Source organism: Streptomyces sp. NPDC026575, assembly GCF_055567415.1.
In genome coordinates this window covers 337483-393701 of sequence record NZ_JBVHQM010000005.1, presented here as the reverse complement: position 1 = coordinate 393701, position 56219 = coordinate 337483, and the positions used below count along the sequence as shown (strand labels likewise).

The 56219-nt window shown below is 71.5% G+C and carries 50 protein-coding genes and 5 pseudogenes (1 of these 55 running past the window's edge); 24 read left to right on the top strand and 31 right to left on the bottom strand.

Annotated elements, in window-relative coordinates:
- Positions 1 to 133: 133 nt before the first annotated feature.
- The 5 genes and pseudogenes from ACZ4NB_RS09795 to ACZ4NB_RS09775 all read right to left on the bottom strand — a co-directional run.
- The gene (locus ACZ4NB_RS09795) at positions 134 to 946 is read right to left on the bottom strand and encodes a phytanoyl-CoA dioxygenase family protein (RefSeq protein WP_467659801.1); all 813 of its coding nucleotides are present in this window, start codon (positions 944 to 946) and stop codon (positions 134 to 136) included.
- Positions 947 to 1043: 97 nt separating this feature from the next.
- Positions 1044 to 1502 carry a hypothetical protein gene (locus ACZ4NB_RS09790; RefSeq protein WP_467659799.1) on the bottom strand — a complete coding sequence of 153 codons (459 nt, stop codon included), beginning with the start codon at positions 1500 to 1502 and terminating at the stop codon, positions 1044 to 1046.
- 130 nt (positions 1503 to 1632) lie between these two features.
- Positions 1633 to 2088, bottom strand: a complete 456-nt coding sequence (locus ACZ4NB_RS09785) for a hypothetical protein (protein WP_467659797.1) — start codon at positions 2086 to 2088, stop codon at positions 1633 to 1635.
- 241 nt (positions 2089 to 2329) lie between these two features.
- Complete coding sequence (locus tag ACZ4NB_RS09780) at positions 2330 to 2824, bottom strand: DUF1003 domain-containing protein (RefSeq protein WP_467659795.1); 495 nt, start codon at positions 2822 to 2824, stop codon at positions 2330 to 2332.
- Between the two features lie 108 nt (positions 2825 to 2932).
- A pseudogene (locus ACZ4NB_RS09775) lies at positions 2933 to 3014 on the bottom strand (RidA family protein); the annotation flags it as partial.
- Between ACZ4NB_RS09775 and ACZ4NB_RS09770 the strand changes: the two are divergent.
- A pseudogene (locus ACZ4NB_RS09770) lies at positions 3012 to 3158 on the top strand (winged helix-turn-helix transcriptional regulator); the annotation flags it as partial. The pseudogenes ACZ4NB_RS09775 and ACZ4NB_RS09770 overlap by 3 nt on opposite strands.
- A gap of 191 nt (positions 3159 to 3349) precedes the next feature.
- Complete coding sequence (locus ACZ4NB_RS09765; protein ID WP_467659793.1) at positions 3350 to 4405, top strand: PP2C family protein-serine/threonine phosphatase; 1056 nt, start codon at positions 3350 to 3352, stop codon at positions 4403 to 4405.
- A gap of 4 nt (positions 4406 to 4409) precedes the next feature.
- Here the strand turns inward: ACZ4NB_RS09765 and ACZ4NB_RS09760 are convergent, their stop codons facing one another.
- From ACZ4NB_RS09760 to ACZ4NB_RS09740, 5 genes and pseudogenes are all read right to left on the bottom strand, one after another.
- Positions 4410 to 4814: a DUF3592 domain-containing protein gene (locus tag ACZ4NB_RS09760; protein WP_467659791.1), complete on the bottom strand. Its 405-nt coding sequence runs from the start codon at positions 4812 to 4814 to the stop codon at positions 4410 to 4412.
- 181 nt (positions 4815 to 4995) lie between these two features.
- The gene (locus ACZ4NB_RS09755) at positions 4996 to 5442 is read right to left on the bottom strand and encodes a cupin domain-containing protein (protein ID WP_467659789.1); all 447 of its coding nucleotides are present in this window, start codon (positions 5440 to 5442) and stop codon (positions 4996 to 4998) included.
- Between the two features lie 171 nt (positions 5443 to 5613).
- Positions 5614 to 5733: pseudogene (locus ACZ4NB_RS09750) on the bottom strand (LysR family transcriptional regulator); the annotation flags it as partial.
- 15 nt (positions 5734 to 5748) lie between these two features.
- Positions 5749 to 6204, bottom strand: a pseudogene (locus ACZ4NB_RS09745) (SDR family oxidoreductase); the annotation flags it as partial.
- 158 nt (positions 6205 to 6362) lie between these two features.
- The gene (locus ACZ4NB_RS09740) at positions 6363 to 7703 is read right to left on the bottom strand and encodes an aminotransferase-like domain-containing protein (RefSeq protein ID WP_467659787.1); all 1341 of its coding nucleotides are present in this window, start codon (positions 7701 to 7703) and stop codon (positions 6363 to 6365) included.
- Between the two features lie 90 nt (positions 7704 to 7793).
- On the opposite strand from ACZ4NB_RS09740, the gene ACZ4NB_RS09735 reads away from it, so the two are divergent.
- A complete protein-coding gene (locus ACZ4NB_RS09735; protein WP_467659785.1) occupies positions 7794 to 8417 on the top strand; it encodes a DJ-1/PfpI family protein in 624 nt (207 codons plus the stop codon).
- Positions 8418 to 8913: 496 nt separating this feature from the next.
- Positions 8914 to 9636 carry an alpha/beta fold hydrolase gene (locus ACZ4NB_RS09730; RefSeq protein WP_467659783.1) on the top strand — a complete coding sequence of 241 codons (723 nt, stop codon included), beginning with the start codon at positions 8914 to 8916 and terminating at the stop codon, positions 9634 to 9636.
- Positions 9637 to 9951: 315 nt separating this feature from the next.
- Here the strand turns inward: ACZ4NB_RS09730 and ACZ4NB_RS09725 are convergent, their stop codons facing one another.
- The 5 genes from ACZ4NB_RS09725 to ACZ4NB_RS09705 form a co-directional block, all read right to left on the bottom strand.
- Positions 9952 to 11088 (bottom strand): substrate-binding domain-containing protein, encoded by a 1137-nt coding sequence (locus ACZ4NB_RS09725; protein ID WP_467659830.1) that lies wholly within the window; start codon positions 11086 to 11088, stop codon positions 9952 to 9954.
- Positions 11089 to 11093: 5 nt separating this feature from the next.
- The gene (locus ACZ4NB_RS09720; protein ID WP_467659781.1) at positions 11094 to 12134 is read right to left on the bottom strand and encodes an ABC transporter permease; all 1041 of its coding nucleotides are present in this window, start codon (positions 12132 to 12134) and stop codon (positions 11094 to 11096) included.
- 2 nt (positions 12135 to 12136) lie between these two features.
- Complete coding sequence (locus ACZ4NB_RS09715) at positions 12137 to 13672, bottom strand: sugar ABC transporter ATP-binding protein (protein ID WP_467659779.1); 1536 nt, start codon at positions 13670 to 13672, stop codon at positions 12137 to 12139.
- Between the two features lie 45 nt (positions 13673 to 13717).
- Positions 13718 to 16609, bottom strand: a complete 2892-nt coding sequence (locus tag ACZ4NB_RS09710) for a SpoIIE family protein phosphatase (RefSeq protein ID WP_467659777.1) — start codon at positions 16607 to 16609, stop codon at positions 13718 to 13720.
- 128 nt (positions 16610 to 16737) lie between these two features.
- Positions 16738 to 17700 carry a cyclase family protein gene (locus ACZ4NB_RS09705; RefSeq protein ID WP_467659775.1) on the bottom strand — a complete coding sequence of 321 codons (963 nt, stop codon included), beginning with the start codon at positions 17698 to 17700 and terminating at the stop codon, positions 16738 to 16740.
- Between the two features lie 145 nt (positions 17701 to 17845).
- On the opposite strand from ACZ4NB_RS09705, the gene ACZ4NB_RS09700 reads away from it, so the two are divergent.
- The 3 genes from ACZ4NB_RS09700 to ACZ4NB_RS09690 all read left to right on the top strand — a co-directional run bounded on the left by ACZ4NB_RS09700 (position 17846) and on the right by ACZ4NB_RS09690 (position 20226).
- Positions 17846 to 18028, top strand: a complete 183-nt coding sequence (locus ACZ4NB_RS09700; protein WP_467659832.1) for a hypothetical protein — start codon at positions 17846 to 17848, stop codon at positions 18026 to 18028.
- A 302-nt stretch (positions 18029 to 18330) separates the two neighbouring features.
- Positions 18331 to 18909: a hypothetical protein gene (locus tag ACZ4NB_RS09695; RefSeq protein WP_467659773.1), complete on the top strand. Its 579-nt coding sequence runs from the start codon at positions 18331 to 18333 to the stop codon at positions 18907 to 18909.
- A 240-nt stretch (positions 18910 to 19149) separates the two neighbouring features.
- Positions 19150 to 20226 (top strand): mechanosensitive ion channel family protein, encoded by a 1077-nt coding sequence (locus tag ACZ4NB_RS09690; RefSeq protein WP_467659829.1) that lies wholly within the window; start codon positions 19150 to 19152, stop codon positions 20224 to 20226.
- An 86-nt stretch (positions 20227 to 20312) separates the two neighbouring features.
- Here ACZ4NB_RS09690 and ACZ4NB_RS09685 read toward each other — a convergent pair whose 3' ends face one another.
- A complete protein-coding gene (locus tag ACZ4NB_RS09685) occupies positions 20313 to 21221 on the bottom strand; it encodes an NAD(P)-dependent oxidoreductase (protein ID WP_467659771.1) in 909 nt (302 codons plus the stop codon).
- A 102-nt stretch (positions 21222 to 21323) separates the two neighbouring features.
- Here ACZ4NB_RS09685 and ACZ4NB_RS09680 point away from each other — a divergent pair, with 102 nt between their 5' ends.
- Both ACZ4NB_RS09680 and ACZ4NB_RS09675 read left to right on the top strand, forming a co-directional pair.
- Entirely contained in the window at positions 21324 to 21683 is a 360-nt protein-coding gene (locus ACZ4NB_RS09680; RefSeq protein ID WP_467659769.1) for a winged helix-turn-helix transcriptional regulator, read from the top strand.
- Positions 21680 to 23086, top strand: a complete 1407-nt coding sequence (locus ACZ4NB_RS09675; protein ID WP_467659767.1) for a short-chain fatty acyl-CoA regulator family protein — start codon at positions 21680 to 21682, stop codon at positions 23084 to 23086. The genes ACZ4NB_RS09680 and ACZ4NB_RS09675 overlap by 4 nt, the downstream gene beginning before the upstream one ends.
- A 10-nt stretch (positions 23087 to 23096) precedes the next feature.
- On the opposite strand, the gene ACZ4NB_RS09670 is transcribed toward ACZ4NB_RS09675, so the two are convergent.
- On the bottom strand, positions 23097 to 23777 hold the full coding sequence (locus ACZ4NB_RS09670) for a maleylpyruvate isomerase family mycothiol-dependent enzyme (protein WP_467659765.1): 681 nt from the start codon (positions 23775 to 23777) through the stop codon (positions 23097 to 23099).
- Between the two features lie 353 nt (positions 23778 to 24130).
- On the opposite strand from ACZ4NB_RS09670, the gene ACZ4NB_RS09665 reads away from it, so the two are divergent.
- The 5 genes from ACZ4NB_RS09665 (at position 24131) to ACZ4NB_RS09645 (ending at position 31210) form a co-directional block, all read left to right on the top strand.
- Positions 24131 to 25279, top strand: a complete 1149-nt coding sequence (locus tag ACZ4NB_RS09665) for an acyl carrier protein (protein ID WP_467659763.1) — start codon at positions 24131 to 24133, stop codon at positions 25277 to 25279.
- A gap of 21 nt (positions 25280 to 25300) precedes the next feature.
- Positions 25301 to 26491, top strand: coding sequence for an acyl-CoA dehydrogenase family protein (locus ACZ4NB_RS09660; RefSeq protein ID WP_467659761.1), 1191 nt, complete (start codon positions 25301 to 25303; stop codon positions 26489 to 26491).
- 101 nt (positions 26492 to 26592) lie between these two features.
- Positions 26593 to 28272, top strand: coding sequence for a carbamoyltransferase C-terminal domain-containing protein (locus tag ACZ4NB_RS09655; protein ID WP_467659759.1), 1680 nt, complete (start codon positions 26593 to 26595; stop codon positions 28270 to 28272).
- A complete protein-coding gene (locus tag ACZ4NB_RS09650; protein ID WP_467659757.1) occupies positions 28269 to 29651 on the top strand; it encodes a KamA family radical SAM protein in 1383 nt (460 codons plus the stop codon). Before ACZ4NB_RS09655 ends, ACZ4NB_RS09650 begins: the two co-directional genes overlap by 4 nt.
- Entirely contained in the window at positions 29648 to 31210 is a 1563-nt protein-coding gene (locus tag ACZ4NB_RS09645) for an AMP-binding protein (RefSeq protein ID WP_467659755.1), read from the top strand. The genes ACZ4NB_RS09650 and ACZ4NB_RS09645 overlap by 4 nt, the downstream gene beginning before the upstream one ends.
- Positions 31211 to 31274: 64 nt before the next feature.
- On the opposite strand, the gene ACZ4NB_RS09640 is transcribed toward ACZ4NB_RS09645, so the two are convergent.
- Positions 31275 to 31949: a hypothetical protein gene (locus ACZ4NB_RS09640; protein WP_467659753.1), complete on the bottom strand. Its 675-nt coding sequence runs from the start codon at positions 31947 to 31949 to the stop codon at positions 31275 to 31277.
- 381 nt (positions 31950 to 32330) lie between these two features.
- Between ACZ4NB_RS09640 and rox the strand changes: the two genes are divergently transcribed.
- The 6 genes and pseudogenes from rox (at position 32331) to ACZ4NB_RS09610 (ending at position 37438) form a co-directional block, all read left to right on the top strand.
- Complete coding sequence (gene rox / locus ACZ4NB_RS09635) at positions 32331 to 33794, top strand: rifampin monooxygenase (protein ID WP_467659751.1); 1464 nt, start codon at positions 32331 to 32333, stop codon at positions 33792 to 33794.
- 141 nt (positions 33795 to 33935) lie between these two features.
- Complete coding sequence (locus tag ACZ4NB_RS09630) at positions 33936 to 34289, top strand: hypothetical protein (RefSeq protein WP_467659749.1); 354 nt, start codon at positions 33936 to 33938, stop codon at positions 34287 to 34289.
- Positions 34290 to 34444: 155 nt separating this feature from the next.
- Positions 34445 to 34867 (top strand): DUF6153 family protein, encoded by a 423-nt coding sequence (locus ACZ4NB_RS09625; RefSeq protein ID WP_467659747.1) that lies wholly within the window; start codon positions 34445 to 34447, stop codon positions 34865 to 34867.
- Between the two features lie 85 nt (positions 34868 to 34952).
- Positions 34953 to 35591, top strand: coding sequence for a DUF305 domain-containing protein (locus ACZ4NB_RS09620; RefSeq protein WP_467659745.1), 639 nt, complete (start codon positions 34953 to 34955; stop codon positions 35589 to 35591).
- Positions 35592 to 35798: 207 nt separating this feature from the next.
- Positions 35799 to 36668 (top strand): dienelactone hydrolase family protein, encoded by an 870-nt coding sequence (locus ACZ4NB_RS09615; protein WP_467659743.1) that lies wholly within the window; start codon positions 35799 to 35801, stop codon positions 36666 to 36668.
- A gap of 151 nt (positions 36669 to 36819) precedes the next feature.
- Positions 36820 to 37438, top strand: a pseudogene (locus tag ACZ4NB_RS09610) (flavodoxin family protein).
- Positions 37439 to 37505: 67 nt separating this feature from the next.
- On the opposite strand, the gene ACZ4NB_RS09605 reads toward ACZ4NB_RS09610, so the two are convergent.
- Positions 37506 to 38129: a hypothetical protein gene (locus ACZ4NB_RS09605; protein WP_467659741.1), complete on the bottom strand. Its 624-nt coding sequence runs from the start codon at positions 38127 to 38129 to the stop codon at positions 37506 to 37508.
- Positions 38130 to 38670: 541 nt separating this feature from the next.
- On the opposite strand from ACZ4NB_RS09605, the gene ACZ4NB_RS09600 reads away from it, so the two are divergent.
- The gene (locus ACZ4NB_RS09600) at positions 38671 to 39789 is read left to right on the top strand and encodes a PP2C family protein-serine/threonine phosphatase (RefSeq protein WP_467659739.1); all 1119 of its coding nucleotides are present in this window, start codon (positions 38671 to 38673) and stop codon (positions 39787 to 39789) included.
- An 18-nt stretch (positions 39790 to 39807) separates the two neighbouring features.
- Here the strand turns inward: ACZ4NB_RS09600 and ACZ4NB_RS09595 are convergent, their stop codons facing one another.
- Positions 39808 to 40659: an alpha/beta fold hydrolase gene (locus ACZ4NB_RS09595; protein ID WP_467659737.1), complete on the bottom strand. Its 852-nt coding sequence runs from the start codon at positions 40657 to 40659 to the stop codon at positions 39808 to 39810.
- A gap of 72 nt (positions 40660 to 40731) precedes the next feature.
- On the opposite strand from ACZ4NB_RS09595, the gene ACZ4NB_RS09590 reads away from it, so the two are divergent.
- Positions 40732 to 41214, top strand: a complete 483-nt coding sequence (locus ACZ4NB_RS09590) for a MarR family winged helix-turn-helix transcriptional regulator (RefSeq protein ID WP_467659735.1) — start codon at positions 40732 to 40734, stop codon at positions 41212 to 41214.
- 71 nt (positions 41215 to 41285) lie between these two features.
- Here ACZ4NB_RS09590 and ACZ4NB_RS09585 read toward each other — a convergent pair whose 3' ends face one another.
- Positions 41286 to 42293: a GlxA family transcriptional regulator gene (locus ACZ4NB_RS09585; RefSeq protein ID WP_467659733.1), complete on the bottom strand. Its 1008-nt coding sequence runs from the start codon at positions 42291 to 42293 to the stop codon at positions 41286 to 41288.
- 159 nt (positions 42294 to 42452) lie between these two features.
- Between ACZ4NB_RS09585 and ACZ4NB_RS09580 the strand changes: the two genes are divergently transcribed.
- Complete coding sequence (locus tag ACZ4NB_RS09580) at positions 42453 to 43043, top strand: cysteine hydrolase family protein (protein ID WP_467659731.1); 591 nt, start codon at positions 42453 to 42455, stop codon at positions 43041 to 43043.
- A gap of 193 nt (positions 43044 to 43236) precedes the next feature.
- Here ACZ4NB_RS09580 and ACZ4NB_RS09575 read toward each other — a convergent pair whose 3' ends face one another.
- Entirely contained in the window at positions 43237 to 43485 is a 249-nt protein-coding gene (locus ACZ4NB_RS09575) for a hypothetical protein (RefSeq protein ID WP_467659729.1), read from the bottom strand.
- Positions 43486 to 43921: 436 nt separating this feature from the next.
- Between ACZ4NB_RS09575 and ACZ4NB_RS09570 the strand changes: the two genes are divergently transcribed.
- A complete protein-coding gene (locus ACZ4NB_RS09570; protein WP_467659727.1) occupies positions 43922 to 45091 on the top strand; it encodes a macrolide family glycosyltransferase in 1170 nt (389 codons plus the stop codon).
- 190 nt (positions 45092 to 45281) lie between these two features.
- Here the strand turns inward: ACZ4NB_RS09570 and ACZ4NB_RS09565 are convergent, their stop codons facing one another.
- The 9 genes from ACZ4NB_RS09565 to ACZ4NB_RS09525 form a co-directional block, all read right to left on the bottom strand.
- Positions 45282 to 46844, bottom strand: a complete 1563-nt coding sequence (locus ACZ4NB_RS09565; protein ID WP_467659725.1) for a hypothetical protein — start codon at positions 46842 to 46844, stop codon at positions 45282 to 45284.
- 303 nt (positions 46845 to 47147) lie between these two features.
- Positions 47148 to 47558 (bottom strand): DUF7144 family membrane protein, encoded by a 411-nt coding sequence (locus tag ACZ4NB_RS09560; protein ID WP_467659723.1) that lies wholly within the window; start codon positions 47556 to 47558, stop codon positions 47148 to 47150.
- Positions 47559 to 47579: 21 nt separating this feature from the next.
- Positions 47580 to 47990, bottom strand: a complete 411-nt coding sequence (locus tag ACZ4NB_RS09555; protein WP_467659721.1) for an SHOCT domain-containing protein — start codon at positions 47988 to 47990, stop codon at positions 47580 to 47582.
- A gap of 93 nt (positions 47991 to 48083) precedes the next feature.
- Entirely contained in the window at positions 48084 to 49673 is a 1590-nt protein-coding gene (locus ACZ4NB_RS09550; RefSeq protein ID WP_467659719.1) for an MFS transporter, read from the bottom strand.
- A 197-nt stretch (positions 49674 to 49870) separates the two neighbouring features.
- Positions 49871 to 50440 carry a hypothetical protein gene (locus ACZ4NB_RS09545; RefSeq protein WP_467659717.1) on the bottom strand — a complete coding sequence of 190 codons (570 nt, stop codon included), beginning with the start codon at positions 50438 to 50440 and terminating at the stop codon, positions 49871 to 49873.
- Positions 50433 to 51782, bottom strand: coding sequence for a hypothetical protein (locus tag ACZ4NB_RS09540; RefSeq protein ID WP_467659715.1), 1350 nt, complete (start codon positions 51780 to 51782; stop codon positions 50433 to 50435). Before ACZ4NB_RS09540 ends, ACZ4NB_RS09545 begins: the two co-directional genes overlap by 8 nt.
- 83 nt (positions 51783 to 51865) lie before the next feature.
- Positions 51866 to 53272 (bottom strand): DUF2252 domain-containing protein, encoded by a 1407-nt coding sequence (locus tag ACZ4NB_RS09535; protein ID WP_467659713.1) that lies wholly within the window; start codon positions 53270 to 53272, stop codon positions 51866 to 51868.
- On the bottom strand, positions 53269 to 53469 hold the full coding sequence (locus tag ACZ4NB_RS09530; RefSeq protein WP_393491068.1) for a hypothetical protein: 201 nt from the start codon (positions 53467 to 53469) through the stop codon (positions 53269 to 53271). Before ACZ4NB_RS09530 ends, ACZ4NB_RS09535 begins: the two co-directional genes overlap by 4 nt.
- A gap of 108 nt (positions 53470 to 53577) precedes the next feature.
- A protein-coding gene (locus tag ACZ4NB_RS09525) for a winged helix-turn-helix domain-containing protein (RefSeq protein ID WP_467659711.1) crosses the window boundary here: on the bottom strand, positions 53578 to 56219 show its 3' portion. Its footprint extends 118 nt past the window's final position; 2642 of the gene's 2760 nt are visible here — the last part of the coding sequence; its start codon lies off the right edge, out of view — the gene reads right to left on this strand; its stop codon occupies positions 53578 to 53580.

Genomic DNA, 56219 nt, shown 5'->3' with positions numbered 1-56219 from the left:
AGCGCGCACGGCAATGCCGAGTCGCGGGGTGTCGGAGTTCTACGTCGATGCCCTGATCGGAGTCGCCCGCGCCTACCGCGACGGCGGTGCCGAGACCGTCACGTCGACCGTGGCCGACCTCACGGGCGTATGTCTACCCGGCCTGTCGGTCGGTGTCGTCCCCGTCCGGACCGGGGGCGTGCTGCCCCAGGCCCCGAAGGATCGCGATCTCCACGGGTGAGTACGCGCCGTCGGCCCGCTCCAGTTCGTACGGCGCGGCCGGCATCAGCGGCGGCTGGGCCATGAAACGCGGCCGCACCCCGTGGTGCGGTTGCGCGGAGTGCACCAGGAACGGATGGCACAGGAAGACGTCCCCCGGGGACCCGGTGGCGAGGGCGAGTGGCCGATGGTCGGACGCCGCCACCAGATCGGGCGCGAGGGTCAGCCTGCTCGCCCCGTCCTCCCCGTACTTCTCCAGCACCTTCGGCACGTCGAGGTGTGAGCCGACCCGGATCCGGGTCGGGGCGTCCTCCGCACCGACCTCGCTGAACAGGAACAGCATCAGCAGCGCCCGGCCCCGGGAGCGCAGATTGGTGAAGTACCAGCTCTCGCCCTCCGGCAGATAGCTCCCCTCGATGTGCCAGCCCGCGTCGTCCGGCTCCTCCTCGTGCGGGAAGCGCAGCGGGAACGTGCCCAGCGAGTAGCGCGGCTCCCAGCGTCCCTCGCCGACCAGCAGGTCGTACGCGCGTTGCAGGGACGGAGAGTTGGGTGCGGCGGCGAACGGCCCCTGCGCCATACCGGCCACCCAGTGCACCGGCTGCGTCCAGGTCGCCGGATCGTCCGGGTCGCAGCCCGTCTCTCGCCACAGCAGCCGCGCGCAGTCCGCGGCCACGCGCGGTGCGACGGCGCCCTCCAGCTTCACGTAGCCGTCGCGGAGGAATCGGGATACCAAGGTCGTGTCGTCCATGCCCCCATCGTGCGGCGACACCGATCCCGATCACCCGACATTCTCCGCACCGCCTTTGTCGGGTGCGCACCGCGCAAGGGGCCCGGTCACCCGACGATCAGTCCTGGCGCTCGACAGCGTCCGGCTGGAGCCGCAGTTCCTGGACCTGATAGCAATCCGAGTAGATGGTGGCCACGATCGCCCCGCACGCGCAGACGAGATTCGGCCCCCATTCACCGTCCATTCCGCAGCAGTACCCGCGGCGCATCGCGGTGTCCGGATGCCCCTCCAGGCCGAGGCCGTCTTCGGAATTGAGCACGATGGTGCCTCTCGGACCGGACTCCACCAGCAGGCCGGAGGCGGTATCCAGTACGTAGGGAGGACCGGACGGCTCGGGATCAAGGGCAAATTCCCCCGGAGTCATCCGCACGATGGGATCGCTGGTATGGCCGTTCGCGTCCGTCGGCGATGCCTCGGGCCGGAACCACCCTTCCTCCGCGTTCGGATCCGGCAAGGATCGCTCGGTGAGTGGCCGGGTCACCACGCGGTGGCAGCCGCGACACCGGAAGACGGTCATGGAGCACCTCGTTTCTCCGATCATTATCGGCGGTCCAGGTGCTCGATCGCCCAGCGGGCCGGTCGGTCACGGCCGGACGACCGAGGCCGAAGCAGACGATCCGCCGTCACGCCGATGGCGGTGGGGCCGGTTACGGGCGGACGAGACCGGCGAGGTCGCCCACGGCCGCCCGTATATGAGCCTGTGCGCGCCGGACGCTCCTGCCCGCACACCACCAGGAGAGCCGTTCGCCCGTCTCGCGCGGATGCATGCCGAGGTCGTGCTCGTCGCACACCGGCCAGGTCTGCCAGAGACACTCGGCGACGGTCTCCTGTGCGGCATCGGTGACGGCCGCCAGCGCGAGGTCGGGAGATTCCGCCGAGTCCGGATCCAGGACGTTGCCGTGCCACTCGCCGTTGGCCAGGGCCACGTAGACATGCTCGGCCACGCCCTCGTCGTACGAGGGAAGGCCGACCAGTCGCAGAGGTTCTTGGGCGGGCAAGGTCGCCGCGAGGTCCCGGTTGACAAGGGCCAGAGCCTCGTCCCACAGCGGGTAGTCGCCCGCCAAGACCGGGCGGGGCTCGGGGAGTTCGAAGTGACCACGCATGGAGACCATCCTGTACGACGGAGCGGACAGCGCTTACCCCGCAGCATGCCGCACGTCGCGCGCCGTCCGCCGCGTGGGACCCCGCTCGACGACGATCCGGTTCGACCAGCCCTCGGTTACCGGGGGCTGGAGCGCTCCAGGTGCCGCAGACCGCCTGAGTGGTCGGTGGCATGTTGAGGGTGGTGCGGGGCGGGAACGGGCCCGGTGGTGGCCGTGAGCCGGCTTGGTCGGCGTCGGCCGCTCAGGCCCCACGCCCTACGTCGTCCTTCATCCGAGCCCGGCTCTTCGCCATGAGCTCCTGCGCTTGCTGTTCGATGTCGTGCGGATCCAGCCCCAGGGCGCGCCCGAGATTCGTCGACCAGACCGCCGAACGAACGCTGGCCTCGAAGTTCAGGTCGGAGCGGATCGCGTCCCGCGCTGCTTGACGGTTCTGGCTCACCATGACGAACGTCGACAGGAAGATCGCCTCCAGGCTGACGATCATGGTGAGGAGTCCGAAGGGAAACGGATCGAAGATCGCGGCTTGCCCGAACAGGCCCTCGTTCGCCGCGATCCACCCGGCGAACCACAGCATGTGCACATACACGAAGGCCATGGAGCCGGCGAATGCCGTGATCGCATCCGCGAGGTGATCCTGGACGCCGCGCCCGCGGGCGAAGAGCTCCTGCTCATGCGGCAGATGGGTGATCGGATGCGGCCAGGAACCGTCCGCCGGCCCACCGGAACGGGAAGTCATGGCGCCATCCTGCCCGCGCCGCGGACATTGCCGAAGAACGAGAGCCCTCGGCGCGTTGTCGGAGCCGTGGCGCGGACGGCCCCGCGATCACCGCCCACGCCCTGCTCGCGGCCCCCAGCTTCGCGGCCGCCCGGGAGATCCCCTCCAGGAGCAAGGACATCTTGTCGGGCGTCCAGTCGACGACATGGAGGTGCACCCCACCGTGCCGCCGCGGGTCGAGTACACCCTCACCGAGCCGGGCCGAGCCCTGCGAGCGACGGTCGACGCGATGTGCGACTGGACCCACCGCTACCTCGGTCACATCGAGAGCGCACGCCACCGCTTCGACGCCTGATGCCCCGGGGAGCGGCCCGCCCTCACTCTGTGTCATCGCCGCCCAAGGCCCACGGCCAAGGCGCCGACCCGGCGGGGCGGGGTCGCAACGGCCTCCGCTGTGCTACGGGGCCGTGTCAGGTGTAAAGAGGAGGTATGTACCTCGGGCGGCGCATCGTTGATCTCCGCCGGTCACTGCGTGCGCGTGATGCGATGGTGGCCGTCCCGCTCGCGTGGATAGTGGCCGTCGTCGTCGCCGACAGCCTTGCGCCGCCGAACATCCACCTCGGTCCGCTGCTGGTCGCCGCCCCCGCGATCACCGTCGCCTTCGGCGGCCCCTGGCTGACCGGATTCGTCGCCGCGGTCGCCGTTACGGCCCAGGTGCTCGTCGCGCTGCTGCGCGACCGCGACGAGCTGATCTCGGCGAACCACTGGGCGCAGATCGCCGCGCTCCTCATCGTCGGACTGAGCGTCGTGATCTACTCCGTACTGCGAGAGCGCCGCGCCAGAGAGCTGAACCAGGTCCGGTACGTGTCGGAGACCGCCCAACGGGTCGTGCTGCGGCCGCTGCCCAAGCACGTCGGACCGCTGCGCGTCGCCTCCCTCTATCTCGCCGCCGAGGCCGAGGCCAAGATCGGTGGCGATCTGTATGCGGCCGTGCGCACCGATTCCGGGACCCGGCTGCTCGTCGGTGACGTGCGCGGCAAGGGCATGACCTCCGTCGGTGACGCCGCCCTGCTGCTCGGCGCGTTCCGCGCCGCGGCTCACCGCCAGGCGACCCTCCCCGAACTGGCGGCCTTCCTCGACGGCAGCGTCTGCTGGAACCTCACCGAGCCGGGCGAGAAGGAGCAGGCCGGAGAGACCTTCATCACCGCCGCGATCCTCGACATCCCCGACGAGGGCAGCGAGGTGAACATGATCGACTGTGGGCATCCACCGCCGATCGTGGTGCGAGACGGCCACGTCTCGAAGATCGACGCCTACCAGCCCGCGCCACCGCTGGGCCTCGGCGACCTGGGGCACGCGCGCTACCACGTCGACACGTTCACCTTCGGCGTCGGAGACCTGCTGCTGCTCTACACCGACGGCGTCATCGAGGCCCGCAATGCCAAGGGCGCTTTCTATCCGCTCGCCAGGCGGATCCACGCCTGGCCCGAGCGTCATCCCGACCCCCTCCTGCACCGCCTCCGGCGTGATCTCCTCGACCACGTCGGCGGACGGCTGGACGACGACGCCGCCATGATCGCCATCGAGCGCCTCCCCATGTGATCGGTCAGTCCTTCAGGGCGAGCAGTACGCCGGCGCCGGCGAAGGCCACTCCGGACAGCAGCAGGTACACCGCCGGCCCTGTCATGTGCTTCCACATGAGCACCCGTGCCGTCCGGGGTTTCCCGTCCTCGTACACCACCTGAACCTCACGCCCCCTCGCCAGGTTCATCCCGGTCCCGCGCATCTGGGGCGAGAACTCCACGCGGTGTCCCTGCTGGTCGACGAAGGCGATGACCGGCACCCAGTTGTGGCCGTCGGCGTAGTCGTCCCGCGTGTTGTCGACCACGACACCCGGGGCGCGAACACCGGCCCGCTTCAGCCGCCGCACCACGACCATCTCCCGCACCGCGAAGCCGACCAGCAGCAGGGCAACGGCACCGCACACCACCACACCCCACGCATTGCTCACGATCGACTGCCCTTTCGGCTTCGTCCGGCACTCCGAGCCCTCGCACACGGAGGGGGGACGCAGCACCCCCGAGACCGGTTGCGGAACCGGACGCCCCGACCGGCGGTGCGAGATGCCGAAACGCCCCGAACCGGTCATGGTCCGGGGCGCTTCCGGCATTCGGATCCGGATGAGCGGGGGATCAGGTGCCTGGGCGGGGAGCTCGCAGGTGTGCACGCCGGGCCAGCTCTTCGTCGTCGACCAGGGTGAGCATGGGCTGACCCGGCGCACACAGCATGGTGACGAGGAAGCGGCTCCAGGAGTCCGACCGGTTGTTCCCGTCCTGGTAGTGGATGACATCGCCGCCCGGCTCCCAGAACGTCTCCCCGGCCTTGATCACCCGTTCGGGCTCGCCTTCCAGCTCGAAGAGCATCTCGCCCTCCAGCATGTAGCCGAAAGCGGGTCCCGAGTGCCGGTGCGGCGGGGTGCCGGGGTCGCCGGGAGGGAACTCGATGAGGACGGTCATCGCCTCCGCCCCCTTCGGAACGGACGGCGGCTTCACCGACTGCAGCACGGTGAGCGCCGTCTTCCAGGATTCCGAGCGGGGTTGGCTCTCAGCGCTGTTCGCTGCCGGCTCGTCGTTCGACATGGTGCGGCCTCCAGTGGCGGGCCGGCTGGTTCAGGAGAGCCAGTCGCTGTAGTGGGTGGGGGCGATACGGGCGTCGCCCTTGGCGATCAGAGCGTCGCCCTGAACGGCGGCGAACATGCCGGCGGAGTCGTCGGTGACGACCCTGCGGCCGTCCGGACGGGCATCGAGGGTGATCCGGCCGAGTTCGTCGAGGGGGAGGACGTCGGGCCCGGCGATGTCGAGGGCGCCGTTCAAAGGGGTCCCGGCAGCGACTTCGGCGACCGCGTCGGAGACGTCCTGGGCGGCGATCAGCTGGAGCGGGGTGGTGGGCAGGCGGACGGTGTCGCCCTCGGTGGTCCACGACAGGATCGCGTCCATGAACTCCATGAACTGGGTGGCGTGGACGATCGAGTAGGGGATCGGTCCGGCCTTGAGGATGTCTTCCTGCAGGACCTTGGCCCGGTAGTAGTCGAGGTCGGTTACCTGGTCCGCGCCGACGATCGAGAGGATGACGACGTGGCCCACTCCACCCTTCTGGGCGGCGGCCAGCAGGTTGTCCATCGAGGTCTGGAAGAAGGCCGGTGAGGCGTCGTCGAAGGTCGGGGAATTCGTCAGGTTGACGACGACGTCGGCGCCGGCCACCGCCTCCGCCAGACCCTGCCCTGTGATCACGTCGACACCTGTGGACTGCGAGTGCGGCACGGCCTCGTGCCCGGCCGCGTTCAGCTTTTTCACGACCCGGGACCCGATCAGGCCGGTACCACCGATGACTGCGATCTTCATAGGCCACCTTTCGTCGCGCACCGATACGTCATGCGTCCAGATTGCGACGGGGCGGTGCGCGGCGCACGCGGGCCATGCGCTCCTGGGCATCCCGGTGGCGCTGCGGGCCGCTGTCGGCCGGGCATCCGCAGCCCCGGAGTCGGCTGGTTGCGGGGAGTTCAGGCGTACGCGTCCTCGATGACGACTCGTCGCACTGTGCGCAGCGTCGACTGGAGGCTGTCCAGATCGGTCGAGCCGAGAGCGAGGCGGAGCGCCTGTGGTGTGTGCTTCGAGGTGGTGAAGGGCTCCGCTGTGCTCACCGAGATGTTGTGCTGACGCGCGAGGGTGGCGGTCAGACGATCGGCGCGTGCGTCGTCGGGCAGCGTCAGCCATGTGAAGTAGGACGAAGGGTGGCTGATCAGCGGCAGCCCTGCCAGTTCTTGTCTGGCGACTGCTTGGCGGGCCTTGGCGTCGTCCCGTTTCTGCGCCTCCAAGTGGTCCACCGTGCCGTCGTCGAGCCAGTGGCAGGCGATCGCGGTGGTGAGGGCTGGGGTGTTCCAGGTGGTCGCCCGAATCGCGCGTTCGAGCGACGGCACCCTGGACGGCGGGGCGACGACGAAGCCGACCCGGAGGCCGGTGGCGACGCTCTTGGACAGTGCCGATACGTAGACGGTGATGTCCGGTGCGCTTGCAGCCAGAGGTGGTGGAGCGTCCTCGACCAGGTAGGCGTATGCGGCGTCTTCGATGATGAGCGGACCGTACTGCCGAGCGATCTCGATCAGACGGGTGCGGTCAGTTGCCGGCATGACCCAGCCCAGAGGGTTGTGCAAGGTGGGCATGGTGTAGATCGCGCGCACCGGGCGGGTCGCGCACAGCTTCTCGAAGGCATCGAGATCGGGCCCGTCGGCCGTTGTGGGGATGGGCTCGATGTGGAGATGAAAGGCATGCGCGAGCACCTTGAAACCCGGGTAGGTGAGTGCGTCGACCGCGACGACGTCGCCGGCGTTGAGCGCGGCCATGACGGTGATGGCCAGGCCGTGCTGCGCACCGTTGACGATGAGGATCTGATCCGCGTCAGGAGTGATTCCCCGACGCCTCAGGTGCCGTGCGATCGAGGCTCTGTCCTGGGAACGCCCTCGATGTGGTTGGTAGCGCAGCAGCGAGTCGAGTTCGCCGGAGGTGGCGACCTCTCGCAGAGCCTGCCGTAGGAGATCGGCTTGGCCGGGCAGCGCCGGATAGTTGAAGTTGAGGTCGACCGCATCCGTGGCGACGACTTGCTGATCGATGCCGTGACCGGCGGGAACCGCGATGTCACGGACGAACGTGCCGCGGCCCTGCTCCCGGCTCACCAAGCCCATCGCTTCCAGCTCGGCGTACACCCGGGTCGCGGTCACCACGGCGATGCCCTCGCGTGCGGCGAGCCCGCGGTGTGTCGGCAGCCGCACACCTGCGGCGAGCCGGCCTGTCCGGATGTCGGATGCGAGCGCGTCGACCAGGATTTTGTACCGCGAGGCTGCCATGCGCCGAATTGTATCCATGACAATTCTTTGACTGTCCTGTTCGCAGGTCCTTACCGTCAAGGCCCACTCACATCCGGAAGGGCGGCCGCCGTGCACATCGCCATCCTCACCTTCGAGGGCTACAACGAGCTCGACTCCCTGATCGCGCTCGGTGTGCTCAACCGCATCAAGACCGACGACTGGCGCGTCACCATCGCCACCCCCAGCCCCAGGGTGACGTCGATGAACGGGGTGGTCGTCGAGCAGATGGCCACTCTTGAGGAGGCGTGCACCGCTGACGCTGTCATCGTCGGCAGTGGCATCGCCACGCGCGAGGTCGTCGAAGACCAGGCGATCATGAACATCCTGCGCGGCCTGGATCCCTCGCGCCAACTCATCGCCGCGCAGTGTTCCGGCGCGCTCGTGTTGGCCAAGCTCGGCCTGCTCAACGGCGTCCCCGCCTGCACCGACCTGACCACCAAGCCCTGGGTCATCGCCGCCGGCGTCGAGGTGCTCAACCAGCCCTTCTACGCCGAGGGCAACATCGCCACCGCCGGCGGCTGCCTCGCCTCCCACTACCTCGCCGCCTGGATCATCGCCCGCCTTGAGGGCGACGACGCCGCCGAAGGCGCACTGCACTATGTCGCCCCGGTCGGCGAGAAGGAGGAATACGTCGAGCGCGCGTGGCGAAACATCACCCCCTACCTGCCCGCTCCCACACCGGCGCTCGTCTGACAACGGTGGCTCCTTCGGCGAAGAACGGAGCGCGGTCACGACGGTGGCCAGCAGGCGGAAGGAGAGCCGGCTGAGGCGCATGAGCAGACTGGACACGATGGGGGATGCGCGGAAGTCCACTGCCTGATTCAGGCTCAGGCGGCGGAGGGGCGAGGCCATCAGGGGAGGAACAACGTAGCCGTCAGGACGCGGAAGCGGTCGACGACGGCATGGTGATCGGAGCACACCCCGCATGACCTCTCAGGAGGTTTCGTCTCCCGCCCGGACCTGCGCAAGCACGTCAAACAGGGACTGGCGGTTGCCCAGGACCGGTCCGGTCGATCACGCTGACGAGCCGGCTGCCCCGGACGCGCGATCCGGCCGCCGATTGCAGGGGCCACGCAGTATCGTCGGGAGTCCTGAGTGCGGCCACTCGGCCCGCGACTCATGGGCGGGGCGGCCCGCTTCGCGCCACGGTCTCGCGCCATCCGCAGCTCGGACAACGGAGGTACCGCACATGAACGTTGACATCGGCCGACCGACCTTCCTGCTGGTCCACGGAGGCTGGCACGGAGCCTGGTGCTGGGACTCCGTACGCGCCGCGCTCGATGCCGACGGTTGGCGGTCCCACGCCGTCGACCTGCCCAGCGCCAACCCCCCGGACGACCGGCCCGAAGGCGCCCGGCCGGTGGGCATGCTGGACGACGCGGATGCCATCCGGGAGAGCCTCCGGCGCATCGACGGCCCGGTGGTGGTGGTCGCCCACTCCTACGGCGGCGTCCCCACCACGGAGGCCATCGCGGATGCCCCGAACGTGGTACAGGCGGTGTACCTCGCCGCCTTCCAACTGGACGTGGGCGACAGCGTCTTCACGTACCTCGGAAAGCCCGCGCCGGACGACGACGGCACGGACCACGCCCCGCCGTACGAGCACGCCCGGCGCATACTCTTCGACGACGTGCCCGAGGCCGATGCCGCCCATGCCGTGGCCCGGCTGCGCCCGCAGAGCGTACGGTCCTTCACGGAGAAGGTGACCACGGCAGGATGGCGCACCGTGCCCTCCAGCTACGTCGTCTGCGACCGCGACCAGGCACTCGAACCGTCCCGGCAACGCGAGCTCGCCACGCGCGCCGATTCCGTCCACCGGCTGCCGAGCAGCCACTCGCCGTTCCTCTCCATGCCCCGGCAACTTGCCACTCTCCTGGGCCGGATCGCCACCTCCACCCTCCCCGCCCCGTGACGGTGATTCGCCCCGTCCCGGCCAGGACTTGTCCGGTCGATCATGTGGCTGCCTTGGGCCCGGGGCGTTGTTCCGGGCATGGGGCGGGGTGATCTGAGTGCCGCGGACCGGGCCGGGCAGGCCCCGCACCAAGCCGGACAGCCTCGCGGCGGACAGGGCATACCGCAACGGGCCCCTGTTGCGCAGTTGCGGCTCCCACTCGCCCCGCGCGGCCGACCACCGCAGGCCGCACGTCGAAGGCGGTTGACGCATCTCTTGCCGGTTGACGCATCTCTCGCCGCGGGCCTGGCGTGGTCCGTCGTCCAGGGTTCATGCCTACCTGCCCCAGATCTTCAGATACGCCGTGCGGTAGCCGGGCGGGTCCCAGGTCGTCGCGCCGCGGCTGTTGGCGGCGGTGGCGATGTGTACGGGGGCGACGTATCCGCTGGCGGGTGTGCCGGAGAAGGCGCGGTTGAATTCGTCGAGGATCTGCCAGCCCTGTTGGGCGAAGGGTTCGGGGACGGTGGCGGCCTGGAATTGGCGGCTGTTGATGCGCTGGAAGGCGGAGGGGTCGCCGTCGCCCGCGCCGATGTTGAAGGGCGCGCCGGCGCCCTTTTTGCGGGCTGCGCGGAGGGCCGGGGCGGCGTCGGCGAAGTAGACGTCGTTGATGGCTACGGAGTGTGTCCAGGTGTCGCCGAAGCGGGAGAGGAGGGAGGAGACCTCCTGGGGGGTTCGGCTGCTGGTGTCCGAGATCGGGATGTTCTCCTCGGACAGGATGCGCATGCCGGGGCAGGTGGCGAGTTCCTTCTTGATCAGCTCGGACTTGTTCCTGGCGAACGGGATCGAGGCGTCGGTGAACACGACGACTCCGGCGTTGCCGTGGGAGTGCGCGATGATCCAGTCGGCGCTGATCCTCGCGACATCGCCGACCCTGGTGGTGACGTTGCTGAAGAGTTCGGGGTCCTTGCTCGGGCCGGGGGAGTCGACCGCGTGCCAGCCGACGAGCGGGATGTGTTCCGCGGTGGCCTTCGCGACCTGCTGCGACGTCAGATGCGGGTCGAAGCCGCCGATGACGATGCCGGACGGCTTCAGCGCGATGGCCTGGCTGAACGCCGCCTGGATCCCGGCGGGCGTGCCCTGGCCGTCGATCACCCTGACGTCCCAGCCGATGGCCTTCGAAGCCTCCTCCACGCCCTCGGCGGCGCCCGCGACGCCCGGGTTGTTCATGGTCTGCGCGACATAGATGATCTTCTTGCCTGATAACGCCCTGGGGCCGCCGTCGGGGCCGCTTCCCGCGCGGCCGGTCCGCTCGGCCTGCGCAACGGCCTTCTTGGCCCCGGCCAGGGCGCTGGGACAGCCCGGCGTGGTCGGGCGCGGCGCGACGGGGCCGCCGCGCGACGCGCCGCGTTCGCAGCCGACGCAGCCGACGAGGGCGGTGGCCGCCACCACCGCCAGTGCGACGGCGCCGCGCACGGCGGTCACGAGGTGACCTCGGGTACGTCGTGGCGCGTGCGAGGGGGTTCGGTCCGTCGTTGCCGCAGCTGCCGCCGCGCGGCGTAACCGGCCATACCGACGGCCAGGAGCAGGGTGGCGCCGTTGAACAGCGGGGTGACCCAGAACTGGGCGCCGAGCTGGCCGATGCCGGCGAGGCCGATGGCGAGGATGGTGACGGCGACCAGGGTGCCCAGGGCGTTCGGGCGGCCGGGTGTGATCGCGGTGGAGCCGAGCAGCGCGCCGACGAAGGCAGGCAGCAGATAGTCCAGGCCGACGCTGGGGTTGCCGATGCGCTGCTGCGCGGCGAGCAGCACGCCGGCGACGCCGACGATCAGCCCGGATCCGGCGAAGGCGTAGACGACATAGCGGCGGGAGGGGATGCCCAGCAGATCGGCGGCGCGCGGGTTGGAGCCGATGACGTACAGATACCGGCCGAGCGGCAGCCGTTCCAGCAGCACCCACAGCACGGCGGTCAGGGCCAGGACGTAGAAGGCGGGCACCGGCAGGCCGAGGAACCTGGAGTCGTACAGATCGGTGAAGGCGGCCGGCAGACCGTGCGGGCCGGGGACGATCCGGGCCCCGTTGGTGATCCAGCCGGTGAAGGCGTACAGGATGCTGCCGGTGCCCAGGGTGGCGATGAAGGAGTTGATCCTCGCGAATTCCACGACGACCCCGTTGAAGACGCCGACCACCGCCCCGCCGAGCACCACCACGAGGCAGGCGGCCGGCCAGGACCACGCCTCGTTGACGATCAGCTGCATCGTCATGACGTGGGTGAGGCCGAGGCCGTAGCCGAGGGACAGGTCGAACTTGGCGGTGACGATGGGGACCATCGCGCCCAGCGCCAGGATGGCGGGGATCGACTGGTTCGACAGCACCGCGGAGATGTTGTCCAGGGTGGGGAAGGTGTCCGGCAGGGCGAGGGAGAAGGCCAGGAACAGCAGGGCGGTGAGGGCCAGGAGGCCGTAGGCGCCCAGGAGGTGCCCGAACCGGCGGCCCAGCGGGAGGCGGGGGGAGGCGGCCATCGTCACGCCGTCCCGGTCAGCGGGGACATGGCCGAGGAGGCGCGGGCGAGTCCGGTGACCGTCAGGGCGGTGCCGCTCAGCTCCGCCGTCACCGCTCCGCGGACGAACACCAGGGCCCGGTGGCACACGTGGGCGACCTCCTCGAAATCGGTGGAGATGAGCAGCACGGCGAGGCCCTCGGCCAGCGCGTCCTGGAGCAGGCGGTAGATCTCCGCCTTGGCGCCGATGTCGACCCCGGCGGTCGGCTCCTCCAGGATCAGCAGCCTTCGGCGCAGCCTCAGCCACCGGCCGATCATGACCTTCTGCTGATTGCCCCCGGACAGTGTGGAGATCGGCGCCTCGGTGTCCCGGGGACGCACCGAGAACCGGTCGACCAGGGCGGTGGCCTTGGCCCGCTCGCGCCGGGGGCCGATCCAGCGCAGCGCCGGCAGGCCGTCGGCCCGAGGGTTCGCCAGGAAGTTCTCCCGTACCGTCAGTTCGGCGGCGCAGCCCTCCTCCTGACGGTTGCTGGTGACCAGGCCCACGCCGGACCCGACCGCCGCCGCCGGCGAACGCGGTGCGTACGGCCGCCCGTCGAGCACGGCCCGTCCGTCGAGGATCCGCCGGGCCCCGGCGAGGGCGCGGCCCAGCTCCATGTGCCCGGCGCCGGTGAGGCCGACCATGCCGAGGATCTCGCCGGTGCGCAGTGCGAGGCTGACCGGTGCCGTGTGCGCGGTCCGTACCCGGTCGAGGCTCAGTACGACGGGGCCGGTGACCGGGGCGATGCGGTAGCCGTCCGGCTCGCGGCCCACGATGTCGCGCACCAGCCGGGCGGGTCGGTGGCCGGCGAGCGGGCCGTGGCTGATGAGGCGGCCGTCGCGGAGCACGGCGAAGGCGTCGGCGACCTTGTACACCTCGTCCAGCCGGTGGGTGACGTAGACGAGGGCGTGGCCCTGGTCGCGCAGGGTGTGCAGTACGTCGAAGAGCCGGGCGCAGTCCGCGGCGGGGAGGCTGGCGGTCGGCTCGTCGAGGACGATGAGTTCGGCCTGGGTCGCCAGTGCGCGGGCGATGGCCACCAGGGAGCGTTCGGCCCTGGGCAGGCCGGCGACGGGCGTGCGGGGGTCGAGGTGCGCGGCGACGATCCCCAGGGCCTGGGTGCACCGTCTGCGGGTCAGCCGCCAGGACAGCAGCCCGGCACGGCGTGCGTAGCCGGTGCCCAGGGCGATGTTCTCGGCGACCGTCATCCACTCGACCAGCCCCAGGTCCTGGTGGATGAACGACATGGTGCGGGTGGCCGCTTCGCTGCCCAGCGGGTGCCCGGCGACCGTCACCTCGCCCTCGTCCGCGTGGTGGACGCCCGCCAGCACCTTGATGAGGGTGGACTTTCCGGCGCCGTTGGGGCCGAGCAGGGCGAGGATGCTGCCGGAGTGCACGTCGAGGTCGACCGCGTCCAGGGCGAGCGTGCCGCCGAACCGCTTGCTCAGACCGCGTACGCGGACCACGGGTGCGGTGCCACGACGCGGGGGAGGGGCGCTGTCGAAGGCGGCGGGCGGGTGCATTTTCGCATGCTAAGGCCACTTTTGGGTTCTTTGCCGGACGGGCCGTCAGAGAGCGGGGATGTCGTCGAAGAAGCTCTCGACGGTGCCGTGCACCCCGCCGGGCACCTCCAGCGCGAACTCGGCCCAGATGACCTTGCCGTCCGCGATGTAGCGGGTGCCCCAGGACTGGGCGAGCTGGGCGACCAGGAACAGCCCGCGGCCGCCCTCGTCGGTGGTGGCCGCGTGGCGCAGATGCGGGGCGGTGCTGCTGGTGTCGGAGACCTCGCAGATCAGCGTGCGGTCGTAGAGCAGACGCACCTGGATGGGGTCGGTCCCGTAGCGGATGGCGTTGGTGACCAGCTCGCTGAGCAGGAGTTCGGTGGGGAAGGCGATTTCCTCCAGCCCCCATTCGGTCAGTTGCCGGGCGACCGCGGCGCGGATGCCGGAGACCAGCGCCGGATCGGAGGTCAGGCCCCAGGTGGCGATCCGGTGGGGGTCCAGGGCATGGGTGCGGGCGACGAGCAGCGCCACGTCGTCGGCGGGGTGGTCGGGCATCACGGCCCGCAGCACCGCCTCGCAGGTCTCCTCAGGTGGGCGGTTGGGGGACGCCAGGGCTTCGCGCAGCTGGCCGAGGACGGTGTCCACATCGCGTCGGCGGCCCCCGACCAGCCCGTCCGTGTAGAGGACGAGCTGACTGCCTTCGGGGAGGTGGAACTCGGCGGTTTCGAAGGGCAGGCCGCCCAGGCCCAGAGGGGGGCCGGCGGGGAGGTCGGCGAAGGCGACGGTGCCGTCGGGAGCGACCACTCCGGGGGGCGGGTGGCCGGCCCGGGCCATTACACACTGCTGCGAGGTGGGGTCGTAGATGGCGTACAGGCAGGTCGCGCCGATCATGCCGCTGCTGTCGGAGGACGGCTCCTCGCTGCCCTCGTCCCGGTCGAGGCGGCCCACGAGATTGTCGAGGTGGGTGAGGACTTCATCGGGGGCGAGGTCCAGTTCGGCGAAGTTGCGCGCGGCGGTGCGCAGCCGGCCCATCGTCGCGGCGGCGTGCAGCCCGTGGCCGACGACGTCCCCGACGACCAGAGCCACCCGGGTGCTGGAGAGCGGTACGACGTCGAACCAGTCGCCGCCGACGCCCGACTCGGCGGGAAGATAGCGGTGGGCGATCTCCACGGCGCTCTGCTCGGGGAAGCTGCGCGGCAGCAGACTGCGCTGCAGAGCCAGGACCATGGTGTGCTCGCGGGTGTACCGGCGGGCGTTGTCGATGCAGATGGCCGCCCGGGTGGCGAGTTCCTGGGCCAGCGAACGGTCGTCGTCCCCGAAGGGGGCGGGGTCCCGCGAGCGGTAGAAGCTCGCCACGCCCAGCGCGATACCGCGGGCGACGAGGGGGACCGCGATCAGCGAGTGGACGTTGTGGTCGAGGAGCCGCTGGGCGTGCCAGGGATCCTGGGCTATCCAGCCCGCGGCGGTCCTCAGGTCGGGTTCGAGCAGGGGCTGCCCGCCGGCCATACAGCGGAGCTGGGGCGTGGTCGGGCGGAGGCGGACCCGCCGGCCGGCAGGGTAGAAGGGGCAGTCCTCGCGGTAGCCGTGGACGACCGTGCGGAAGAGCTCGCTGTACGGTCCGGTGGGCTCCTCGCCGCGCAGCACCGCCTCGGGAACGTCGATGGTGACGAAGTCGGCCAGGCGCGGGACGGCCATCTCGGCGAGCTCCCGGGCGGTGTGGCCCACGTCCAGGGTGGTGCCGATACGGGCGCTGGCCTCGGACAGCAGCTCCAGGCGGCGCCGGGCGGCCACGGCGTACTTCCCCACCCCCGGCTCGCCGACCAGCACCAGCCCGCTGGTGGCCCGGCCGACCATAGCCCCGGAGGTGCCGGGCGCGGCGGCCGCGGCGGGCCTGCGGACCGTCGTACCCGCGCTCTCGCCCACGGCCGCGGGCCCGCGCCCGGGCGGCCCGCCGGAGGCGGCGAGGACCGGCTGCGCCATCGCGCCGACGGCGGCCTGCGCCATCGGGGAGGGGACGACGGCCGCTTCCGCGGGGACGGCGAGGTGCTGCTGGGAGGGGAGGATCGCCTCGATGACCACGCCCTCCACCCCGGAGGGGCTGGTCATCGGGCGGCTCAGCAGGGTGACCCGCCGACCGCCGGGCAGCGCCACCTCCACGGCGGCACGCTGGGCCGAGGCCACCAGTTCGGCGGCCTTCTCCTTCAGGATCATCTGGTCCCGCCAGTCCAGGCCGCTCTCGGACAGCTCTCCGTTGTCCGTCGTCTCCAGGGCCGGCGAGCGGCGCCTGGCGTCGAGGTACGCCTGCAGCAGGGCGCGCTCCCGCGTCGAACTCTCCTCCAGCAGCCGCCGTTCGATGGCGCCGGCGGCGCTGCGGATCACCGCGTTCAGCCCCACATCGGCATCGGCGAGCGGAAAGCCGAAGCAGAGGATGCCCTCGATACGCCCACTGAGCAGATCGCGGACGGGGATCGCCGTACAGGCACTGGACTGGGAGCGTTCGGCGAAGTGCTCGGCGCCGTAGACGTTGATCAGCTGGCGCTCCGCGAGCGCCAGACCGATCCCATTGGTCCCGCCGAACTGCTCGGCGAAGACGAAGCCCGGGACGCTCTGGATCGCGGCCAGCCGCCTGACCAGCGAGACCTGGCCGAAACGGCGTTGCAGCACCGCCCCGCGCGCATCGGCCAGCGAGACGTTCATGTTCCGGCCCGCGAACCTGGCCTCCAGCCGGTCGAGTACCGGCTCCGCGGCGCGGACCAGCCGGTTGTTCAGGTCGAGATCCTGGAGGTAGGGGAGCTCACATCCTTCCGGCGAGAGCCCGAGCGACACGGATCGCTGCCACGAACTGAGGATCGCGCTGCGCACACTCCCCCCGGGCGATCCGCTGCGAAGAAACTGCTCACGTGCGTGGGCGGGGCCGATGCCGTCTCCCATGAGCCCCATCCGGATCACTTCCCACATCCGTACGTGCCTTACGACCGCCCGTGTGTCGGAGTAACTGTACCGTTTGATCCAATTGTAGAACTTTGCACATATATCGGCACTGATCATTGGCGGTAATGGGGCCCCTGAGAGCACGGGCGCGGCCGTCACAACACCGCGACCGGCGTGACGGGCGAGCCGGTGCCCCCGGGGATGTTCAGGGGCGCTACCAGGAGTAGGAACGCGTAACGGCCCGTCCCGGCGCTCGCCGCGGCGAGCGCTTCGAGGTCGAGGTTGTCCAGGAGCGGCACCCCCATCGCGGCGATGGCGAGCGCATGGACCGGGGAGTGCACGCCGTCGACCGGCGAGGGCCGTACGTCGCTGTCGCCGTCGCCGCCGAGCAGGGCGATTCCGCGCTCGGCCAGCAGGGGCACGGCATCCACATGGAGGCCGGCGCTCGCCGCGGAGGGGGCCCGGGCCCCCGGCTCCCGGCGCGGGCTGCCGGACCTGAGCAGCACCGCGTCGCCCTCGCCGATCGTGACACCGAGTGCCTGCTCCGCGGCGACGAGGTCCTCGGCGTGCACGGCCTGCCCGGGTTCCAGCCATGGGACGCCCAGGACGGCGGGCAGATCGAGGAGTACGCCTCTGGTCACGAGGGGGCCCAGTGCCGACACGGCGCCGAAGCGGGCGCCCCCGGCATCGACGGCCTCGTGCGCCGCCCGGCCGTCGTAGAGGCGCCCGCGATAGGCGATGTGGGACAGCGCGTCCAGATGGCTGACGGTCTTGCCGTGGTAGTCGACGCCGATGAAGTCCTTGTGGGCGGAGGGCTCGGGGGCCTCCACATCGCCGAGGTCGGACATGTAGTGCAGGGCGGGGAGGGGGTTGTCCGGGCCGGGCGCGGTGTCCCACGGGCGCGCCAGGGGGACGGCCGTCCCGGCCCGGACCAGCGCGCCGGCCCGCCGTACGTGCTCCGCGGTCACCCGGTTCCAGGCGCCGCGGTCGGCGGGGGTCCAACGGCCCCATGTACGGATCGAATCGAACAGTGCGTCGAACTCCGCGCGGGAGACGGCGGGCCCGTTGCCGGTGCGGTCCGGCAGGGGTACCGGTGCGTCGCCGGGGTTGCCGGTCATCTGCTCGTCAGCGCTCCCTCGCCCCCTTGTCCGGGAAATGCGTCTCTCTGGGGAAGGCCATCCGGATACGGCCAGTATTGCCCTGCTGGGCGGCATCCGCCGAAGCGATACGCTGGTTTTGTGGCGTTACGGTGTTTTTATAGGCATGCATTCTGATCTTGCGGAGGCAGCCATGGGCCAGAACTACGAGTACACGACTCCGTCGCAGGCCGAGGGCGAGCGGCTGGAAGAGGACAGGGACCCGTCCGAGGAGCGGCACCCCGCGACCATGCGCACCCAGCCGTCCCAGGCCGAGGGCGAGCGCCGGGCGGAGGACGACGAGGATTGACAGAACGGCGGCAGCTTCCTGGGGGCTGCCGCCGTCCCGTGCCGCCACGCACCCCTGCCACCCTTCCCCGGCAAGGTTTTCAAGCCGCTGTTCCCGGCCTGAGCACGTTCGCCCGTATGTGAGGCTGTCCGTGCGGAACGCAATCCGGACGAGAACAGGACGGCAGCAGGGTGGGAAGACGACACACCATCGCGGCGAGCGGGAATCCGGCGCCCAGAGGGCAGTTACGGCCGACGAGGCAGCTGCGGCGGACACCGGCGATCAGGGCGATCGGAGCGAACAGGGCGGGCAGCGCGCACGGCATGGCATGGCTACCCGTCACCACCCTCCTGGCCCTGTGCCTGGGGGCCGCCTGTTCGGCCATGGCGCAGGCCCCGCCGGCGGTGGCGAGCGGATTCCTCGCGGGACCGGTGGCCCCTCCGGTCCGTACACCGGTGTCCGCCACACCCGCACCGACCGCGCCCATCAGGATCACTGAGGGGCAGATCGGCGAGGCCGGGCCCGGTGGGACCCTCTTCTACCCGAGCGTGACCAGCTGTCTGACGGTGACCGTCCGCCTTGAGGGCGGCGGAAAAGTCGGCGCGCACGCCAGCCTGTTCCAGGTACCGGGGGAGTACCGGTCGGACCGCATCCTCGCCGCGGTCAAGCAGCGCGTAGGGACGCGGGGGGTACGGGCGGTGGAGGTCAGGGGTGCCGTCGGCGCCTGGCACCCGAGCTACTTCACCAAGGCGATCGAGAGCTACCCGGAGGGCGAACAGGTTCCCCTGCCCGCTGAGCCCGACCCGAAGGGCCTGGCCAGGGTGGTGGCGGACGAACTCGGGGTACCGGGCGGCAAGGTGACGGTCGAGGACCTGCCCGACGGCGACCAGACGGTGAACTGAGCCGGGCGCACCCCGACCCGGTTCCCGTCGACCGAGCGCACGCCGCAGCACCCGGGTCACCCGCAACCTCAACCTCGGCGATCGGCCCGCCATCCGGTGCGGCAGGATGGCTGATCGTGCCGAGGGCGTCCTGCGACGTTCCGGCGCATCCACAGTCGTAGAGACGAGCAGGTACAAGGTGACGAGACATTACATCCCGTGCTCAGCAGAGCGGTTTCTCCGGGCATCGGGGGCCGGCCGGTGACCCGGGCGCTCACGCTGCATGACTTGATCGTCGCCGGGGCCGCGCTGGCCGCCGGCGTCGTGGCCGGCCTGCTGCTGCGGGCGGTCCTGCGATGGCTGGGCAAGCACGCGCGCAGGACGCGGTGGAGCGGGGACGACGTCATGGTGGACGCCCTGCGGTCCGTGGTGCCTTGGGCGGCGATATGCGCCGGTCTGGCGGCGGGCACCGCGGCACTGCCGTTCACGGCGACGGTCGGACGCAATGTCAACCGGGCCCTGACCGTGCTGTTCATCCTGGTCGTCACGCTCACCGCGGCGCGGGTGATCACCGGACTGGTGAGGTCCCTGGCCCAGTCCCGGTCCGGCGTGGCGGGATCGGCCACCATATTCGCCAACATCACCCGCATTCTGGTGCTGGCGATGGGTTTCCTCGTCGTGCTGCAGACCCTGGGCATCTCCGTGGCCCCGCTGATCACCGCGCTGGGTGTGGGCGGGCTCGCGGTGGCGCTGGCGCTGCAGGACACCCTCGCCAACCTCTTCGCGGGCGTGCACGTGCTCGCCTCCAAGACGGTGCAGCCCGGCGACTACATCCGGCTCAGCAGCGGCGAGGAGGGCTATGTGGTCGACATCAACTGGCGCAACACCGTGGTGCGCCAGCTCTCCAACAACCTGGTGATCATCCCCAACGCCCAGCTGGCCGGCACCAACATGACCAACTTCACCCGCCCGGAACAGCAGTTGTCGATCCTGGTGCAGGTGGGCGTCGGCTATGACAGCGACCTCGAACACGTCGAGCGGGTCACCACCGAGGTGGTGCGGAGCGTGATGACCGACATCACCGGTGCCGTTCCCGACCATGAACCGGCCGTCCGCTTCCACACGTTCGGCGACTCCAGGATCGGCTTCACGGTGATCCTCGGGGTCGGCGAGTTCAGCGACCAGTACCGGATCAAGCACGAGTTCATCAAGCGCCTGCACCAGCGCTACCGGGCCGAGGGCATCAGGATCCCCGCCCCGGCCCGGACCGTGGCACTTCAGCAGTCCGACGGCGTCACCATCCCGCACCAGCGTGAGCAGTCGGACCTGGTGCCGTAGGCGAGTGGGCGCCGGGCCCGCACGCATCGGTGCGGGCCCGGCCACACACCGGGAGAGACAGGCAGCGACCCGGGGCGGTGCCGGTCCTAACTCCCGTCGCCCGGCGCCAGCAGATCGACCATTCCCGTGGCGCTCTCGGCGCCCCGCCCGTCGTCGACCAGGCGCTTCATCAGGTCGAAGTACGGGGTCAGCAGCTCGGTGCTGACCCCCTGCTCGTGCGCGGTGCCCACGAAGGTCCTGATTCCGGCGGCCTGCATGGCCATGGTGGAGACGACGCCGGATCCGTAGTCCCCGCTCTGCAGCTGCTCGGCGGTCTGCTCGATCGACGCGGACATCGCCGTCAGCCAGCCCGACAGCAGCGGTGCGAACTCCTTCAGCGGGATCTCCCGCTCCCCGCGCACCAGCGCGAAGGCATGCGTGACGCCGGCGAACATGCCGTACATCGCGCTGAGCAGCGCCACGTCCTGGAGCGCGGCGTGTCCGGCGTCGGTACCGGCGAATCGCGCGGCGAACGGGGCCGACAGCGCCGCCCGATGGGTCTCGAACAGCTCACGCGATCCGCTGTAGAGCACATAGCCGCCCGCCTCCGGAACCCCGGCCATCGGCGGTACGGCCATGATCCCGCCGCTGAGGAACCGGGCCCCTCGGGCCGCGGCCCACGCCCCGCGCTCCCGGGCCTCGGCGGGCGTCCCGGTGGTGACGTCCACCAGGTCCTTGCCGGTCAGTTCGACGCCCTCCAGCACCGCACCCACCGAGGCGTCGTCCAGCAGGCAGGTCACGACCAGGGAGTTCGCGGCCACCGCCGCGGCGGCGCTCCCGGCGGGCCTGGCGCCCGCGGCCACCAGGGCCCGGGCCCGGTCGGGCGTGCGGTTCCAGACGGTCACGGAGTATCCGGCGGCGAGCCAGGCACGGGCCAGGGCGGTGCCCATGTCACCGAGGCCGAGAAGGGTCAGGGAAGGAGCGCGGGAGACATCGTCAGAGGTGTTGTCAGTCATGACGATTAGGCTGGTCAACAGCTCGGCGGGCGACAAGTACGCACTTTGAGGTGGGTGCTTTCCCCGAGGTAGGTGACCAGGTCGAGGAGGGGGCTGTCAGCGATGGCGACGGTGGGCAGGCCGGGCGCGCCCGAGGGGTATCACTGCGGGATCGATGCGGCCATGGACGTGATCGGCGGGAAGTGGAAGGTCCTGATCCTCTGGGCGCTCGAAGCCGGTCCCTGCCGCTTCGGTGAGCTGCGCCGGATGCTCCCGGGCGTGACGGAGAAGGTCCTCACCTCCCAGCTGCGGGAGCTGGAGGCGCACGGCATCATCTCCCGCGAGGCGTACGACGAGGTGCCCCCGCGTGTCGAGTACGCGCTGACCGGGCGCGGCGCCGCCCTCGGGACCGCACTGGAGCCGCTCGGCCGATGGGGGCGGGAGCACGTCCTGGGGCAGCGTGGCGGTGGGGAGTTCCGGTGAGCAAGATCTATGCGGGTGCGCGGCTGCGGCGGCTGCGCGAGGAGCGGGCACTCAGCCAGGCGGAGCTCGCCCGCCGGCTGGAGATCTCGCCCAGCTACCTCAATCAGATGGAGCACGACTCCCGGCCGCTGACCGTCCCGGTGCTGCTGCGGCTGACCGAGGCGTTCGGCCTCGACGCCGACTTCTTCTCGGCGCGGGACACCAGCCGGCTCGTCGCCGACCTGCGCGAAACCCTCGCGCACGAGGTGGCCGCGGCCCGGGTCGCGCCGTCCGACCTCGCCCAACTGGCCACCCGTATGCCGGCCGTGGCGGGGGTCCTGCTGGAGCTCGGCCGGCGCAACGCCGCGCTGACCCAGCAGCTGGCCGTGGCGGCCGAGGACCGGGACAGCGCCGAACTGGCCCTGCCGCGCTCGCCGCACGAGGAGATCCGGGAGTTCTTCTACCGGCGGCAGAACTACCTGCACGACGCCGACCTGGCCGCGGAGGGCCTCGCCCGCGCCATCGGCATCCGCCCCGGCGAGGTCCTCCGCGCCCTGTCGGCACGGCTCACCGACCACCACGGCGTGCGCATCACGGCCGACTCCGACCAACTCCACCACTACGACCCCGCCACCCGCGTGCTGCATCTGTCCAGCCGGCTGCGCCCCGGCCAGCAGGCGTTCCGGATGGCCACCCAGCTCGCCCTGCTCGAATGCGGCGCCGAGCTGTCCGCGCTAGCGGCGGAGGACTTCGCGGAGGGCTCCGACACCTGGTCGCTCGCCCGGATCGGTGTGGCGAACTACTTCGCCGCCGCGCTGATCCTGCCCTACCCCTCCTTCCACGCCGCCGCGGAGGAGGTCCGCTATGACATCGAGCGCCTCACGGACCTGTTCGGCCTCGGCTATGAGACCGTCTGCCACCGCCTCAGCACGCTCCAGCGCCCCCGGCTGCGCGGTGTGCCGTTCTCCTTCGTACGCGTCGACCGCGCCGGAAACATGTCCAAGCGCCAGTCCGCCACCGGCTTCCACTTCTCGCGCGCCGGCGGCACCTGCCCGCTGTGGAACGTCTACGAGGCGTTCGCCGCGCCCGGCCGGATCCACGTCCAGATCGCGGCCATGCCGGACGGGCAGCGCTATCTGTGGACCGCCCGCGCCGTCACCCGCCACCGCGGCGGCTGGGGCGAGCCCGGCAAGACCTTCGCCATCGGTCTCGGCTGCGAGATCCGGCACGCCTCCCGGCTCGTCTACTCCGACGGCCTCGACCTCGACAACACGGCCGCCGCCACCCCCATCGGCATGGGATGCCGCATCTGCGAGCGCCTCGACTGCCCCCAGCGCGCCGTGCCTCCCCTGGGCCAGCCCCTCGCCATCAACGAGCACAGCAGCACCTTCGTGCCGTACCCCGTGGCGGATCCCCCGCCCTGATCCGCCTCGGTCAGATCCAGTACGGCGCGTCGGGGACCGGGCCCGGCCGGGAGGTCGCCAGGCCGGTTCCGTCGGCGCGTCCGGTGAGCCAGCCGAGGAGGTCGGCCTGGGCGCCCCAGACCGTCGGTCCGCCGGTGCCCAGTTCGTGGGCCAGGCCGGTGTCCGTCGCCTCGATGCGCAGCGGCGGAACGCCTTCGCGCCGGCGCTGTGCCGCGATCAGGTCGTCGATGATCCAGCGGGCGACCTGCGGTGGCACCTGGGCGAAGGTGTATCCCGTCGCCAAGTCGACATGGTGCACTTCGAGTTCGCGCAGTCGGGCCAGCACCAAGGCGCCCGGCGTGCGCAGTTCGCCGGTGCGCATGCGGACCTGATAGCTCCATGCGGCGTCCGGCAGGGTGCGCAGGGCGTCGTCGAAGCGCTCGGCGCTCGCCAGGACGTCGGCCACCAGCTCGTCGACCGGGCGCCGGGCGCCGGCCTCGATCTCGGCGGCCCGGGTCTCCATATCGGTGTACTGCGGGGTCTCCACGCCGGTACGGGCCCAGGTGAGCAGTCGGCAGAGGCTGTCGGCGGCGCGGGCCACATGGGTGATGACATGGCCGCGGGTCCACGGCGGCACCAGTGTCGGGCCGCCCGCCTCCGCGGCGGTGAGCGCCTGGACGCTCCGCACGAACCGGTCCGTGGACGCGGTCATCGGGCCTAACGCCTCGGTCTGTTGCATCGTGGCCCCCAGGTGCCTGTCGGATGCGTGTCCCGCCTCGGGTGGTGCCGACCGTGGAATGCGATATCCGCATGGCGGCAACGGCGGGGACTCTAGGGCGCGCTCTTCCGGGGCGTCAACCGGCTTTCGGGGAGCGTCGATTCCGCAATGCGGCGCATCCGCCGTCGCGTTGGCGGGTGCAGTGATCTGGGTCACTGGGCGTTGCTGAAGCCGACCGGTCGGGCTAGCTTAATCCCGCAGAGCGGATGCGACATTTCGCATTGTGGAATTTGCGTGGGTGGATGGCGTGTTGACGAGCGCCGCCACGGCTCGACAACGGGGGAAGTGTGCAGGACGCGAGAGAGCATCCGATTCCGGCGCTGGCCGGGGTGCGGGCCGAAGTCCTGGACTGTGTGCAGTCCAATCTGGCCGTGCTCGCCGATCACTTCCACGGCGCGGGCACACATCTGCGGCTCGGGTCGAAACTGAGCTCCCGGTGGTGGCCCGGCCCGGACGGACTGCCCACCGTCGACCCGCCGGTCGAGGAGGAACTCGCCGAGGCACGGCGGGTGTTGGGCCTGTCCGTCGGCGAACGGACCGCCACCACCGGCGCCCGACCGGACGGGCCGGCCCTCGCGCCGGGCGAGATCCGCTACGCCCTCGCCGACGCCCATGAGATGCCCTGGCTGCCGTACTTCGGGCGGCAGCACATGGAGCACAGCTTCCTGCTGATCGCGCCCGGCAGCGCCGACGGCCCCTGGACGGTCGTCGACGCCTATGACAACGACACCCAGTGGGGAGCGGCCAAGCCCGGCAGCTGGACCGTGACCCGAGCCGAGCTGGCCGCGCTGCGGCGGATCGACCTCTACGAGATCACCGCCGGGCCCGAACCGGCCGCCCGCCCCGAACCGCGCATCGACCACGCCCCCATGGCCGACTACCTCGCCGCGCTCGACCGGGCCGCGGACCGCGAACGGGCGCTGCACCGGCTGACCGGGGACACCTGGCTGCTGGCCCGGTCGCGACGGCTGCACGCCCTGTTCGCCGCCGACGGCGGTCCCCTCGACGAGCCGACGGCACGGCATCTGGCCGACTGGGACAAGCTGGTCACCCAGGCGTATGTGACCTACCGCCGTGTCGTCCGGGGCCGCCCCGAACCCGCCGGGACCGTCACCCGCCTCGCCGAACTCCTCGAAGCCGACCGGCGGATCTTCCCGGCCCCGGCCGCCGCCGCGGCAGCGGACCCGGAGGGCCTGCGCGACCGCATCGCCCACGTCGTCGGCGCGGTCCTCGACGCCGACCAGGCGCTGCTCCGTGCCGACGACGTCGACCTGGCCGCACTGCCCGGCTTCACCTCGTTCCGGATGGTCGACATCATCGACCGCCTCGAAGCGCAGCTCGACATCGAACTCGACGCCGACGACCTCGTTCCCGAGAACCTGCGGAGCATGGACGGGCTGTGCCGCATCGTCCGCAGTGCCACCGGCGCCCGTTGATCCCCAAGAGAGGACACCGCCGTGAGCACGATCGACCGCCCCGCCGCCCCCACCGGTGCCCGACCGGAGCTGAGCGCACGGATCGCCCGGGTCACCGCCGTCGCCGAACGGCATCTGGCCGCCGCCGACCGGGAAGCCGCCTTCCCCGTCCAGGCGCTGGACGAACTGCGCGACACCGGACTGCTCGGCCTGGTCGTCCCCACCCGCTACGGCGGCCTCGGCGGCACCCTGCGCGAGGTCGTCGACGCCGGAATAGCCCTGGGCCGCTGCGATATGTCGGTGGCGCTGATCTTCACCATGCACTGCCAACAGGTGGCCGCGGCCGTCGAGTTCGCCGCGCCGCCGCTGCGCGAGGCGCTGCTGCCGCAGCTGGGCGCCGGGCGAAGCTATCTGGCCTCCGTCAGCACCGAGAGCGGCAAGGGCGGCCATCTCTACAGCGCGCAGTCCGCCCTGCACGAGAGCGGCGGCGAGCTGCTGATCGACCGCTTCGCGCCCGTGGTGACCGGCGGCGCCCACGCCGACGGGTTCCTGATCACCATGAAGCACGCCGACGCCAGTGCCGACAACGACGTCGCCCTGGTGTACGCGGCGCGCGACCAGCTCGTCGTGGAACCGGCCGGCGACTGGCAGCCGATGGGCATGCGCGCCACCCACAGCCCGCCGCTGAAGCTGACCGGCACCGTCCCCGGCCACCAGGTCATCGGCGCCGGCGTCCCCTTCCGCGACATCGCCAACCACATCCTGGGCCCCTACGCCCACCTCGGCTGGTCGGCCGCATGGCTGGGCACCGCCGCCGGAGCGCTCTCCCGGGTCCTGGGCCTGATCCGCGGTCCGGCGGGCCGCAAACGCTTCGATGTCGGCTCCGAGCTGCTGCTCACCCGGCTGTCCACCGCGCGCCAGCGGCTCGACGCCGTCCACGCGCAGCTGCGCCACACCCTGGCGATGGTGGAGACCACCGCGGACATCACCGCGCCCGCCTGCCAGCTGCTGCTCAACGGCCTGAAGATCTCCGCCTCGGAGCAGTGCCGGGCCGCCGTCGACGACCTGATCGACGCGGTGGGCCTGCAGCACGGCTACCTCAAGGACTCCCCGACCCGGCTGGAACAGAACCTGCGCGATCTGCGCTCGGCCGCCCTCAACTACAAGAACGACCGGCTGCACCTGGCCGACGGGCGGCTGGCGCTGCTGGACCGCGAGGTGTCCTTCGCCTGACCGGTGTGCCCCGCACGCCGGCGCCACGGCGTCCGACGAGCGCGCCGCGTCCGACGAGTCCGACCCCACCCCATCCTCACGACCCCTACGGAGAGCCGTCCATGTGGATTCTCGGTGTCAACGCGCCCCCCACCGGGTGGCACGACACGGCCGCCTGCCTCGTCAACGGCGAGGGAGAGGTCATCGCCTTCTCCGAGGAGGAGCGCTGCAACCGGGTGCGCCACTCCCTGTACCGCAAGCCCCTCAACGCCGCCCGCTTCTGCCTTCAGCAGGCCGGCATCACCGCCGCCGACCTCGACGTGGTCGCCGTGGGCTGGAACACCCAGCAGCTCTACCCCCAACGCTTCACCGACGACGCCGAGTTCCTCGCCTTCGCGGTGGGGCTCGACTTCGGCGAGCGCCCGCCGTCCGTGGTGCGGGTGCCGCACCACGCCGCACACGCCGCCTCCTCCTTCTACGCCTCCCCGTTCAGCAAGGCCGGAGTCCTGGTCGTCGACGGACACGGCGAGAACGAGTCGACGACCGTCTGGACCTTCGAGGACGGCGCCGAACCCCGCCTGGAGCGCAGCTGGCCCCGCACCTCCTCGCTCGGCTACGCCTATGACGCGGCGTCCACCTGGCTCGGCTTCTCGTTCCTCAACGCCGGCAAGACCATGGGGCTGGCCGCCTACGGCCGGGCCCGCGGCACCGCCGTTACGTCCCTCGTCGACCTCGCCGCCGACGACTTCCGCCTCGCGATCGGCCCGCTGCAGGAGAGCACCGGCCGCGCCACCGCCGACGAGATCAAGGAGCAGTACGACACCACCGTCGCGGCCTGGCGGGAGCGCTACACGAAGATCGCCGGAGCGGCCGGCCCCACCCTGCCGGAGGGGCGCCTGGCCGAGGACCCCAAGGCCGTCCTGGTCGCCTACACCGCCCAGCGCATCGTGGAGGAGACCGTCACCGCGCTGGCCGCCACGACGCGCAAGCTCTCCGGAGTCGACGAACTCTGCCTGGCCGGCGGCGTGGCACTCAACTGCAGCACCAACGGCACCCTGCCCGGACCGCTGTACGTACCGCCGGTGCCGCACGACGCCGGGGTGGCCCTCGGCGCCGCCTGGTACGTCAACCCGCCCAAGCACCGCACCGGACGGCCCCTCAGCCCGTACCTCGGCACCGACATCGACGGACCTGCCGGCCCGCGGTCCGCCGCCGCGCCCGACACGGCCGACCTGGTGCGCTCGGACCTGGACATCGACCAGGTCACCGCGCTGCTGCTGGCGGGGCAGGTCGGCGCCGTGGCCCAGGGGCGGGCCGAAGTGGGACCGCGCGCGCTGTGCCGCCGGTCCATCATCGCCGTGCCCGACACCGCCGAGGTCAACACCCGGGTGAACGTCATCAAGGACCGCGAGCAGTGGCGCCCGTTCGCAGGGGTGACCCGTCCCGGCTACGGCGCCCGCCTGTGGGAGCCGCAGGAGCACCTCAGCCGCTACATGCTGGGCGCGGCCAAGGCCACCGAACTGGGCCGGCGGGTCGCTCCGGGGGTGGTGCACGTCGACGGCACCACCAGGCCCCAGGTGCTGCACTCCGACGAGGCTCCCGCGGTGGGCGCCGTCCTCGACGCGCTGGAGCGCGCCGGGGTGCCGCCGGTACTGCTCAACACCTCCTTCAACGGCAAGGGCGAGCCCATCGTCAACACCCGCGGTGACGCCCTGGCCGCCTTCCGGGCCATGGACCTGGACTTCCTCGTCCTGGGCGACGAGCTGTTCCGCAAGAAGGACGACGCCAGGGGGACGCGATGACGCCCACCAGCCGGACGGCCCGCACCGGAGGCGGCCGACCTCCCGGCCCGGCGGACGGCCCGCCGCAGCGCGGTGAACGCTTCCGGGCCTTCGGACCGCGGCATATCGACGAGATCGCCGACCGCTACGGACTGGCCCCCGACGTACGCGAAACCGTGCGGCGGATCTCCCTGGTGCTGCCCTTCCGGGTCAACGGCTACGTCCTGGAGCACCTGATCGACTGGGACCGCGGCACCGCGGATCCGCTGTTCCAACTGACCTTCCCGCAGCGCGGCATGCTGACGGCCGAGGACGAGCGGCAGCTCGCCAAGCTCTCCGCGGACCCGGCCGACCGACCGCTGCTGAAGGAGGCCGTCACCGCCATCCGGGACCGGCTCAACCCCCACCCGTCGGGCCAGCAGCAGCTCAATGTTCCCGTACAGGAAGGGGTTTCGCTGCCCGGTCTGCAGCACAAGTACCGGGAAACCGTCCTGTACTTCCCCTCGCAGGGCCAGACCTGCCACGCCTACTGCACCTACTGCTTCCGCTGGGCGCAGTTCATCGGCGACGCCGATCTGCGCTTCGCCGCCCCCGACCCCTCCGGCCTGATCCGCTACCTCGCCGCGCACCCCGATGTGCACGACGTCCTGGTCACCGGCGGCGACCCGATGGTGATGACGACGGAGCGCCTGCGGACGCACCTGGAGCCGCTGCTGGACGTGGAGACGGTCCGGACGATCCGGATCGGCACCAAATCGGTCGCCTACTGGCCGCAGCGCTTCGTCACCGACCAGGACGCCGACGAGGTACTGCGGCTGTTCGAGAAGGTGGTGGCCTCCGGGCGGCAGCTCGCGGTGATGGCGCACTTCAGCCATCCCCGGGAGCTGGCGACGGACCCGGCCCAGCGGGCCCTGCGCCGCATCCGCGCCACCGGAGCCGTCGTCTACGGCCAGGCCCCGCTGATCGCGCACGTCAACGACGACGCCGAGGTGTGGAACGGGCTCTGGCGCGCCGAACTGGCCGCGGGAGTCGTGCCGTACTACATGTTCGTGGAGCGCGACACCGGCCCCCAGGAGTACTTCAAGGTGCCGCTGGCCCGGGCCGCGCGGATCTTCCAGGACGCCTACCGCACGCTGCCGGGCCTGGCCCGTACGGTCCGCGGCCCGGTGATGTCCGCGACGCCGGGCAAGGTCGCCGTGGACGGGGTCGAGGAGACGCGCCAGGGCCGCTGGTTCCAGCTGCGGATGCTCCAGGCCCGCGACCCCGCCCTGGTGGGACGCCCGTTCAGGGCGCGCTACTCGCCGGACGCGGCCTGGCTGCACGACCTGGAACTCGATCCGCAGGCCCCGGCGGAGATCCGGGCCGCCTGCCACGGCCACCTGCGGACGGACGCGGCATGAGCACCAGCCGCAGGAGCACCCGCCGCACCCTGTACGACTGGTTCGCGGTGTCGGCCGCCGCGCGTCCCGGCGCCACCGCCCTGGAGGTGGCCGGCGAAGCGCTCGGCTACGCCGAGCTGTCCGCGGCGGCCGACCGGCTCGCGGCCGGTCTGCTGCGGCATCTGAACGGCCAGGTGCCCTGCCGGGTCGGGCTGCTGGCCTCCCGCAGCGTCGTCGCGTACGCCGGCTATCTGGCGGTGCAGCGCCTGGGTGCCACGGTCGTGCCCCTGGGCACCGCCTTCCCGGCGCACCGCAACGCCGCCGTCGCCGGGGCCGCGGCACTCGACGCCGTGATCACCGACGGCAGCGGCGACCCGACCGGGATCGCGGCGCCGGTGTGGCGACCCGAGCAGTGGAGCGCGGACACGACGGCCGCGCGGAGCGGGGCACCGGCACAGGACGGCGCCGAACTGCCCCCGGTGGCGGCGGACCCGGACGCTGTCGCGTACATCCTGTTCACCTCCGGGTCCACCGGCAGGCCCAAGGGGGTGCCGGTCCGGCACCGCAATGCGACCGCCTATCTGGAGCATGTCGTACCGCGTGCGGAGGCCGGGCCCGGCGCGCGGCTCTCGCAGACCTTCGACCTGACCTTCGACCCCTCGGTCTTCGACATGTTCGTCGCCTGGGGGTCGGGGGCGGCGCTGGTGGTGCCGACCCGTGAGGAGGTGCTGGCGCCGGTCCGCTTCATCCGGCAGCGCGGTATCACCCACTGGAACTCGGTGCCGTCCGTCATCACCCTCGCCGGCCGGTTGCGCGCCCTGAAGCCGGACAGCATGCCGACCCTGCGGCACAGCATGTTCTGCGGCGAACCGCTGACCTACCAGCAGGCGCGCGCCTGGCGCCGCGCCGCGCCCGGCAGCAGCCTGGACAACGGCTACGGCCCGACCGAACTGACCGTCACCTGCGCCACCTACCGGCTGCCGGAGTCCGAGGACGACTGGCCGCGCACGACCAACGGGACGGTGCCGATCGGCACCCCCCACCCCGGCGCGGACATCCTGCTCCACAAGGGCGAGTTGTGCGTGCGCGGCCCCCAGCGCTTCCACGGCTACCTCGACGCGAAGGACGACGAGGGCCGCTTCCTGGCGCCGGACGCCGCGCCCCGCGCCCCCGGGGCCGCCCTCACCGAGGCGCACTGGTACCGCACGGGAGACCGCGTCACCCGGCATGCCACGGGGGAGCTGGTCCATCTGGGCCGACTCGACCAGCAGGTGCAACTGCACGGCTACCGCCTGGAGTTGGGCGAGGTGGAGGCGGCGCTTCGGCAGCAGCCGGGAGTGGCCGACGCGGTGGTGCTGGCCCGGCCGACGGCACACGGCCCCCAACTCGTCGCCGCCTACAGCGGCACGGGCCATGAGGTGCCCGACGCGGAGCGGGTGGGCGCAGCGCTGCGCGAGCGGCTGCCCGGGTACATGGTGCCCGAGACCCTGACGGCGCTTGCGGCGCTGCCGCTCAACCCGAACGGCAAGATCGACCGGGCGGCGGTGGACGCGATGCTGGCGCAGGAGAGAGCCGGGTGAAACGGAGTCGGGGAGGGAGGGGGGCAGCCCCCGTGCCCAGAGCGAGCACGGGGGCGCCGCCGGGTCAGTGCCGCTGTGCCTTGCGGCGGCGCAGCACCAGGTAGCCGCCGGCCGCGACGAGCCCGGCGGCCGTCGTGGCCAGCAGGCCGACGGGGGCGCCGTTGCCGGTCTCGGCGAGGTCGCCGGTGCTCTTCTCGGACGGCGACGGCGAGGCCGCGGAGGTCGGGGCGGTGTCCGCAGGGGCGGACGAGGCGGGGGTGGCGGGGGCCTCCTCGGTGGGGGACGCGGTGGCGGGCGTCGAGGGCTTGCCGCCGCCCGGCTGGGTGTCGTCGTCCTCGCAGTCGGTCCAGAAGACCTTGTGCTTGGCCTTGCCGTGCTCGCCGTCGAAGTTCCAGAAGAGCTTGTAGTGGCCGTCGGGCAGGGACAGGTCCTGCGTACGGCCGTGTCCCTCGCCGTCGAGGGTCAGGGCACCGGACTTCACGGTCCGGCCCTTGACGTCGGCGGTCGGGGCCCAGGACTCGATATGCCAGTCGACCCGCTGACCGGCGTCGAAGCCGAAGGCGTCGAGGTAGAAGGTGCACACGTGGGGCTCGTTCTTACGGAGCTCCGTCCCGGTCCGGGCATCGTGGATCTTCACGGTGCCGTTGTCGCCGGGGGCGGTGGCGTAAGCGGAAGGGGCGAGCAGCAGGGGCGCGGCCACGGCGGCCGTGAGCGAGCCTGCGAAAACAAGCGGGCGCATGGGCATTCCAACGGTGAAAGAGGAAGGGGTTGCCGTGGGGGGCGGCTCAGCTTCCTGCGTCCCCGGGAGTTCGTCAAGACACCTCAAAACGCTTATGTCGCGGACCACATCACTTGCCCCATTGGTCCCACATAACGATGAGGGCACGGGGGCTCGACGGCGAGGGTGGCGAGTGGGCTCCGTCCTCGCGCGGACGGCGCGGTCCGGCGCGGGAGGCCGTCGGCCATCCGTCCACAGCGGACGACAAAAACAAAGGCAAGGAGGGTGTCGCCCGCTCCTTGCCACTCTCAACGTATAGCGCACGGGGGGCCTTGCGGCAAGGCCCGGGTCATGCCGCAGAATCTCCGCTCGAAGCCAGGACCTGCGGAAACGGGGATTGTGATGATCGACGTGATCATTGTCGGCGGTGGCCCTACCGGGCTGACGCTGGCGGGCGAACTGCGGCTGCACGGCGTGCACGTGGTCGTGCTGGAGAAGCTGACCGAGCCGACCAAGGAGTCCCGCGGGCGCGGGCTGCACACACGCAGCGTCGAGCTGATGGACCAGCGCGGCCTGCTGGACCGCTTCCTCGCGGTCAGTGAGAAGTTCCAGGTCGGCGGCCTCTTCGGCGGTTTGATGAAGCCGTGGCCGGACCGCTTGGACACGGCACACCCCTACGGCCTGTCGACCCTTCAGCCGGTCACCGAGCGGCTGCTCAACGAGCGCGCCCTCGAACTCGGCGCCGAGATCCGACGCGGCTGCGAAGTGGTCGGGCTGAGCCAGGACGACGACGGGGTGACCGTCGAGCTGGCAAGTGGGGGCACCTTCGACAAGGGGGGAGCGGCCACCGAGGGGGGCACGCGGCTGCGCTCGCGCTACCTCGTCGGGTGCGACGGCGGCCGCAGCGCGGTGCGCAAGCTGCTCGGCGTCGGCTTCCCCGGCGTACCCGCCACCGTCGAGACGCTGCTGGGCGATATGGAGCTGGCGGAGGACCCGGAGACGGTCGAGGCCGTCGTCGCGGAAGTCCGCAAGACCCAGCTGCGGTTCGGCACCATCCCCAACGGGGACGGGACGTACCGGGTCGTCGTGCCCGCCGAGGACGTGGCCGAGGACCGTGCGACCGCGCCGACCCTGGAGGAGTTCAAGCGGCGGCTGCGGGCGGTCGCGGGTACCGACTTCGGCGTGCACTCACCGCGCTGGCTGTCCCGGTTCGGCGACGCCACCCGGCAGGCCGAGCGCTACCGGGTCGGCCGGGTGCTGCTGGCCGGCGACGCGGCCCATATCCACCCGCCGACCGGCGGACAGGGGCTCAACCTCGGTGTGCAGGACGCCTTCAACCTCGGCTGGAAGCTGGCCGCCGCGGTCGGCGGCTGGGCTCCGGAGGGGCTGCTGGACAGCTACCACGCCGAACGGCACCCGGTGGGCGCCCGCGTACTGGACAACACCCGCGCCCAGATCACGCTGCTGGGGACCGATCCGGGTGCGACCGCGCTGCGCGAGCTGTTCTCGAAGCTGATGGACTTCGAGGAGGTGAACCGGTACGTGACCGAGATGATCACCGCGGTCGGGGTCCGCTACGACTTCGGCGAGGGCCATGAACTGCTCGGTGCGCGGATGCGGGACGTGCGGCTGAAGCGGGGGCGCCTGTACGAGCTGATGCACGGCGGCCGCGGGCTGCTGCTCGACCAGACCGGCCGGCTCTCGGTGGAGGGTTGGGCCGATCGGGTCGACCACGTCGTCGACGTCAGCGAGGAACTGGACGTGCCGGCGGTGCTGCTGCGGCCGGACGGCCATGTGGCATGGGTCGGTGACGACCAGCGGGATCTGCTCGGTCGGCTGCCACGGTGGTTCGGTGCCGCCGGCTGAGCCCGTATCGACATTCCCTCTACCTCAATTACGCACTCCGGGCACGCTCAGTGGCCCATCCGAGTGTATGTCGTCACTGACGGTATGGATATCAAAGTAGTCGGAAAAGGGTGATTCCACACCTACTGATAGGAGAGCGCAATGCGAGTGCGTGCCACTCTGGCCGCAGCCGCCCTGGCTGCCGTTACGGTCCTGACCGCCGCCGGGACCGCTGCCGCCGACGCAGGTAGCGATGAAGTCGTCGGCACCATCACCCAGACCGCCGACTCGCGCCCCGAGGCACGCGACGCGAACCCCGGCGGGAACGAAGCGGGTGCCGCGGGGCGCGACTGGAGCGGCGGAGGCAACATGAGCAACGGCGGCGGACGCGATATGAGCAACGGCAGCGGCCGGGACATGAGCGGCGGCAGCGACATGAGCGGCGGCAACGGGCGCGACTGGAGCAACGCCAACGGAAGCTCCGGCCCCGGCTTCGGTGCCGGCGGCATGGGCTGAGCATCCGCTCCGCAACACCATGAAGGCGGCGGCCGGTTGGGACATCGGTCGCCGCGCACGATGTGACCCACGGCTGGCGCACCCGCCCCGAGCGGCCCGCTCCGCGGCGGTGGCCGGGGAACGGCGCCGGACGCCCGCCGTCTACGATGCAGGGCATGAGACAGCACGCGCGGCGTACGGCCCGGCCCCCTGGGGCGCGGGCCCGTGTGCTGCTGGTGCTGGCCGTGCTCGCGGGGGTGTTGGCCATGCACGGCCTGGCGCCTGCCGTCCCCCCGGCGTCGGCGCACACCGCGCCGGCGGCCCCTCACACGGCACCGGCCGCGCTCCCGGCACACACGGAGGCGGCGGGCTGCGGCGACTGTCCGCACGCACATCACGGCGGCGCCGGCGGGCACGCTCAGCACGCGGACGGGACCTGCGCGGCCGGCGGCACGAGCGCGGCCCCCGTGCTCCCTGCCCTGGCCCCGGCCGGCACGGCCACCTGTGTCGGCGCGGCCGCGCCGGTAGCGGTGCCGGCGGCGTCGCTGGGCGGACGTGCCCCACCCTCACTGAGCGAACTGCAACTCCTGCGCATATAGGGCGGCCCCGGCGACCCGGCCACTCGGCCGGTGCCCTCGCCCGTCGAGCCCGTATCACGCATCCACGCACAGGAGTTGCTTCACCATGACCGCACGCCGTTCCCTGGTCCGCCGCGCCACAGCCGTGGCGGCCGCGGCCACCGCCGCCGTCGTACTCGCCGCCTGCGGCGGAACCGGCGACAGCTCGGCCGGCCACCAAGGCCACGACAAGGCCGCGCCCACCGCGTCGGCGTCCGCCGAGAAGGGCGGGCACAACGCCGCCGACGTCTCCTTCGCGACGGGGATGATCCCGCACCACCGCCAGGCGGTGCAGATGGCGGAACTCGTCGCGGGCCGTACCCGGTCCGCGGAGGTCAAGAAGCTCGCCGGGGAGATCAAGAAGGCCCAGGACCCGGAGATCGAGAAGCTGTCCGGATGGCTGACCTCCTGGGGCGAGCAGGTGCCCGAGGAGCACGGAGGCATGGAGCACGCCGGGCACTCCATGGGCTCCATGGCCGGGATGATGGCGCCCGAGGAGATGGACGCACTGGAGAAGTCCTCCGGCAGGGCGTTCGACACCGCGTTCCTCAAGATGATGGTCAAGCACCATGAAGGCGCGGTCGAGATGGCCAAGTCCGAGCAGGCCGACGGCGGCTACCGGCCCGCCAAGGACATGGCCGGCGACATCGTCTCCTCCCAGAGCGCCGAGATCGCCCGGATGAACAAGCTGCTCGGCAAGGGCTGACCGGACGGGCCTGCGCGCGGGGGCGGTCACCGGCCGCCCCCGCCGCATACGCCTGGGCCGACCCGCCGTCACGAAGTGCGCCGACGCGGGCGGCGAGGCCGCCGCAGCCGCACAGGGCTACCGCTGGGTAGTCTCGCGCTGCACCACATCGGCCATGGGCGAGGCGCCCCGCCGGTGAGCAGCACGCGACCAGGACGGTGGTATTCCATGGCAGATCATGACCTGAGCGGCTTCGCACGTGGCACCTTCACCCACGACGGCAGCACCCGCCGGATCCTGCGGCGCGGTACGGGGCCCGCGGTGATCGTCATCGCGGAGATCCCGGGCATCACGCCCAAGGTCCTGGAGTTCGCGGAACGCGTGGCCGCGATCGGCTGCACCGCGGTGCTCCCGGTGCTCTTCGGTACACCCGGCCGCTCGGCCCACCCCAAGCACGACGGCCGGTTGAGGTCCGGCCTCTACACGGCCTCGTCCATGTGGCAGGTGTGTGTGAGCCGGGAATTCACCGTACTGGCCACCGGCAGGACCTCCCCCGTGGTGACCTGGCTGCGGGCGCTGGCCGCAGCGGAGCACCGGCGCTGCGGCGGCCCCGGGGTCGGAGCCCTCGGCATGTGTCTGACCGGCGGCTTCGCCCTGGCCATGGCCGCCGATGAGCGGCTGCTCGCCCCCGTACTGTCCCAGCCGTCCCTGCCGCTGGCCGTCACCAAGAGCCGGGCCGGCGGTATCGACATCTCCGCCGAGGACCTCGCCGCCGTACGGGGCCGCTGCGCACGCGACGGTCTGCGGGTCATGGGTCTGCGCTTCCGCGGGGACCGGCTGGTGCCGGGGGACCGGTTCGCCTTTCTGCGCCGCGAACTCGGTGACGCCTTCACCGCCGTCGAACTCGACGACTCCACCGCCAACCCCCGGGCCGCGATGCCGCCGCACGCCGTACTCACCGAGCATCTCATCGACGAACCCGGCCAGCCGACCCGTGCGGCGCTGGACCAGGTGCTCGACCACTTCCGTACCCGTCTGCTCGAAGAGCCCGGCGACGGTTCCGCGGAAACCGGGCCGCCGCACCTGACGGATCGCTGACCGCCGGCTCGTTCGCCCACGGCTCGTTCACCGTTGGAATATCCCCTGGCGACGGCGGGTTGGAAGCGAGGAACTCACCGATCCCCGAGGGCGGCGGCCGGCGTCACACCGCTGCGGCGGCCGCGCCCGAGGGTCCGAGACCGGAGCAGACATGACCATCGACGCGCCCCAGGGCACGGACCGTTCGTTCCTCTTCGTCCTCGGCAGCTCTCGCCCCGACGGCAACACCGAGACCCTCGCCCGGGCCGCCGCCGAGCAGCTGCCCGCCGAGGTCCCGCAGCGCTGGGTGGACCTGACCCGGCTGCCGCTGCCCGACTTCCAGGACGGCCGGCACGAGACCGGCGGCTGGCCGGCCGGGGAGAACGAGGAGATACTGCGGCAGGCCACACTGGAGGCCACCGACATCGTCCTCGCCCTCGCCCCTGTACTGGTACACCCTCTCCGCGCAGACCAAGCGCTACCTCGACTACTGGTCGGGCTGGCTGTCGGTCCCGGGCCTGGACTTCCAGGCGCGGATGGCGGGTCGGACGCTGTGGGGGGTGACCGCCATGGCGGACCGCGACGAGGTCGTCGCCGACGGACTGGAGACCACCCTCAACCACACGGCGGCGTATCTGCGGATGCGGTTCGGCGGGGTGCTGTTCGGCAACGGCTCCCGGCCCGGTCAGGTGCGCGACGACGAACGAGCGATGATCCGGGCCAAGACGTTCTTCCAGAATGCGACCCCGCTCGCCCGGTTCCCCCATGAGGACGGGGCCGCGGAGCAGTAGCCGACGATACGGCCCGCGCGCAGCCGCGCCGAGCATGCAGCCGGCGAGGCCGACATGAACTGCCCGATCACGACTGGCTGTTGAGGAAGCCGATCAGGCTGGCGCCCCACCAGCCGAGCTGGCTCACGGCGGCAACGGCTCCGGCCCGGATGAGCAGCCGGCGAGGCGCCTCGGCATCCCGGTACTGCTCAAGGCGCTGACCGAGCCAATGGGCGTACAGGCCGTTGAGGGTGATGGCCAGGACCAGCCCGAGCTTGACCTCGGTCAGCGGCGAAGCCAGGTCCGGGCGGAGGAACAGCCCGGTGACGACGAGCCCGGTCAGCCCGGTCCAGATGGGGAGCTGCAGGGTGCCGGCGGTGTGCAGGACATCGGCGAGGCGCCGCCGTCCGAGCACCCACAGGATGGCGAACCAGTCGACGGCGAGCACGGACCCGAGCCCGACGACGAGCGCGACGAGATGCACGAAGCGGGCCGCGGTCTGCAGCGGCGGATCGGCGTGGAGGTGGCCGGCCACCCAGCACAGCGCCGCGAGGACTGCCGAGCAGAGGACGCCCAGCAGGATCAGCGCCCAGCCCGGCGTGGGCGGGTGGTGGCGCGCGGTGCCGCCGCGCTCGGCGGGTGCGGGCCGCCCCGGGACCCCGGCGGGCTGGGGGACCGCGGTGGCCAAGGCTCTGTCGGAGGTCGCGGGCACCGGTCAGCTCTCGTTCTTCACCAGGGATCTGGGCATGGCTGAAAACTTTCGTTCAGAAGTAAGGTTAGGCGAACCTAAAGTGCTGACGTGCGCGAGTCAAGCCTGCTCGCGATGCGGGCGATACGGGCACATCGGACGCCACGGGGCGTTCTCTCTCGGTCGTGGAGCGGTTGACGCACCATCGGAAGTCGATCCACCCGCATAAATCGGCCCCGGGTCGCGCCTTCCTGGACGCGACCCGGGGCCACCGGAGTTATCTTCATATTTGCACCCAGGGGCGGACTTCGCGCGCTGTGGACGTCCAGACGGGGTACGACGGCACCCGGCGCCGGAATCCCCGCCCGCGTCCGCGGTCCGCCGAAGCCACCGTCGCCCCCCTCGCCCGCTCACTCCACTGGCCCCGCCCCCAAGCCTCCCACCTGCGCTTTTCCGGTCCGCCCGGTGACCTGCGCGGACCGTACGGCCGCGCCACGACTGGCAGCGGCAATCCCGCACGACGATGCTTGACACGTCGTAGCGCGGACAGAGCGGGAGCGGGTACGTGAGGGCAGCGAGCGCGGGTCGCACCACCGTCAGACGCTGGTTCCTGCGCCACCTCCAGCTGCTGCCCGTCATCCTGCTCGTCGGAGGCGCCTTCCTCGACTACCACACCTCGCCGCACTTCAGCGGAGAGGCCTTCTACACCGCCGCGCCGATGACCGCCGCGGCGCTGCTGTCGCTGCGCGCGACGATCCTGGCGGCCATCGGCGCCTGCGTCGCCGACTTCGCGCTGCTCAGCCACTTCGGTTTCATGGGGAACTCCGGGGGGCGCAGCGAGCTGGCGGCGGTCGCGACCGTCTCGGCCCTCGCCATCGTCGTCAACCGCCTCATGTACTACAGCAATGTGCGACTGCAGTCGGCGCGCAGGGTCGCCCTCGCCGTGCAGCGCGCGGTGCTGCCGCAGCTGCCGGCGACGGTCGGACCGCTGCGGATCGCGGTGCGCTACCAGGCGGCCGTGAAGGACGCTCAGATCGGCGGCGACATCTACGGTGCGCAGGACACCCCGTACGGCGTGCGCTGCCTGGTCGGCGACGTACGGGGCAAGGGCATGGACGCCGTCAAGGTGGTGACCGTGGCCATGGGGGTGTTCCGGGAGGCCGCCGAGGAGGAGGCCACGCTCACCGGCATCGCCGCCAGGCTGGAGCGGGCACTGGTGCGGGAGCGGGACCGGCGGGCGGGTCCCGAGCGGACCGAGGGGTTCGTCACCGGCGTGCTCGTCGAGATCCCGCACGGCGGCGATGAACTGCGACTGGTCAACCGCGGCCACCCCGCCCCCCTGCTGCTGCACGCCGGCCGTGTGCACAGCGCGGAGCCCTCCGAGCCGGCTCTCCCCTGGGGGCTGGCGGAACTGGGCACCGACCAGGACCGTGCCGACACGGTGCCCTTCCCCCCGGGGTCCACCCTCCTGCTGTACACCGACGGCCTGACCGAGGCGCGCAATCGCGCCGGGGACTTCTACGACCCGGGCGCCGGCCTGACCGGACGGGAGTTTCCCGGCCCGGAGGCGCTGCTCGGCACCCTGCTCGCCGAGGTGAGCGAGCACACCGGCGGCCGTATCACCGACGATTTGGCGCTGCTCGCGGTCACGCGGGACAACGGCCGCGCCCAGGAACCCGCGTAGGTCCGGGGAGCATCGTGCTCAGCCCAGGAACTCCCGCAGCGCCCGGTTGAGTTCGGCCGGTCGCTCGGTCGGGACGGAATGGTGTGCGGCGTCCGGTACGGTCACGACGGCCACCTGCGGCAGCAGCCGACGAGCCGCGACGGCCACCCGCCGGACATCGTGCGCCCGGCTGCGCCCGGCCAGCAGCACGAGGGTGGGGACGGTACAGGCCCGCAGCTCCGCAGCCCCGGGTCGGCGCATCACCACGACCTTCGAGCGCCGGGCGCTCGCGGTGCTGTCCAGGAACGCCTCCCAGTCGGGGTCCTCGGAGGCGCCGCCGGTCTCCCAGCGGCGAAAGGCGCGCTCCCGCTCGGCGGTGCGCCCGAGCAGCAGCGGCGCCGCACGCAGCAGGTAGCGCGGGCTCAGCGGGGCGAAGCAGCCGGTGGGTTCGAGCAGGGCGAGCCGGTCGACCCGGTGGGGCGCGTGGAGCGCGTAGTTCAAGGCGATCCAGGCCCCGTAGGAGTGGCCGCACAGCTGTGCCCCGTTCAGCCCCAGTGCCTCGCAGACCCCGTCCAGCCAGGCCATCAGGTCCCCGGCACCGCGCAACGGCGCCCCGTCGTGCACGCTGCGGCCGATGTCGCCCATCAGGTCGACGGCGTACACCCGATGGGTGCGGGCGAGCTCCTCGACGGTGGCGAACCACACCAGCGACGTGCTGCCGCCGCCGGGCAGGAGGAGGAGCGGGGTGCCGTCCTGGGGGCCGCAGACCTGGACACGCGTGGTGCCGTAGGCGGACGGCACGTCGATACTGCGCACCGCCACCGGCCAGCGCCGCAGCGCGGCGTCGTACGCCGCGAAGAACTCCGCCTCATCGCCCACGACCACTCCCACCCAGGCAGAATGACCCGATATTGTTCGACAACCGAAACTCTCGATCATCGAGATAATAGCTCGGAGGAACGCATGGACGACCAGGACCCCGCGCTCCAACTGGTCCATCTGCTGCGCGCCGTGACGGTGGAACTCGACCTCTTCGGCGCCGAGTTCGCCGACGACAACGGACTGCACCCCACGGACGTACGCGCGCTGATCCACCTGCTGGACGCCGGCCGGGCCGGTCGCACCGCCACCCCCGGATGGCTCGGCGCCCAGCTGGGGGTGAACTCGGCATCGACCACCGCGCTGATCGACCGACTGGAGCGGCTGGGACTCGTCCGCCGGGAGCGGGACACCCGCGATCGCCGCCGCGTGCTGCTGGCCGTGGAGGACAAGGCAGTCTCCATGGGCTGGTCGTTCTTCGGGCCACTGATCCGCGAGATGGTCGCGGCGATGGCCTCCTTCGACGAGCCGGAACTGGCCGCCGTACGGCGCTTCCTGCTCTCGATGCGCGACGTCGTGGCCGCCGGCCGCCAGGGCCGACGGGCGGCGGCCTCCGGGGGCGCATGACGCGGGTGGGCGCCGGGCACTCCCGTGGCGGGCGGCTAGGGCCTGTCCGATGGGTCGGGGTCGGACAGGCCCTAATGCTCGTCCGCGGAGCCGCCGGAATGCCGGAAGCGGTTGCGGTACTCGGTCGGTGTCGTACGGAGCTTGCGGCGGAACGCACGGATCAGGGTGGCGGTCGTGTTGAACCCGCAGGCGGAGGCGACACGTTCGAGGGTGTCATCGGTGGATTCCAGTTGGTTCCGGGCCACTTCGACGCGGGCCGATTCGAGGTAGGCGCCCGGGGTCACACCGAGTTCCGTCTTGAAGATGCGGGTGAGCTGCCGATCGCTGACGTGGGCGTATGCGGCGAGATCGGCGACGGTGAGCTGCTCGGCGAGGTTCCGCGTGATGTACAGCCGGAGATCGTCCATGCGCCGGGTCGTCGAGACCGGTTCGATCGGGACGCTGAACTGGCTCTGCCCGCTCGGTCGTTTCAGGTACATCACCAGCTGCCGGGCGACGCGCAGCGCGACGGCCTCGCCGAAGTCCTCGGCGACCAGGGCGAGGGACAGGTCGAGGCAGGCGGTGATGCCCGCGCCGGTCCACACCTCGTGGTCGCGGATGAAGATCGGGTCGGCGTCGACCTCGATCGACGGATGCTCGGCGGCGAGCTGCCGCGCGGTCGACCAGTGGGTCGTGGCGCGTCTGCCGTCCAGCAGCCCCGCGGCCGCGAGGAGATGCGCTCCCACGCAGACGGAGGCGATGCGCCGTGATCTGCCGGCGAGCGTCTTCACCCAGTGGACCACGGTGGGATCGGTGATGGCGTGCACCCGGCGTTGGTCGTCGACCTCGACCGAGCCGGGAACCAGAAGGGTGTCGATGCTCCTCCCGGACGCCTCCTGGAACGTGGTGTCGGGGAGGACGCGCACCCCGGCGGCGGTGGTCACGGGGTCCATGGTTTCGGCGGCCAGCACGACGCGGTAGCCCGACGCGTCGTCCACCTCCCGCCGCAGCAGGGCGAACACCTCCGGCGGCCCGGTGACGTCCAGCAGGTCGACGCCGTCGAAGAGCAGGACGACGATGCACCGTTCCAGGCCGCTCAAGGGTCTCCCTCCGCGCGGCCACGGTGAGGTGGCGGCGCACCGAGTGTCGGTATCTGCAAGTTGCATGACATTGCCGCCATGTGGGGCGGATCGTAGCGTGGAATGCGCCACCGCGTGGTGGCCCGATTCTTTCGACACCTAGCCCAAGAAGGTGCGGCAATGCCTACGACGACTCTGCGGGAACTCAATGGCTTCGATCAGACGCCGGCGTCCCTGTCCGACGCGACCCTGCTTCTGATCGACTATCAGAACACCTACACCCGCGGCGTGATGGAGCTGACCGGCTGGGAGTCCGCCCTCGACTCGGCCGCCGCGCTGCTGGCCCGGGCCAGGCGCGCGGGTGCCGAGGTCATCCATGTCATCAACGACGGCGGTGAGGGAACCCCGTACGACGTCCAGGCGGAAATCGGCCGGATCCACCCCCGTGTGGCGCCCATCGAGGGTGAGTCCGTCGTCGTCAAGACCGTGCCCGACGCGTTCGTCGGCACCGATCTCGGTGACCGTCTCGACGCCGCCGGGAAGAAGGACGTCATCATCGCCGGGTTCATGACACACATGTGCGTGACCTTCACGGCGGCGAGCGCGTTCCTGCGCGGCAACCGGCCCACCGTCGTCGCCGACGCCTGCGCGACGCGCCCCTTGAAGACGGCGGTCGCCGATCTGTCCGCCGAGCAGCTCCACCACAGCGCGCTCGCGACGATCGGCGACCTCTACGGCGTCGTCGTCCCGTCCGGCGCGACCTTGAACTGACGGCAGGTCCGGGGGAATTCGAGGAAATTCACCACTGAGGACGCCGCAGTCCGCCCCGCGAGACCGTGGTCCGGCCCCATTTCGCCGGTGTGCGGGCGCGGACCGGCGGCCGAGTGAGCAGGATTTCCGGCCGGGCGCATTTCACCCGGTGAAAAAACATATGAATCGGCCGGGCGAGTTGTTCGCCGCCCGGTTACTTCTTCAGGAAGGCGTTGTTGCAGCCGATGGACGAACCCAGGGCGGTGGACTGCAGACCGCCGACGATGCCGACCTCGCCGAGGACATCCACACCCAGATCGTATGACCTGCACGAACTGCCCTGCATGATCTGAAACGAGGAGCCGCCGCCCGGGCCGCCGTCGGCATGGGCGGTACCGGCGCCAAGGATGGCGACGCTACCGAGGGCGGCGATCCCCACGGCAGCCTTGCGAAGCTTGCACATTTCATCTCCGGTGGATTGAGCGTATACGATCTACGATTGATCGACTTCGTGAGGTGACGAAAGGCTAATACGAAATAGTCGGTAATATGCCGACGGCGCGCCGAATCCCGTGGCCGCCGCAAACCGGTGCCGGCCGACCCGTTCGGCGGATGTCCCCGGAAACCCGGTGACCGCAGGGAGCTTCGGCCGGACGTCCGGTGGGCGTGTGCCGGTGCCGGTCCGCCGGCGCCCGGGTTCGGTGGGCTTTCCGCGCGGCCCTGTCACCCGACTGTCGGACGGCGGGCTCGGCGCGCGCTTCGTTACCGACGTCCGTCGCCGATCGACCGGAGGCGTTCCACGGCTTGAAGTCCGCCCCTCGCTTCCTCGTGTGGGGCGGATCTCGTCACATGCAGGGGGAGCCCAAGGCCGGTGAATCCGGACTGGGTAGCATCGGCGTATGCCGAAACACCTGTTATTCGTAGCCCTTTTGGGGCACGGGCACGTCAACCCCACATTGCCGTTGGTTGAGGAACTGGTACGGCGCGGGCACCGCGTGGACTACGCCACCACGGCCGAACACGCCGAGGTCGTCACCCGGGCCGGTGCCCGCTGGGTGGAGCTGCCGACACCGGAACACATCCCGATCCCCCACGAGTTCGGTCCCGAAACGTTCGGCCTGTTCCTTCGCCATCTCTTCAAGGCGACGAGCGCGACCTTCCCGATCCTGCAGGAGTACTGCGCCACCGAGTCGCCGGACGCGATCTGCTACGACGCGATGAGCTGGGCGCCCCGGATTCTCGCCGAGCAGCTGGGCCTGCCCGCAGTGCGCTGCATTCCGAACCTCGCCTCGAACGAATCCTTTTCGTTGATGAGCGGGTTCCTGGAAGGTCTCGGCGAGGACAATCCCGTCGCGGCCGCGGTCGTCGAAGGCTGTGCGGAATTCTCCGCCGACCACGGAATCGCGCTCGATCCGTCGAGCCTGGACGTGGTCGAGAAGCTGAACCTCGTCTTCGTACCCCGCGAGTTCCAGCCCGCCGGGGACACCTTCGACGACCGCTTCCAGTTCGTGGGCCCCTCGCTGGGCAGCCGCGAAGAGGCCGAACCGTGGACGCCGGCGGATCCTGAGGCACCCGTACTGTTCATATCCCTGGGTACGGTCTTCAACGACCGGCCCGAGTTCTACCGCACCTGCATCGAGGCGTTCGCCGACGGGCCGTATCAAGTGGCGATGTCCGTCGGCGATTTGGATACCGCGGTGCTGGGGGACATACCGCCGAACTTCGACGTCCGGCCGCGATTCCCGCAGCCGGCCGTGCTGCGGCGTGCCGCGGCCTTCGTCTCCCACGCCGGTATGAACTCCACGATGGAGTCCCTGTATTACGGCGTCGGGCTGATCACCGTCCCGCAGATGCCCGAGCAGGCCGCCAACGCCGGGCGGGCACAGGAGCTGGGGCTCGGCGAGCAGTTGGACCCCGCCACGGTCACCGCCGAGTCGCTGCGTGCCACCGTCGCCCGGGTCACCTCCGACAGTGCGGTACGCGCCAGCCTGGACCGGATGCAGAAGGTCGTGCGGGAGAGCGGCGGAGCGACCCGCAGCGCGGACCTGGTCGAGGAGTACCTCCGCTGAACGACGTCGTATGACGTCGTCATCGGGCGTGGCCGGGGGCGAGTCGGCGGCGTGAGCCGGCCGGCCAACAGCGCCCTGACGCGCCGGGGCGCTTCGGTCGGCACACCTTCGCCGACCGAAGCGCCCAGCACGCCGCGAGCCGGTCGCGCACGGCGTCAGCCCGTTGGGGGAGTGGTGCGGGCGGGTGTCCTCAGCGCTGCCTTCCCGCAGGGGTGCGGCTCACCGTTCCCTTGCCGCCGGCCAGTTTCCACTCGCGGTTCAGCGTGCCCAGCGGGATGCGGCGGTCGAAGATCGGCGTGCCGAAGATGTCGAGGTGGGCACGGAGTGCGCCCGAGACGTCGATACCGCCGTAGGCCGCCCAGCTGCCGGTGGCCGAGGCGGAGCCGTTCGAGTCGGCGGAGGCGGTGCCGGCGACCTCGGCGCGCAGATAGGGGGCGACGTCCGCGGTGACGCCGACGGCGCCGTAGAGGCCGACGCTGGCCTCGGCGCCGAGGGATGCCTTGACCTTACCGGCGGCGGCCGCGGTGGCCCGTACCGGAGTGCCGTGCATCTTGGCCTTGGCTATCGAGGCCCAGCCCTTGGCGAGCTGGTAGCTGCCGCCGACGGTGAAGTCGCCCTTGAGGTCCTGCTTGACGTCGACACTGGCCTTGCCGTCGGCGTCGACCTGGAGGTAGCAGGTGAGGTCGAGGTTGACCACGACCGGCACCGGACCGACCTGGATGACGGGGTCGGCGTGCAGCTTGGCGAAGGGCAGCCGCAGCGGCTCGGCCTCCGTGGAGGCGGCCGCCCGGCCCTTGAGCTCCCACTGGGAGGACCAGTCGCCGGACAGCGTCAGCGAGGCGCCGCCGACGCCGCCGCCCTTGCCGCCCTGGTAGGAGAAGTCGACCTTGGGGGCGAGCTGGACGTAGCCGGTGGCCGACGCCTCGGCGGAGACGGGGCCGCCGGAGGGCGTGGGCAGCGAGGCGCCCACGTCCAGGCGCAGCCGGCCGAGGGGCAGCGTGGCGCCCTTGGGGCCGAAGTGCAGACCGCCGGTCTTGGCCCAGGAGACCTTGACCTTGGGGGCGATGGGCTCGACCTTCATGGCGGACGGGTCGACGGGCACCGTGCCGTGCGCCGTGGAACCGCCGAGCAGCGCGTCGAGCGTGGCCGGGGCGGTGTTGACCTCGGTGCCCCGGTCGGTCTTGCCGACGACCTTGGTGACCTTGGCGAGGACGCCCTGGGGCGCGCCGGGTGCGGGTGCGCTGGCGATGACATCGCCGACGGCCACATCCGCCTTGGGCGCGGGCGCGCTCTTCGAGGGGGTGGCGGACGGGTTGTCGGACGGGCCGGTGGACGGAGCCGTGGAGGTCGGTGCGGACGGCGTGGCGGTCGGCGATCCGGACGGGCTGCCGGACTCCGGCGACTTCGACGGGACGTCCGGCCTGCTCGGCGAAGGCCGCACCGCCGGGGCGGTGATGACGGCCCGTCCGCTGTTGCGGTCGAAGGAGGCCACCTTGAGCGCGGACTTCTGGGCGAGTCGTCCCGGGTGGCTGCCGCCGGGCCGGGCCACGGCGCTCTGGGCACCGTCGTCGCCGTCGTCGGTGCCCTTGACGGTCAGCTTCGGGGCGGCAGCCGAACCGGCGGCGGCCGCGGGCTCCTTGCCGCCGTCGGACGCATCGGCGGACGGATCGGATCCCGGTGACGAGCACCCTGCGACGAGCAGGGACGCGGTGGTGAGGGCCAGTAGAGGAGCAATTCTGCTGGATCTGCGCAAGGTTGGGTCCTGGAAAAGTGAAGTGGGGGTGGACCCGGGGGAGTCCGCGAGACGCGGTGCCCCAGGGGTCGCCGCTACCGACAGGTAACGATCGGCAAGATCGTGTCATGGACATCAGGAGCAAAGAACCGATTCATCCGTCGTATACGGATGATCTGGATCACATGTGCTCAGCGCAGATCCTGGGGACAGCACACATCACCGCCCTCCTTGGAATGGAGGGCGGTGACGAGGGTTGTGCGCGGTGTGGGGCGCGGCGGTGGCGCGCCCTCGGGCGGCGATCTCCGAGGGCAGGGCGGGCAGTTAGACGTTCTTCGTCTCCACCACGCACAGCGCCCAGATGATGAAGGCGTACAGCGCGATCAGGATGATCGACCAGAGCGGGTAGTACGGCAGCGAGAGGAAGCTGCTGATCAACAGCAGTGCCGCGATGACGATCCCGGTGACCCTGGCCCACATCGGGGCCTTGAACAGGGCGATACCGGTAAGGGCGGCCACGATCCCGAGGATGAGGTGGATCCAGCCCCAACCGGTCACGTCGAACTTGAAGATGTAGTTCCGCGTGGCGATGAAGATGGCGTCCTTGGCGATGGCCATGATGCCGCGGAAGATGGCGAGGACGCCGGTGACGGTGAGCATCACGGCGGCGAACAGCGTCAGTCCGCCGGCCAGGGCCTCGGATTTCGCGGGGCCGTGATTCGTTGTTGTTGACATGGTCGTTGACCTTTCCGGCCGTCAGTGGAGGATCTTGTCCTTCGCCCGCTGGAACTCCTCCTCCGAGATGTCGCCCTTCTCCTTGAGGGCCGACAGCTTGACCAGTTCGTCGGCGTGGCTCGTGCCGCCGCGGGTCGCTGTTTCGCGGATGTACGCGTCGATCGCGTCCTGCTGCTGCCGGGCGTGCTGGATCTCGCGCTGCCCCATCTCCTGGCCGCGCACCATGACGTAGATCAGGACGCCCAGGAAGGGGAGGATGATGACGAAGATCAGCCAGCCGGCCTTGGCCCACCCGTTCATGGCGTGGTCGCGGAAGATGTCGACGATGACGCGGAAGAGGACCATCAGCCACAGCACCCACAGGAAGATCCACATGACGGTCCAGAAGGCGCCCAGCACCGGATAGTCGTAGGCCAGGTACACGTTGCCCATGGCTTTTCTCCTGTCACTCGGAGTCGCCCCTCCACACTGCGTCCGCCCGGGGGCCGGGGCATCACCCTCCGCGGGTGAACCACGACGGGGGCCTCAGGGCGACGACGTCCCGGTGAGCCGTTCCGTGGGCAGATGGCGGGTGAACGGGAAGCCGGCGAGCGTGATGGCCGCGGCGGTCAGGATGGCGATCTTGAGGCTGTTGAGCTGGGCTCGGGCGTAGGCGTCCACGACCGCGTCGGCCTCGTCCGGCGGCAGTGAGGCGCGCTGGGTCGCGGCCCGGATCTCGTCGGTGCCGACGAAGCTGACCCCGGCTTCGATCGCGATACCGGTCTGTTCGCGCACCGCGTCGGAGACCTTCGGGTTGTCGGCGATCTGTGTGGTGAAGACGCTGACCAGGGCGCCGATCAGGAGGGAGCCGATGAGGGCGGTGCCGAGGGAGGACCCCAGGTTCTGGGCGGTGTACTGGAGGCCGCCCACCTCGCTGCGCTCGGACTCCCCGACGCTGGACTGCACGACATTGCCCAGTTGCGAGGCGAGCAGCCCCATGCCCAGTCCCAGCAGGGCCATCGACAGGGCGAAGTTGAGGTCGTTGATACGGGGTTCGATCGTGGACAGCAGCCACACGACGGCGATGAGCAGCACCAGCAGGGCGGTGCGTACGACCGCACGCGGACCGGCGAACCGGCCCAGCAGGGGGCCGCTCATCGCGGACACCAGCATGGTGATCGACACCGGCACCAGCCGCAGACCGGTCTCGAAGGCGCTGAAGCCCTGTACCACCTGCAGGTAGAGGGGGATGACGAAGAACAGGCCGAGCAGGATGAGGTTCTGGCTGAGCAGCATGCTCAGGCCGGAGCGCAGCGGCGGTCGCGCGAACAGCGAGAACCGCACCAGCGGGTCCCGTCCACGGCTCTCCTGCCGTCGCTCCCATACGCGGAACAGCCACAGCACGACGGCGCCCGCCGCGATGACGAAGAGGGTGAGGGAGAAGCCGAAGACGGTGAGGGGGGAGTTCCGGGGTTTCAGCCAGCCCCAGGAGCTGCTCTGCAGGACGCCCAGGACCACGATGGCCAGGCCGGCGGCGGAGAGTACGGCGCCTACGGTGTCGAGCCGGGGGCGCGGCTCGGGCAGGGGGTGGTCCTCGACCCACCCGATGAGGCAGAGCATGGCCACCACCAGCACGACTTCGCCGGCGAAGACCAGCCGCCAGGTCAGATACGTCGTCACCCAGCCGCCGAGCAGCGGGCCCACCGCGATGCCCGCCCCTGCCAGCCCGCCGACGACCCCGTAGGCCACGGCCCGGTCCCGGCCGGTGTAGGCACCGGCCACGAGCGCGGCCAGGGCGGGGAGGACCAGTGTCGCGCCGAGTCCCTCGATCACCGACCAGCCGAGCGCGAGCACCCACAGGGTGGGGGCCACGGAGGTGAGCGCGGACCCCGCGCCGTACACCGCCAGTCCGACGGCGAACATGCGCCGGCGGCCGTACATATCGCCGAGTTTGCCACCCGTGATCATGAACGCGGCCATGACCAGGGTGTAGAGGGTGATCACGGCCTGGATCGCGGTGACCTCGGTGTCGAAGTCCTCGACCAGCTGACTGATCGACACGTTCATCACCGAGGTGTCCAGCACCATCAGGAACTGAGCCGTGCCGAGGATGACCAGCGGCCGCCAGCGTCCCACCGCGTGCACCTCCACAGGTTCCGGCGTGCCGCACGGGGTGATCGGCCGCCACGACGGCCAGCATAGGCAGCGGGAGGTGGCAATTGTCCGGTTGTCGGGTGGCATGTCCTCCGACTGGCCGGGCGGCCGGAGCCGGTGAGCGGCGGTCGGCGCGGTGCGGCCGTCAGCCCGGCGCCGCTTGCAGTCGGGCGCCGCGTTCAGTGCAGTCCGGCCTTCAGCGCCACGATCACCAGGCCGAGGAGGAGATTGACCGCACCGGCGAGCAGCACCAGCCGACGCGGGGCGCCCGCCCGGACGACCGCGACACTCGCCCACCCCACCTGCTCGGCCGCGGCCACGGCAAGTGCCAGCCACGCCGCGCCGTACGGGCCGAGCCCCAGCAGCGGGCTGACCGCCACGGCGGCGGCCGGCGGGACGGCCGCCTGGACGATCGGCCACTCGTCCGCGCAGACCCGGCGGATCTCCCGCCCGCTCAGGGGCTGGTGCACCAGCTGGTCCCCGACGAGGCGGGCGTAGACGTGCGCCGCCCAGAACACCACACCGGTGCCCAGGAGCAGCAGCACCAGCTTCACCCGCGGCAAGGAGCCGAGAGTGCCCGCCCCGGCCACCACCGAGGCGGCGAGCAGCGAACCGTAGACGGCGCCGGCGTAGTCGGTCTTCCGGGCCGCGACCGGACCCTGCCGCGTGGCGCCTGCGGGCTCGGGCTCGTGACCTCCCGCCGCTGCGGGTTCCCCGGAGCCGGCGCGGCGGGCGGGGCGGTCAGCCATCGTGCCCGGTGAGCCCGGGGCCGGGTCCCGGTGGCGCGGGTGCCGTTCGCGCGGCGGCGAGGATGCCGAGGATCAGCATGACCAGCACCATGATCCCGAGGACCAGGGCCACCACGCCCGGGGTCGGGAAGTTCCACAGGAACAGCGTCAGCACGCCCGCACCGATGACGATTCCGGTCGTCCAGCCGCGGTGCCCGTCGAGCCAGCGGCCCGCGCCACCGGTGCGCAGCCCCGCTCGGGCGAGGCCGCGTCCGGCGGAGCCGGTGCCGCGGACGGCGACGGAGCGTATCCAACGGGCGCCGCGTCCGGGCCCGTAGAGATAGCCGGCGATCAGGACGATCACCGCGATGACCAGCACGGTGCGGGTGCTCTGCTGCAAGAACCGCACCAGTTCGTCGTAGACGGCGGCGGCCGCCTGCGGCGACTGGACCTTGGGCTGCACGGAGTCCAGATACTTGCCCCGGGCGAAGGCGAGCCCGATGAGCAGGACGACCATCATCGCGCCGATGCCGACGGACGCGCTCATCAGGGCCACCCGGTGCGAGGGCCCCGACCACACGGCCAGTGCTGCCAGCACGACGACCAGCACGGGCAGCCAGACACCGACGATGTTGAGCAGCCGCATGGCGTTCTGGGCCTTGCTCAGTTCGTCGGTCTTCACCAGCACGATGGACTTGTCGATGTCGGGGATCTTGTCGGCGTTCTTGAACCCCTCGTCGACCAGCTTCTTCTGCACCTGGCTGATCACGGTGCCGATGTCGAGGCTGATGGTGTTCCCCTTGGCCTCCACGGCACTGCCGCCCTTGCCGGTGAGGACGTTGACCATGGCCAGGTGGGCCCTGCGGTTGGCGGCGTCCCAGACGTCCGCGAACTGGTCGCTGGTCACCACCTTGTTCACCACCGCGCGCACCGCGCTGGTGGCGCCGGACTTCAGCGCGCCGGCCAGCACATCCGCCTTGTCGACCACGATCGGTGGGGCGCCGGTCTTCTGCAGGGCACGGGTGAGCGCGGCGGTGACCTCCTCGGTGTTGATATAGCCGACGATCTTGTTCGTCACCCGGTTGGTGACCGCGCTCTGGACCGCCGGGTCCTTGGCGAGGGGCGCGACGGTCTGGACGTACCGATCGGTGTCGGACATCTGGGAGTCCACCCAGGCGGCGACGACGCCGAGCGGGGCGAGGACGAAGGACAGCGCCAGCAGCAGGCAGGTGACGACAGAGCGCAGGCGGCGGTGCCGCATGTCGGCGGCGCGGCGCAGACGCGTGTACTCCACCCGCTCGGCGGCGCTCAGGGGCCCCTCGGGGCCTTCGGGGGTGGGGGCGGCCGCGGATGACGAGTCCATCGCGTGCTCCTTCGCGCAGATCCTCGATCCACCGTCACCCGCCGCGGGCCGGACCACATCACCCGTAACGGGCGGCCCTGCGGTCAGCCGGGCCGGGCCGTGACGCGCCCCGCGCGGACGGCATCGGCCAGCGCCTGGTGGTCGCGCTCGTTCTGGTCGGCGTAGGCCGCGGCGAACTCCGCCAGAGCCCGGTCGAAGGCGTCGGACTGGCCCAGATAGGAGGCGATGGCGATCCGGTCGCCGGAACGCGCATGGGCGCGGGCCAGCGCGGCACCGCACAGGTCCCCCAGGAGCTTCATCCCCTCCGGGGCCAGGGTCTCCGGCTGGGGTGCGCCCTTCCAGTCGCGCAGCTGTCGGACGTAGAAGTCCCGCCGGCGGCCGTCGATGCCCACGGCCCGCTCCCAGCCGAGGAAGATATCGCTGGCGGCCTGCATCAGCCGCTGGCCGCACACCACCCGCTCGCCCTGGTTGTCGTACGCGCTCGCTCCGGCGTACGGCGCCAGCACGGACTCGCCGGCCTCCTTGGCCTGCAGCAGCAGGGGGTCCTCGTCGTCCCTGCCGAGCATCAGCAGGATCCAGCAGCGGGTGCCCACGCTGCCGACGCCGACGACCTTGCGCGCGATGTCGGCCAGCCGGAACTGGTCGAGCAGATGCCGGCGGTCGGGTTGCAGACTGCGGCGGTAGCCGTCGACGAGCGTGCGCAGCCGGTGTTCGAGCGCGGCGCGCTCGGCCCGGGGGAGCAGACCGTCCAGGGTGACCAGCAGCGGCGGGTCGGAGGCGATCCGCCGGGCCCCGCCGACGATCCCGGTGAGCTTGGCGAACGCCTGGAGGCTGTCGCGGGTACGCGCCTTGGCCAGCGCGCGGTCGACCTTCTCCCGCGCCTCCCGGTCCATCCGGTCGGACAGCAGTTCGCGGATCCGGTCCGCATCGGCCTGGGTGTACCAGACGTCGAGGTTGCGCATCCGCGCGAAGCGGCGCATCGCCTCGCGGTAGGCCCGCACCGCGCCGCGTACGACCGCGCCGCGCTCCTTCGCCGTGAAGCCGTTGTTGCGGCCGGCGATCTCGAATCCCGCGGCGAGCCGCTTGACGTCCCACTCCCACGGGCCCGGCAGCGTCTCGTCGAAGTCGTTGATGTCGAAGAGCAGATGCCGCTCGGGGGAGGCGAACAGCCCGAAGTTCAACGGGTGCGCGTCCCCGCACAGCTGCACCGTGATCCCCGTGTGCGGGGACGCCCCCAGGTCGCTCGCCATGACGGTGGCGGCGCCGCGGTAGAAGCGGAACGGGGACTCCAGCATGCGGCCGTAGCGCAGCGGTACGAGTTCCGCCACGCGCTGGGCGGACTGGCGCTCCAACTGCTCCACCGGGTCGGGTCGGTGGGATGCGGGGTCGAACCCGGCGTGGCCGGAACGCGGCATACGGGCGCGCGCCGCCTTGCCGAGGGCGGCCCGCTCCTGCGGTGTCGGGGGGATGCTCGGTTCTGGGGCTGTCATGGTTCCGGAAGTTGGCGCATCTCCAGGACCCGCAGGCCCAGATCCTGGAAGCGGGTCAGGAGTCCGTAGAGGTGGGCCTCGTCGGTGACCTGGCCGACGAGGACCGTCTGCTGTGGCGCGAGCGCCCTGTCCAGCTCGGGGAACGCCTCGGCCATCACCGTCGAGATGCAGCCGGTCACGCGGAACTCGTATCGCATGAGCGCGCGCCTCCCCGGCGTCGGTGGGGTCGGTCCCTTCGATGCTCGACGGCCGCTGGGCGCGGCCGCATCACCCGGACAAGGTGACATCCGGCCGCCGCCGGCGGGTCACAGCAGATGGAGCTCACGCGCGCGCCGTACGGCGTCGCCGCGGCGGGAGACGCCGAGCTTGCGGTAGATGCTCCGCAGATGCGTCTTGACCGTGTTGACCGACAGATACATCGCCTCGGCGATCTCCTCGGTCGACAGCAGCTCCGCGCCGTGCCGGAGCACCTCGCGCTCACGGTCGGTCAGCGCCTCCACCAGGACCGGCGCCGGCCGTCCGCCGCCGTCCGCGCGGGGCCTGCTGCTGACGCGCGCCGGACGGTCGAGCAGCCACGCGTGCCCCGTGGCCAGATCGGGCCGCTGCTCCAGCAGATGCCACACCCATGGGCCCGCCTCGGTGAAGGGCCGGCGGATCCGCTCGGGGCGGGCGGCGGCCAGCGCGTCGTGCAGCCGGCGGCATGCGGTCTCGGTGTCCTGGGCCAGGGCCGCGGCGTGGGACCGCAGCAGGCGGATGCGGATCTGCTCCGCGGTTCCCGCCTCCGGCCGGTCGTCCAGGGGCGCGAGCAGGCCGACGGCCTCATCGAGGTCCCCGGCGGCGAGCCGGGCCCGGGCGAGGGCGAGGGTGTGCGCCGTACCGCCGCCTTCGGCCCCGGCCAGGGCGGTGAGCGCCGACGCGGGGTCGCCCCGGGCCAGTTGGGCCGCCGAGCGGGCGACGGCGAGGCGCTGGGCCGGCCCCGGCGCGAGGGCGTCGGCGTCGCCCTTGAGGGCCGCGAGTGCGGCCTGCCACCGGCCGTGCGCGAGGTCCAGCCGGGAGCGGGCGACGGCAATCTCGCAGTCGGTGACCGGGTCGTGCCCGGCGTCCGGGGACGCGGCCGCGAGGTCGACGTGACGGCGGGCGGCCCGGAGTTCGCCTCGTTCGAGGGCGACGGCGGCCAGCGCGAGATGGCTGATCCCGGACCGCCGGGTCGGCGGGGCGGATCGGTCTCCGGCGAGTTCCAGCGCGAGCAGGGCGTGCTTCTCGGCCCGGCTCAGCTCCCCGCGTTCGGCCTCCATCAGGGCCAGCCGGCCGAGGCTGCCCTCTCGGACGGTCCCGGTCACCTCCGCGGTACAGCCCTCCACCGCGTGGTCGAAAGCCCTCATCGCCTCGTCGGGGCGGCCGCCCAGTTGGAGTCCGCACGCCAGCCCGTAGCGCCGCAGCGCCTCGATCTCCTGGTGGGCCTCGGTGAGCGGCCGCGGCAGCCGGTCGGCGAGTTCGCGGGTCTGCTGAGCGGCCGACTCCGCCGCGCGGCGGACCTGGTCGCCGTCCCGCGCCGGGGAGGGGCCGGCCAGCAGCCGGAGCAGGGCGAGCGCGAGCCGGGCTTCCGGAGCCGGTCCGGCTCCCGACCCGCGCAGCTCGTCCTCGGCCCGGTCCAGTCGCGCCCGGCAGTTCGCGGTGTCGTACCGGGCCAGGGCACAGGCGGCCCCGACCAGCGCGGGAGCCACGCCCGGCAGATCGTCGGGCATACCGGAGAAGGCCCGCTCCAGCCGGGGCGCCTCCGGGCCGGTGAGCAGGCGTCCGATCTCCAGTCGGCTCACCATGCGGGTGCAGGCCCACTCCCAGTCCGCGGCCGCGGCGGCCTGTTCCATCCCCTCGGCGAGCCGCCCGGTGTCCGCGAGCCAGGTCGCGGCCCGGCGGCGCAGTCGGGGTTCGAGGCCGGGCCGGTGATGGCGCAGGTGCATGCGCAGCACCTCGGCGAAGAGCGGCTGGTAGCGGCACCACGGCGTGCTGTCGATCGGCTCGACGAACAGGTGGGCGCGGGTCAGCTCGGCCAGGATCCACTCGGCGTCCTCGCGTTCGGTCAGCACGTTCGCCAGGTCCGGGTGCACCCGGTCGAGAATGCTGCCGCGCATCAGCAGCTCCTGGGTGGCGGCGGGCTGGGCGGCGAAGACCTCGCTGAGCAGGTAGTCGGCGAGGGCGCTCTGGGAGGCGGCGAACGACCGGGCGAACTCGGCCGGGTCGTCGGCCCGCTGCATCTCCAGCGCACACAGCCGCAGTCCGGCCGCCCAGCCCTCCGTGCGCGTCAGCAGGGCGTCGACGCTCTCCTCGTAGTCGCCCAGGCCGTGCCCGCGCAGCAGCCGCGCCGCCTCCTGCCGGGTGAACGCCAGGTCGGGACCGCGGATCTCCCCGATCCGGCCGTCGGCGCGGTAGCGGTGCAGCGGAAGCAGCGGGTCGACGCGGCTGACCAGCACCAGCCGCAGCTGCGGGCCCGCGTGGTTCAGCACGAAGTCCAGGTCGGAGGTGACCGCCCGTACCGGCACGTGCTCCAGGCCGTCGATGACGAGCACGACCGGCCGGCGCAGCTGTGCCAGTGCGGACGCGAGCCGCGTGAGCAGGGAGTGGTCGACGTGGTCGGCGGTGCCGGGCTGTCCCACCTCCTCGGGCAGCGCGATCTGGTGATGGTGCAACGCCTCCAGCACATAGGCCCAGAACACCCCGGGCGCCCTGTCGTCCGGCTCGGCCGTCAGCCACGCCACCGGGCCCGGGGCACTCCCGCCGCGCGCCCATGAGGCGGCCAGCGTCGTCTTCCCGGCGCCCGCCGGACCCGTGATCAGGGTCAGCGGCCCGGCGGTGCCTTCGGTGAGCCGGTCCAGCAGCCGCTGCCGGCGGATGGCCTTGCGCGGCACGGACGGTACGGAGAACTTCGCGGCCAGTAGGGGGTCACCGG

What these genes read in the sequence shown, in the direction of transcription:
- ACZ4NB_RS09570 (WP_467659727.1), top strand. Translation starts at nt 43,922, where the DNA reads ATGCCGAAACACCTGTTATTCGTAGCCCTTTTGGGGCACGGGCACGTC.
- ACZ4NB_RS09680 (WP_467659769.1), top strand. Translation starts at nt 21,324, where the DNA reads ATGGCGACGGTGGGCAGGCCGGGCGCGCCCGAGGGGTATCACTGCGGG.
- ACZ4NB_RS09710 (WP_467659777.1), bottom strand. Translation starts at nt 16,609, where the DNA reads ATGTGGGAAGTGATCCGGATGGGGCTCATGGGAGACGGCATCGGCCCC.
- ACZ4NB_RS09700 (WP_467659832.1), top strand. Translation starts at nt 17,846, where the DNA reads ATGCATTCTGATCTTGCGGAGGCAGCCATGGGCCAGAACTACGAGTAC.
- ACZ4NB_RS09615 (WP_467659743.1), top strand. Translation starts at nt 35,799, where the DNA reads ATGGCAGATCATGACCTGAGCGGCTTCGCACGTGGCACCTTCACCCAC.
- ACZ4NB_RS09755 (WP_467659789.1), bottom strand. Translation starts at nt 5,442, where the DNA reads ATGTCGAACGACGAGCCGGCAGCGAACAGCGCTGAGAGCCAACCCCGC.
- ACZ4NB_RS09560 (WP_467659723.1), bottom strand. Translation starts at nt 47,558, where the DNA reads ATGTCAACAACAACGAATCACGGCCCCGCGAAATCCGAGGCCCTGGCC.
- ACZ4NB_RS09540 (WP_467659715.1), bottom strand. Translation starts at nt 51,782, where the DNA reads ATGGACTCGTCATCCGCGGCCGCCCCCACCCCCGAAGGCCCCGAGGGG.
- ACZ4NB_RS09655 (WP_467659759.1), top strand. Translation starts at nt 26,593, where the DNA reads ATGTGGATTCTCGGTGTCAACGCGCCCCCCACCGGGTGGCACGACACG.
- ACZ4NB_RS09685 (WP_467659771.1), bottom strand. Translation starts at nt 21,221, where the DNA reads ATGACTGACAACACCTCTGACGATGTCTCCCGCGCTCCTTCCCTGACC.
- ACZ4NB_RS09715 (WP_467659779.1), bottom strand. Translation starts at nt 13,672, where the DNA reads ATGCACCCGCCCGCCGCCTTCGACAGCGCCCCTCCCCCGCGTCGTGGC.
- ACZ4NB_RS09620 (WP_467659745.1), top strand. Translation starts at nt 34,953, where the DNA reads ATGACCGCACGCCGTTCCCTGGTCCGCCGCGCCACAGCCGTGGCGGCC.
- ACZ4NB_RS09640 (WP_467659753.1), bottom strand. Translation starts at nt 31,949, where the DNA reads ATGCGCCCGCTTGTTTTCGCAGGCTCGCTCACGGCCGCCGTGGCCGCG.
- ACZ4NB_RS09530 (WP_393491068.1), bottom strand. Translation starts at nt 53,469, where the DNA reads ATGCGATACGAGTTCCGCGTGACCGGCTGCATCTCGACGGTGATGGCC.
- ACZ4NB_RS09795 (WP_467659801.1), bottom strand. Translation starts at nt 946, where the DNA reads ATGGACGACACGACCTTGGTATCCCGATTCCTCCGCGACGGCTACGTG.
- ACZ4NB_RS09535 (WP_467659713.1), bottom strand. Translation starts at nt 53,272, where the DNA reads ATGACAGCCCCAGAACCGAGCATCCCCCCGACACCGCAGGAGCGGGCC.
- ACZ4NB_RS09780 (WP_467659795.1), bottom strand. Translation starts at nt 2,824, where the DNA reads ATGACTTCCCGTTCCGGTGGGCCGGCGGACGGTTCCTGGCCGCATCCG.
- ACZ4NB_RS09720 (WP_467659781.1), bottom strand. Translation starts at nt 12,134, where the DNA reads ATGGCCGCCTCCCCCCGCCTCCCGCTGGGCCGCCGGTTCGGGCACCTC.
- ACZ4NB_RS09555 (WP_467659721.1), bottom strand. Translation starts at nt 47,990, where the DNA reads ATGGGCAACGTGTACCTGGCCTACGACTATCCGGTGCTGGGCGCCTTC.
- ACZ4NB_RS09580 (WP_467659731.1), top strand. Translation starts at nt 42,453, where the DNA reads ATGCCTACGACGACTCTGCGGGAACTCAATGGCTTCGATCAGACGCCG.
- rox (WP_467659751.1), top strand. Translation starts at nt 32,331, where the DNA reads ATGATCGACGTGATCATTGTCGGCGGTGGCCCTACCGGGCTGACGCTG.
- ACZ4NB_RS09590 (WP_467659735.1), top strand. Translation starts at nt 40,732, where the DNA reads ATGGACGACCAGGACCCCGCGCTCCAACTGGTCCATCTGCTGCGCGCC.
- ACZ4NB_RS09545 (WP_467659717.1), bottom strand. Translation starts at nt 50,440, where the DNA reads ATGGCTGACCGCCCCGCCCGCCGCGCCGGCTCCGGGGAACCCGCAGCG.
- ACZ4NB_RS09625 (WP_467659747.1), top strand. Translation starts at nt 34,445, where the DNA reads ATGAGACAGCACGCGCGGCGTACGGCCCGGCCCCCTGGGGCGCGGGCC.
- ACZ4NB_RS09695 (WP_467659773.1), top strand. Translation starts at nt 18,331, where the DNA reads ATGGCATGGCTACCCGTCACCACCCTCCTGGCCCTGTGCCTGGGGGCC.
- ACZ4NB_RS09765 (WP_467659793.1), top strand. Translation starts at nt 3,350, where the DNA reads ATGGTGGCCGTCCCGCTCGCGTGGATAGTGGCCGTCGTCGTCGCCGAC.
- ACZ4NB_RS09645 (WP_467659755.1), top strand. Translation starts at nt 29,648, where the DNA reads ATGAGCACCAGCCGCAGGAGCACCCGCCGCACCCTGTACGACTGGTTC.
- ACZ4NB_RS09575 (WP_467659729.1), bottom strand. Translation starts at nt 43,485, where the DNA reads ATGTGCAAGCTTCGCAAGGCTGCCGTGGGGATCGCCGCCCTCGGTAGC.
- ACZ4NB_RS09650 (WP_467659757.1), top strand. Translation starts at nt 28,269, where the DNA reads ATGACGCCCACCAGCCGGACGGCCCGCACCGGAGGCGGCCGACCTCCC.
- ACZ4NB_RS09790 (WP_467659799.1), bottom strand. Translation starts at nt 1,502, where the DNA reads ATGACCGTCTTCCGGTGTCGCGGCTGCCACCGCGTGGTGACCCGGCCA.
- ACZ4NB_RS09705 (WP_467659775.1), bottom strand. Translation starts at nt 17,700, where the DNA reads ATGACCGGCAACCCCGGCGACGCACCGGTACCCCTGCCGGACCGCACC.
- ACZ4NB_RS09740 (WP_467659787.1), bottom strand. Translation starts at nt 7,703, where the DNA reads ATGGCAGCCTCGCGGTACAAAATCCTGGTCGACGCGCTCGCATCCGAC.
- ACZ4NB_RS09670 (WP_467659765.1), bottom strand. Translation starts at nt 23,777, where the DNA reads ATGACCGCGTCCACGGACCGGTTCGTGCGGAGCGTCCAGGCGCTCACC.
- ACZ4NB_RS09630 (WP_467659749.1), top strand. Translation starts at nt 33,936, where the DNA reads ATGCGAGTGCGTGCCACTCTGGCCGCAGCCGCCCTGGCTGCCGTTACG.
- ACZ4NB_RS09785 (WP_467659797.1), bottom strand. Translation starts at nt 2,088, where the DNA reads ATGCGTGGTCACTTCGAACTCCCCGAGCCCCGCCCGGTCTTGGCGGGC.
- ACZ4NB_RS09730 (WP_467659783.1), top strand. Translation starts at nt 8,914, where the DNA reads ATGAACGTTGACATCGGCCGACCGACCTTCCTGCTGGTCCACGGAGGC.